The organism is Halanaeroarchaeum sp. HSR-CO (genome assembly GCF_024972755.1).
Classification (GTDB): Archaea; Halobacteriota; Halobacteria; order Halobacteriales; family Halobacteriaceae; genus Halanaeroarchaeum.
The window spans coordinates 1,454,674-1,511,789 of record NZ_CP087724.1 but is presented as its reverse complement, the minus strand read 5'-3'; the positions used below and the strand labels follow the sequence as shown (position 1 = coordinate 1,511,789).

Annotated in this window: 54 protein-coding genes and 8 pseudogenes (2 of these 62 only partly in view); 35 read left to right on the top strand and 27 right to left on the bottom strand. The window is 58.6% G+C overall.

From position 1 onward, the window contains the following. From HSRCO_RS07850 to HSRCO_RS07820, 7 genes are all read right to left on the bottom strand, one after another. Positions 1-372: the 5' end (the start) of a GMC family oxidoreductase gene (locus HSRCO_RS07850; RefSeq protein ID WP_259517063.1), read on the bottom strand. Its footprint begins 1,272 nt before the window's first position; the window shows 372 of its 1,644 coding nt (coding positions 1-372); its start codon is at positions 370-372; its stop codon lies off the left edge, out of view. Further along, complete coding sequence (locus tag HSRCO_RS07845; protein WP_259517062.1) at positions 369-917, bottom strand: gluconate 2-dehydrogenase subunit 3 family protein; 549 nt, start codon at positions 915-917, stop codon at positions 369-371. Before HSRCO_RS07845 ends, HSRCO_RS07850 begins: the two co-directional genes overlap by 4 nt. A gap of 26 nt (positions 918-943) precedes the next feature. Beyond that, positions 944-2,860, bottom strand: a complete 1,917-nt coding sequence (locus tag HSRCO_RS07840; RefSeq protein WP_259517060.1) for a glycosyltransferase family 39 protein — start codon at positions 2,858-2,860, stop codon at positions 944-946. Positions 2,861-2,978: 118 nt separating this feature from the next. Then, positions 2,979-4,607 (bottom strand): iron ABC transporter permease, encoded by a 1,629-nt coding sequence (locus HSRCO_RS07835; RefSeq protein WP_259517059.1) that lies wholly within the window; start codon positions 4,605-4,607, stop codon positions 2,979-2,981. A gap of 4 nt (positions 4,608-4,611) precedes the next feature. Beyond that, complete coding sequence (locus HSRCO_RS07830) at positions 4,612-5,787, bottom strand: extracellular solute-binding protein (protein WP_259517058.1); 1,176 nt, start codon at positions 5,785-5,787, stop codon at positions 4,612-4,614. 43 nt (positions 5,788-5,830) lie between these two features. Next, positions 5,831-6,997, bottom strand: a complete 1,167-nt coding sequence (locus HSRCO_RS07825) for an alpha-1 4-glucan-protein synthase (RefSeq protein WP_259517055.1) — start codon at positions 6,995-6,997, stop codon at positions 5,831-5,833. A gap of 169 nt (positions 6,998-7,166) precedes the next feature. Continuing rightward, on the bottom strand, positions 7,167-7,865 hold the full coding sequence (locus HSRCO_RS07820) for a hypothetical protein (RefSeq protein WP_259517053.1): 699 nt from the start codon (positions 7,863-7,865) through the stop codon (positions 7,167-7,169). Between the two features lie 68 nt (positions 7,866-7,933). Here HSRCO_RS07820 and modA point away from each other — a divergent pair, with 68 nt between their 5' ends. The 4 genes from modA to HSRCO_RS07800 are packed head-to-tail and all read left to right on the top strand — an operon-like array spanning position 7,934 to position 10,636. After that, positions 7,934-8,764, top strand: a complete 831-nt coding sequence (gene modA, locus HSRCO_RS07815; RefSeq protein ID WP_259517051.1) for a molybdate ABC transporter substrate-binding protein — start codon at positions 7,934-7,936, stop codon at positions 8,762-8,764. Positions 8,765-8,792: 28 nt separating this feature from the next. Next, positions 8,793-9,581 (top strand): ABC transporter permease, encoded by a 789-nt coding sequence (locus tag HSRCO_RS07810; RefSeq protein ID WP_259517050.1) that lies wholly within the window; start codon positions 8,793-8,795, stop codon positions 9,579-9,581. A 2-nt stretch (positions 9,582-9,583) separates the two neighbouring features. After that, a complete protein-coding gene (locus HSRCO_RS07805) occupies positions 9,584-9,721 on the top strand; it encodes an ATP-binding cassette domain-containing protein (RefSeq protein ID WP_259517046.1) in 138 nt (45 codons plus the stop codon). A gap of 6 nt (positions 9,722-9,727) precedes the next feature. Continuing rightward, a complete protein-coding gene (locus HSRCO_RS07800; RefSeq protein ID WP_259519784.1) occupies positions 9,728-10,636 on the top strand; it encodes an ABC transporter ATP-binding protein in 909 nt (302 codons plus the stop codon). A 386-nt stretch (positions 10,637-11,022) separates the two neighbouring features. Here the strand turns inward: HSRCO_RS07800 and HSRCO_RS14605 are convergent, their stop codons facing one another. Next, a complete protein-coding gene (locus HSRCO_RS14605; protein ID WP_396266388.1) occupies positions 11,023-11,271 on the bottom strand; it encodes a hypothetical protein in 249 nt (82 codons plus the stop codon). Between the two features lie 604 nt (positions 11,272-11,875). On the opposite strand from HSRCO_RS14605, the gene HSRCO_RS07790 reads away from it, so the two are divergent. Both HSRCO_RS07790 and HSRCO_RS07785 read left to right on the top strand, forming a co-directional pair. Beyond that, complete coding sequence (locus HSRCO_RS07790) at positions 11,876-12,151, top strand: hypothetical protein (protein WP_259517043.1); 276 nt, start codon at positions 11,876-11,878, stop codon at positions 12,149-12,151. A 145-nt stretch (positions 12,152-12,296) separates the two neighbouring features. Next, on the top strand, positions 12,297-14,006 hold the full coding sequence (locus HSRCO_RS07785; RefSeq protein WP_259517042.1) for an FAD-dependent oxidoreductase: 1,710 nt from the start codon (positions 12,297-12,299) through the stop codon (positions 14,004-14,006). Positions 14,007-14,316: 310 nt separating this feature from the next. Here the strand turns inward: HSRCO_RS07785 and HSRCO_RS14600 are convergent. Continuing rightward, positions 14,317-14,394 (bottom strand): annotated as a pseudogene (locus HSRCO_RS14600) (transposase); the annotation flags it as partial. 648 nt (positions 14,395-15,042) lie between these two features. On the opposite strand from HSRCO_RS14600, the gene HSRCO_RS07775 reads away from it, so the two are divergent. Further along, positions 15,043-15,255, top strand: a complete 213-nt coding sequence (locus HSRCO_RS07775; protein WP_259517041.1) for a zinc ribbon domain-containing protein — start codon at positions 15,043-15,045, stop codon at positions 15,253-15,255. A gap of 715 nt (positions 15,256-15,970) precedes the next feature. Further along, positions 15,971-16,294, top strand: coding sequence for a hypothetical protein (locus HSRCO_RS07770; RefSeq protein ID WP_259517040.1), 324 nt, complete (start codon positions 15,971-15,973; stop codon positions 16,292-16,294). Between the two features lie 761 nt (positions 16,295-17,055). Here the strand turns inward: HSRCO_RS07770 and HSRCO_RS07765 are convergent. After that, positions 17,056-18,087 (bottom strand): CPBP family intramembrane glutamic endopeptidase, encoded by a 1,032-nt coding sequence (locus tag HSRCO_RS07765; RefSeq protein WP_259517039.1) that lies wholly within the window; start codon positions 18,085-18,087, stop codon positions 17,056-17,058. Between the two features lie 177 nt (positions 18,088-18,264). Here HSRCO_RS07765 and HSRCO_RS07760 point away from each other — a divergent pair, with 177 nt between their 5' ends. Next, positions 18,265-19,038: a CPBP family intramembrane glutamic endopeptidase gene (locus HSRCO_RS07760; RefSeq protein WP_259517038.1), complete on the top strand. Its 774-nt coding sequence runs from the start codon at positions 18,265-18,267 to the stop codon at positions 19,036-19,038. A gap of 184 nt (positions 19,039-19,222) precedes the next feature. Here the strand turns inward: HSRCO_RS07760 and HSRCO_RS07755 are convergent, their stop codons facing one another. Further along, a complete protein-coding gene (locus HSRCO_RS07755) occupies positions 19,223-20,458 on the bottom strand; it encodes a transposase (RefSeq protein WP_259517036.1) in 1,236 nt (411 codons plus the stop codon). Positions 20,459-20,528: 70 nt separating this feature from the next. Then, positions 20,529-20,801: a hypothetical protein gene (locus HSRCO_RS07750; protein ID WP_259517035.1), complete on the bottom strand. Its 273-nt coding sequence runs from the start codon at positions 20,799-20,801 to the stop codon at positions 20,529-20,531. A 589-nt stretch (positions 20,802-21,390) separates the two neighbouring features. Here HSRCO_RS07750 and HSRCO_RS07745 point away from each other — a divergent pair. The 4 genes from HSRCO_RS07745 to HSRCO_RS07730 all read left to right on the top strand — a co-directional run bounded on the left by HSRCO_RS07745 (position 21,391) and on the right by HSRCO_RS07730 (position 25,218). Continuing rightward, a complete protein-coding gene (locus HSRCO_RS07745) occupies positions 21,391-21,801 on the top strand; it encodes a hypothetical protein (RefSeq protein ID WP_259517034.1) in 411 nt (136 codons plus the stop codon). A gap of 343 nt (positions 21,802-22,144) precedes the next feature. Next, positions 22,145-22,951: a hypothetical protein gene (locus tag HSRCO_RS07740; protein WP_259517033.1), complete on the top strand. Its 807-nt coding sequence runs from the start codon at positions 22,145-22,147 to the stop codon at positions 22,949-22,951. A 702-nt stretch (positions 22,952-23,653) separates the two neighbouring features. Next, complete coding sequence (locus HSRCO_RS07735) at positions 23,654-24,619, top strand: hypothetical protein (protein WP_259517032.1); 966 nt, start codon at positions 23,654-23,656, stop codon at positions 24,617-24,619. Further along, positions 24,616-25,218, top strand: a complete 603-nt coding sequence (locus tag HSRCO_RS07730) for a TetR/AcrR family transcriptional regulator (RefSeq protein ID WP_259517031.1) — start codon at positions 24,616-24,618, stop codon at positions 25,216-25,218. The genes HSRCO_RS07735 and HSRCO_RS07730 overlap by 4 nt, the downstream gene beginning before the upstream one ends. A gap of 191 nt (positions 25,219-25,409) precedes the next feature. Here the strand turns inward: HSRCO_RS07730 and HSRCO_RS07725 are convergent, their stop codons facing one another. The 5 genes and pseudogenes from HSRCO_RS07725 to HSRCO_RS07705 form a co-directional block, all read right to left on the bottom strand. After that, positions 25,410-26,072 carry a DUF998 domain-containing protein gene (locus HSRCO_RS07725; protein WP_259517030.1) on the bottom strand — a complete coding sequence of 221 codons (663 nt, stop codon included), beginning with the start codon at positions 26,070-26,072 and terminating at the stop codon, positions 25,410-25,412. A gap of 167 nt (positions 26,073-26,239) precedes the next feature. Beyond that, the gene (locus tag HSRCO_RS07720; RefSeq protein ID WP_259517029.1) at positions 26,240-29,698 is read right to left on the bottom strand and encodes an ATP-dependent DNA helicase; all 3,459 of its coding nucleotides are present in this window, start codon (positions 29,696-29,698) and stop codon (positions 26,240-26,242) included. Further along, a pseudogene (locus HSRCO_RS07715) lies at positions 29,695-29,955 on the bottom strand (PD-(D/E)XK nuclease family protein); the annotation flags it as partial. The pseudogene HSRCO_RS07715 and the gene HSRCO_RS07720, both read right to left, overlap by 4 nt. Positions 29,956-29,992: 37 nt before the next feature. Continuing rightward, the gene (locus tag HSRCO_RS07710; RefSeq protein ID WP_259517027.1) at positions 29,993-31,270 is read right to left on the bottom strand and encodes a transposase; all 1,278 of its coding nucleotides are present in this window, start codon (positions 31,268-31,270) and stop codon (positions 29,993-29,995) included. Then, positions 31,267-31,410 carry a hypothetical protein gene (locus HSRCO_RS07705; protein WP_259517026.1) on the bottom strand — a complete coding sequence of 48 codons (144 nt, stop codon included), beginning with the start codon at positions 31,408-31,410 and terminating at the stop codon, positions 31,267-31,269. The genes HSRCO_RS07710 and HSRCO_RS07705 overlap by 4 nt, the downstream gene beginning before the upstream one ends. A gap of 95 nt (positions 31,411-31,505) precedes the next feature. Between HSRCO_RS07705 and tnpA the strand changes: the two genes are divergently transcribed. After that, positions 31,506-31,904 carry an IS200/IS605 family transposase gene (gene tnpA, locus HSRCO_RS07700; protein ID WP_259517025.1) on the top strand — a complete coding sequence of 133 codons (399 nt, stop codon included), beginning with the start codon at positions 31,506-31,508 and terminating at the stop codon, positions 31,902-31,904. A 207-nt stretch (positions 31,905-32,111) separates the two neighbouring features. On the opposite strand, the pseudogene HSRCO_RS07695 reads toward tnpA, so the two are convergent. From HSRCO_RS07695 to HSRCO_RS07680, 4 genes and pseudogenes are all read right to left on the bottom strand, one after another. Further along, positions 32,112-32,462: pseudogene (locus HSRCO_RS07695) on the bottom strand (type II toxin-antitoxin system PemK/MazF family toxin). A gap of 3 nt (positions 32,463-32,465) precedes the next feature. After that, positions 32,466-32,735 carry an AbrB/MazE/SpoVT family DNA-binding domain-containing protein gene (locus HSRCO_RS07690; RefSeq protein WP_259517024.1) on the bottom strand — a complete coding sequence of 90 codons (270 nt, stop codon included), beginning with the start codon at positions 32,733-32,735 and terminating at the stop codon, positions 32,466-32,468. A 112-nt stretch (positions 32,736-32,847) separates the two neighbouring features. Next, a complete protein-coding gene (locus HSRCO_RS07685) occupies positions 32,848-33,324 on the bottom strand; it encodes a hypothetical protein (RefSeq protein WP_259517023.1) in 477 nt (158 codons plus the stop codon). After that, the gene (locus HSRCO_RS07680; RefSeq protein WP_259517022.1) at positions 33,324-33,854 is read right to left on the bottom strand and encodes a hypothetical protein; all 531 of its coding nucleotides are present in this window, start codon (positions 33,852-33,854) and stop codon (positions 33,324-33,326) included. The genes HSRCO_RS07685 and HSRCO_RS07680 overlap by 1 nt, the downstream gene beginning before the upstream one ends. Positions 33,855-34,015: 161 nt before the next feature. On the opposite strand from HSRCO_RS07680, the gene HSRCO_RS07675 reads away from it, so the two are divergent. Next, positions 34,016-35,263, top strand: coding sequence for a hypothetical protein (locus tag HSRCO_RS07675; protein ID WP_259517021.1), 1,248 nt, complete (start codon positions 34,016-34,018; stop codon positions 35,261-35,263). Positions 35,264-35,435: 172 nt separating this feature from the next. Here the strand turns inward: HSRCO_RS07675 and HSRCO_RS14595 are convergent. Continuing rightward, positions 35,436-35,886: pseudogene (locus HSRCO_RS14595) on the bottom strand (hypothetical protein); the annotation flags it as partial. Positions 35,887-36,022: 136 nt separating this feature from the next. On the opposite strand from HSRCO_RS14595, the gene HSRCO_RS07670 reads away from it, so the two are divergent. Together HSRCO_RS07670 and HSRCO_RS07665 are read left to right on the top strand one after the other, a co-directional pair. After that, positions 36,023-36,574 (top strand): hypothetical protein, encoded by a 552-nt coding sequence (locus tag HSRCO_RS07670; protein WP_259517020.1) that lies wholly within the window; start codon positions 36,023-36,025, stop codon positions 36,572-36,574. 15 nt (positions 36,575-36,589) lie between these two features. Then, entirely contained in the window at positions 36,590-37,078 is a 489-nt protein-coding gene (locus HSRCO_RS07665; protein ID WP_259517019.1) for a hypothetical protein, read from the top strand. Here the strand turns inward: HSRCO_RS07665 and HSRCO_RS14590 are convergent. Beyond that, a pseudogene (locus HSRCO_RS14590) lies at positions 37,069-37,284 on the bottom strand (transcription initiation factor IIB family protein); the annotation flags it as partial. The gene HSRCO_RS07665 and the pseudogene HSRCO_RS14590 overlap by 10 nt on opposite strands. A gap of 150 nt (positions 37,285-37,434) precedes the next feature. Between HSRCO_RS14590 and HSRCO_RS07655 the strand changes: the two are divergent. The 12 genes and pseudogenes from HSRCO_RS07655 (at position 37,435) to HSRCO_RS07600 (ending at position 47,817) form a co-directional block, all read left to right on the top strand. Then, positions 37,435-37,917, top strand: a complete 483-nt coding sequence (locus HSRCO_RS07655) for a hypothetical protein (RefSeq protein WP_259517016.1) — start codon at positions 37,435-37,437, stop codon at positions 37,915-37,917. A 314-nt stretch (positions 37,918-38,231) separates the two neighbouring features. Beyond that, positions 38,232-38,447: a hypothetical protein gene (locus HSRCO_RS07650; RefSeq protein WP_259517014.1), complete on the top strand. Its 216-nt coding sequence runs from the start codon at positions 38,232-38,234 to the stop codon at positions 38,445-38,447. Between the two features lie 412 nt (positions 38,448-38,859). Further along, the gene (locus HSRCO_RS07645) at positions 38,860-39,585 is read left to right on the top strand and encodes a hypothetical protein (RefSeq protein WP_259517013.1); all 726 of its coding nucleotides are present in this window, start codon (positions 38,860-38,862) and stop codon (positions 39,583-39,585) included. A gap of 1,281 nt (positions 39,586-40,866) precedes the next feature. Continuing rightward, positions 40,867-41,175: a hypothetical protein gene (locus HSRCO_RS07640; protein WP_259517012.1), complete on the top strand. Its 309-nt coding sequence runs from the start codon at positions 40,867-40,869 to the stop codon at positions 41,173-41,175. Beyond that, complete coding sequence (locus HSRCO_RS07635) at positions 41,175-42,137, top strand: hypothetical protein (protein WP_259517010.1); 963 nt, start codon at positions 41,175-41,177, stop codon at positions 42,135-42,137. The genes HSRCO_RS07640 and HSRCO_RS07635 overlap by 1 nt, the downstream gene beginning before the upstream one ends. Continuing rightward, on the top strand, positions 42,134-42,925 hold the full coding sequence (locus HSRCO_RS07630; protein ID WP_259517009.1) for a hypothetical protein: 792 nt from the start codon (positions 42,134-42,136) through the stop codon (positions 42,923-42,925). The genes HSRCO_RS07635 and HSRCO_RS07630 overlap by 4 nt, the downstream gene beginning before the upstream one ends. 43 nt (positions 42,926-42,968) lie before the next feature. After that, positions 42,969-43,904 (top strand): hypothetical protein, encoded by a 936-nt coding sequence (locus HSRCO_RS07625; RefSeq protein WP_259517007.1) that lies wholly within the window; start codon positions 42,969-42,971, stop codon positions 43,902-43,904. After that, positions 43,904-44,566, top strand: a complete 663-nt coding sequence (locus HSRCO_RS07620) for a ribonuclease H-like domain-containing protein (RefSeq protein WP_259517006.1) — start codon at positions 43,904-43,906, stop codon at positions 44,564-44,566. Before HSRCO_RS07625 ends, HSRCO_RS07620 begins: the two co-directional genes overlap by 1 nt. Before the next feature lie 172 nt (positions 44,567-44,738). Then, positions 44,739-45,794, top strand: a complete 1,056-nt coding sequence (locus HSRCO_RS07615; RefSeq protein WP_259517005.1) for an HNH endonuclease — start codon at positions 44,739-44,741, stop codon at positions 45,792-45,794. Between the two features lie 607 nt (positions 45,795-46,401). Continuing rightward, positions 46,402-46,620, top strand: a pseudogene (locus HSRCO_RS07610) (MarR family transcriptional regulator); the annotation flags it as partial. A gap of 94 nt (positions 46,621-46,714) precedes the next feature. Further along, positions 46,715-47,311, top strand: coding sequence for a helix-turn-helix domain-containing protein (locus HSRCO_RS07605; RefSeq protein ID WP_259517003.1), 597 nt, complete (start codon positions 46,715-46,717; stop codon positions 47,309-47,311). Next, positions 47,308-47,817 carry a hypothetical protein gene (locus HSRCO_RS07600; protein WP_259517002.1) on the top strand — a complete coding sequence of 170 codons (510 nt, stop codon included), beginning with the start codon at positions 47,308-47,310 and terminating at the stop codon, positions 47,815-47,817. Before HSRCO_RS07605 ends, HSRCO_RS07600 begins: the two co-directional genes overlap by 4 nt. A gap of 2 nt (positions 47,818-47,819) precedes the next feature. Here the strand turns inward: HSRCO_RS07600 and HSRCO_RS07595 are convergent. Both HSRCO_RS07595 and HSRCO_RS07590 read right to left on the bottom strand, forming a co-directional pair. Continuing rightward, positions 47,820-47,995: pseudogene (locus HSRCO_RS07595) on the bottom strand (MarR family transcriptional regulator); the annotation flags it as partial. A 432-nt stretch (positions 47,996-48,427) separates the two neighbouring features. Continuing rightward, entirely contained in the window at positions 48,428-49,654 is a 1,227-nt protein-coding gene (locus HSRCO_RS07590; protein ID WP_259516999.1) for a transposase, read from the bottom strand. 237 nt (positions 49,655-49,891) lie between these two features. Between HSRCO_RS07590 and HSRCO_RS14585 the strand changes: the two genes are divergently transcribed. Further along, the gene (locus HSRCO_RS14585; protein WP_396266387.1) at positions 49,892-50,065 is read left to right on the top strand and encodes a hypothetical protein; all 174 of its coding nucleotides are present in this window, start codon (positions 49,892-49,894) and stop codon (positions 50,063-50,065) included. A gap of 21 nt (positions 50,066-50,086) precedes the next feature. Continuing rightward, positions 50,087-50,422, top strand: a complete 336-nt coding sequence (locus HSRCO_RS14580; RefSeq protein WP_396266429.1) for an ATP-binding protein — start codon at positions 50,087-50,089, stop codon at positions 50,420-50,422. 316 nt (positions 50,423-50,738) lie between these two features. On the opposite strand, the gene HSRCO_RS07580 is transcribed toward HSRCO_RS14580, so the two are convergent. Further along, the gene (locus HSRCO_RS07580; RefSeq protein WP_259516997.1) at positions 50,739-51,422 is read right to left on the bottom strand and encodes a hypothetical protein; all 684 of its coding nucleotides are present in this window, start codon (positions 51,420-51,422) and stop codon (positions 50,739-50,741) included. A gap of 529 nt (positions 51,423-51,951) precedes the next feature. On the opposite strand from HSRCO_RS07580, the gene HSRCO_RS07575 reads away from it, so the two are divergent. Beyond that, positions 51,952-53,121, top strand: coding sequence for a hypothetical protein (locus HSRCO_RS07575; protein ID WP_259516996.1), 1,170 nt, complete (start codon positions 51,952-51,954; stop codon positions 53,119-53,121). A gap of 296 nt (positions 53,122-53,417) precedes the next feature. Continuing rightward, entirely contained in the window at positions 53,418-54,209 is a 792-nt protein-coding gene (locus HSRCO_RS07570) for a hypothetical protein (protein WP_259516995.1), read from the top strand. Between the two features lie 655 nt (positions 54,210-54,864). On the opposite strand, the pseudogene HSRCO_RS07565 reads toward HSRCO_RS07570, so the two are convergent. Next, positions 54,865-55,740: pseudogene (locus tag HSRCO_RS07565) on the bottom strand (AAA family ATPase); the annotation flags it as partial. A gap of 12 nt (positions 55,741-55,752) precedes the next feature. On the opposite strand from HSRCO_RS07565, the gene HSRCO_RS07560 reads away from it, so the two are divergent. Further along, complete coding sequence (locus tag HSRCO_RS07560; protein ID WP_259516994.1) at positions 55,753-56,112, top strand: hypothetical protein; 360 nt, start codon at positions 55,753-55,755, stop codon at positions 56,110-56,112. A gap of 209 nt (positions 56,113-56,321) precedes the next feature. Beyond that, on the top strand, positions 56,322-57,116 hold the 5' portion of the coding sequence (locus tag HSRCO_RS07555; RefSeq protein ID WP_259516993.1) for a type IV toxin-antitoxin system AbiEi family antitoxin domain-containing protein. It continues 39 nt past the right edge of the window; 795 of the gene's 834 nt are visible here — the first part of the coding sequence; its start codon is at positions 56,322-56,324; its stop codon lies beyond the right edge, outside the window.

Genomic DNA, 57,116 nt, shown 5'->3' with positions numbered 1-57,116 from the left:
CACGCCCCACTCCGAGCGCATCTCGAAATCGACCTCGTGGAGGCGCATGACCATCCCCTGCCAGGAGAGCGTCGTTCCACCGACGCCCTTGACTCGTGAGTTATTGAGTGGATAGAACCACTCCCCCGTCGACGTGTAGGCGTCCCGTTCGCCACCCATGTCCCAGACGGACGGAAGGTCGTGCGACGGTCGGATCGACCGCTCCATCCGTTCGATCCGATCGGCCCGGTCGAAGCGCGGTCCAGCCTCGAGGATTACCACTTCGTGTCTGCGCGCGGCGAGTCGATCCGCGACGAGTGCTCCCGCTGGCCCAGCGCCGATAATGCATACGTCGACCCGATCGGAAGGTGTTCGGTCGCTGTCGCCCGTCACGATTGGGGGCCTCGCTGGTAACTGGCCAAACCGCCGGGATGGCCGCGGGGGTTCTCGAGACCGACCAACGTTGTACCAGTCGGCGTCGTGTATAGCCCGTACAGCAACTCGTTGACCACGAAGTATCGAACACGCTCCACGTCAGACCCATTCGGGTCGGGAGCGGCTGTGTCGGCGTTCATCCGTTCGAGCGCTTCGTCTCTATCGGACGGAACGAGGTCCGCGAATTTCGCGTCGTACCACGCGACGGCGTAGTCGTCGAGGTAGTCGACCGCGTCCGCGATACCACGGCCGTGGTCCGGCCGCTCCTCGACCTTCCCCTGAACGTAACTGGTGACGAACTCCTCGGTCCCCTCGACCTCGGATGGATACAGGACCTCCGCAGCAGCAACGAGTGTACGGACGGTCGATTCGTCGAGGCGGTGTTCGGCGGTTCCGTCCGCTGTGGATTCGGGTTCGCCCGTGGAGAGAAAGAGAGCACCGCCGCCAACCGTGACGCCTGCTGCAGTCAACGCCGCGAGCGCGTCACGACGGGTCAGTCGCATCGTGCTAGGATTAGGCTGGCCTAAACTTATGAATTTGGATTGTGGACGCCGAGGGTGCTCCGAACGAACACGCCGTCCGACGCCACTTCGGGTATGTACGCTGCCTCCCCACCACAAGTGCGAACTTCACGGCAGTGTTCGATACGGGGAGAGAGCGCGCGCACCTCGTCGTCCGAGGCATCTACCGGGAGCGCCATCCGATACTCGAACCCCCCACTGGGACCGTAGTCGACGAAGACGGTCGCCCGGACGGTATCCCGACCGTCCACAACGACCGATCCATTATCCAGGGCCTGCAAGTCGCCCGTTGCCGAGACTCGGCCGTCCTCGATGACGAGGTCGAAATCCAGACTATCCGCCGTCCCCGGTGCAACGTAGTACGCTGAGCCTCCGTCCGTCTCGATTCGAGCGGTGACACCGACAGCACCATCGGGGATACCCAGAGTCGCCTCGTGGCGGATCACCGCTCCGGAGACGTCGCGAACCCGCTGGAGGTGGGCTGCTTCCGGCGAGCCCGCGTACGGAGCCCACGCTCCGCGGTACCTGTACCGGTACATTCGACGGTCGGGATACTCGTCAGCGACCGAAAACGGCCGATCGTCGATCGCGTATACGGTTGGACCATCGAACCCGGGCTCGTTTCGCAACGGCTGGAACGGATGGTTCAGCCAGTTACCGTAGGGATCTGGCACCAGTACGACCGAGTTCTCGGGTGGGCCATCCTCGAGGGGCTCGTAGGCCACCTCGTACGTTTCGGTCACATCCAGGTTTTCCTCGAGGCGCTCGTTCAAATCGGACGCGGTGACGGTGCCGACGAGGCCCGCACTAACGAACAACACGAGGACGAACGCGGTTCGAGCGAGGCGACGATCGAGGCGTGAGGCGAGTCGTCGCCACGACGTACCGGCCAGCCGTTCTGCACCAGCAGCGGCGAACGCAGCCGTCGGAAGCAACAAGTCGAAGTGGTAGTAGGGCCCGAACGCGGCGACGAGTCCGTCACCGGCCCGGTCGATGTCTCCCAGGAGGTTGAGATTTCCCCAGAAGAACACGTTACCGACGATGACAGAGACGAACAGCCCGGCGAGGAGTATCTCTCGGGGTGATCGAGGTCGTCTGCTCATTTGAACGAGTCCGACCAGAGCGAACGCTACCCCGAAGACGCCGCCTGCGATCCACTCCGTGAAGAATAGTTCGACGACGGCTCGGTTCGCTTCCACAGCGAGTTCCGGCGTGTAGGTGACCTCGTGAGCCAGCAGTTGGCGGTGGCCGAACCCCGGTCCGTCCAGTGGCCCGAACGCCTGGTACGGGAACACCCACGGCGACCCTGTCATCATCGCGTTGTACGCCAAGGCCGTTGCCACCCCTACCACTCCGAGCGAGGCGACGATCACCTGTCGTGTTACCGCAGCCGACCAGTCGACGGCGAGCGTCCAGAGTGCATGTAGGACGAACGGAGCCGCGAACAGCACAGCCGTATAGGGGCGTGCGAAAAACGCGAGTCCTACGGCGGCGCCAGAGGCCACTGCCCACCGTCGTTCTCCGGTTCGATCGGCCCGAAGGTACCCGTAGGCGAACAAAAGATTGAGCATCGTCGTCGGTGCGTACGGGAGGAACACCGACGAATCGATCAAAAAGAGCGGGGAGACGAGGACGAACGCGCCGGCTAGCAACCCCGTCGGCGGTTCGAAGACCTCGCGGACGACACCGACCACGAGTGCCAGGTTGGCGGCAGCGATACCGACGAGCGCCAGTCGATAGCCTCCCAGGAGTTCGCCTACTGCAAACATCGCTGCAGGAACCGGGGTGTATTTCGGGTACAACCGCCCGCCGTCTTCGACGAAAAACCACGGTCGAAAGATCCCCTCGACGGGTGGCCAGAGGTGCAACTGCCCCTCCAGGAGCATCGCCGCCTGCTGAAGGTAGACGCCCTCGTCGTGGTTCAACGAATGGTACGGAAACACCTGGGTCGAAATGATCCCCACAGCCACTGCTCCGACGATTGCAATTGCGAGAGTTCCGAGGTGTCGATGCCGGTGCTGCATTGTCATTCGAACGTTCGTATCACTGTTCGGGGCTCCGACCACCCGCTTGTGCGAGTATTACCGCCATCGAGATGCCGGAAACGACGACCAGGACGAGCGCCGGGATGGCCGCCTTCCCGTACAACCCTGCCTCTTGAACTCGCCAGATATACGTCACGAGGGTGTCGAACCGCAACGGTCGGAGGATGAGGGTCGCCGGTAATTCCTTCATCGTGGTGAGAAAGACGAGTGCGGCCCCGGTCGCGATTCCGGGAACGATCAACGGGAACGTTATCTCGCGAAATGCGCTGAAACGGGACCGGCCAAGCGTCCGTGCGGCCTCGGTGAGTCGTTGGTCGACCTGTAGCGTCGAGGTCCTGATCGATCCGATCGCCTGTGGCATAAATCGAACCACGTACGCGAAGACGAGGAGTGGGATCGTCTTGTAGAGGGCCGGGACCACGTCGAGGCTGAAACTGACGAGCGCGATTGCGAGGACGATCCCCGGGGTCGCGTACCCGATGTACGGGGCACGGTCGGAAATTTTCGCCAGCCGCGAGTCCGAGACCGCAGAGCGCAACGCGATGGGTAAGGCGACGACGATCGCACCGGCTGCGGCGAGTACCGCGACGTACACCGAATTCAGGCCGTACGACCAGGAGAACGACATCGATCCCGTTGCGTATCCCGGGCCGGTTCGTAATAGCCAGATCGCGAAGATTCCGACGGGAAGGACGATCGCAACGAGCCCGATTCCGGCGGGGACGAGCATCGCTGGGTAACGCCACCGACCGAGGTCTAGGGTCGCCGCCCCCCGGTTCGCACTGCTCGCGTACGCCCCGGATTCGTCGACGCCGATGCGGGATTCGATGGCCAGAATCACCGCCGTGACGGCGAACAGCTGCAGCGAGAGAAGTGCCGCGTAATCGCGCATGAACGCGTTGTACCGGGCGTAGATGAACTGCGTGAACACTTCGACCCGCATGATATTCGGGGTTCCGAAGTCCGAGAGCGTGTACAGCGAGACGAGCAGTGCCCCCGCGGCGATACCAGGTGTGATTTGTGGCAGAGTGACCCGCCGAAACGCCTCCCACCGACCAGTATTGAGCGTGCGTGCCGCCTCGACGAGCGAGGCGTCCATCGAGAGCAACGAGGCCCGGGTCGTCAGGAACACGTACGGATAGGTATAGAAGACGAGCACGACGGCCGCACCCGTGAACCCGTAGACAGTGGGGATCTGCTCGATACCGATGGGGGCGAGGACTCTCGAAAACGCGCCACGTGGCCCGAAGGCAGAAACGACAGCGAACGCTCCCAGGTAGCTCGGTATGGCGAGCGGAAGTGCCGAGACGACCGTCCAGAATCGGCGGAAGGGAATCGCAGCCTGTACCGTGAGAACGGCGAGTGGAACGCCGACGACGATACTTCCGAGGGTGACCACTGTGACGAGCGCGATGCTCCGCAAAAGGACCTGAAACGTCGTTGGATTCACCGTGAGTTCGACCGCTCGCGGGCCAAGGTTGAATACGTCGACGACCAACCAGCCGAGTGGCAACACGAGAAGCGCCGCTATCGCCGCAGCGAGGAACGTCAATCCCGTGCCGACGGCCGACGAGTCCTCCTCAGTGGCGGACTCGACGAAGGACGTGAGCCACTCGAACACTCCCATCCCTTCAGCCCGAGACCCCAGCCTCTCGCATGAGTTCCAGCGTCGGTTCGAGATCGGCCAGTGCGGCGATATCGATGTCCGGTGGGTTCAGTTCGTCGACGGTGGGTAGTCCCCCCGGAGGAGCAACGCCCGAGATCATCGGATACGCGAAGCTGACCGTTGCGAAGTACTCCTGGGCCTCGGCGGACAGTAGGTGGCGGATGAAATCGTTCACGAGTTCGTCTTTCTGCGTCCCCTTTATGCGGAGAGCGCCCGCCACGTTCACGAGCGCTCCAGCGTCGTTCTTGGTAAACGCAAGATCGATCGGAGCGTCCGGTCGGCTGTTTTTCACGCGCAATGCGTAGTAGTGATTTGCGAACCCAGCGCCCAGTGTACCATCGGCGACCTGGTTCGAGACGACGAACTCGTTGGGAAATCGTTGGGTGCCCGCCTCTCGGAGCGAGACGAGCCATTCACGGGTCGTCTCGGGGCCTTCGAGTAATCGCATGGCGGTGACGAACGACTTGAACGCGCCGTACGTCGGTGCCCATCCCATCGTCCCGAGGAGCGCGTCCGTCTCCGGGATGTCCATGACGCTCGCTGGAATGTCGTCTTCGCTCAGTTGCTCGGAGTTGTACGGAATACTCCGGGCGCGACCGGCGACGCCGACCCATGCGTTGTCGGACCCTCGGAACGAACTCGGGACGGGATCGACCACATCGTTCGGCAGCGATTCGTACGCGTTATTGTCGGCGACGTAGCCGAGCGAACTCGCGTCGATGGACCAGAAAACGTCCGCCTGTGCCGACTGACTCCCGACTTCTTCGACGATGGTCTGCGCGAGCGAGGAGGAGGCAGCGCTGCTGGAAAAGACCTGAAAGTCGGGATAGATTTCCTCGAGCATCTCGACGAACTGGTAGTAGATGCCTCCCTCACCACCGCCGATATAGAGATTCAGCGACCCCGAGAGGTCCGGGAGGTCCTGGATGGACGTGCCACTCGGTGCGGGGCGCCCTTCGATGAGAGCGCCGGAGCCTCTGAACTCGGCCAGCGGCGGTATCTCGATATCTTGCGACCTATCAGGGTCGGTACCCCCGCCCACGACGTCTCGCAATCCGGCACACCCTGCCAGGCCGGTCGCGGCCGCCGCGCCGACCGCTCCGAGGATCTGTCGTCTCCGCAACCCCCTCTCTGGTTCCATGTTTTTAGGCTGTCCTAAATCGTCTAAACGATTGCGGTTCGATTCAGTCATCGGCCATCACCGGTTGGACCGTTTCGCGTCGCTCCTCGATTTCGTCCAGGCACTCGAGCCAGTCTTGCATGTACCGTCCACAGTAGTTCAAGAACGCTCCGTTGTTCCAGTCACTGTAGTCACCCGCTACGAGTTCGTCCGCGATGGCCCGGTATACCTCAGCGAACGATTCGGCATCGACGTCCACGTCGTCGACGACGTGCCAGAGGTGTTCGTTCAGTTCCAGCCCGGCCACCTCGTTCTGGAGGTCCTCGAACGTTGACCGGGGCGCCTTGTCGTGTCGGCACAGCGGATCACCGTTGTAGATCTGCCTGCCAAGGTCGTCACAGGCCCGCTTGAGAAAAAGACCCGACCAGATGTCGTCGAATCGAGCGATCCCCCACTCGTTATCGTCCATCGGGAGCTGGTAGAACGCCGGCACGATCTCGCGGTGAAACGCGAGATTCATCGAACAGACCGTGAGGTAATTGCCATCTGCAGCGACGAAATCATCTTCGTAATCTCTTGCGCTCGTGCGAGTCTGAGCCTGCCCATCGAGATCGCCGTCCATGAGTATCCGCACGGCATCGAGATCGGGCACGTTCGTCCAGAGCCCCTGGGACGCCACCACGCCGTCGACGTACTCTTCGGTCTTCACGCGTTCTTCGCCCATCGCCGCGTACGGGTAGCCCCGGGGGTAGAGGTCAGTATCACTCTGATGGAGTACGTTGACCCAGTCTTCGTCGGATTCGACTGCGGGAAGAAGTCCCTCGTATTCGAGATTGCGGAGATGCGTGCCGAAAAAATCGACGTCGGCGAGCGGTCGTGTGTCGTCGTCGATGAAGAATCCGTAGTCGAACCTTTCGTTCGCCCAGAGATACAGGAGACCAAACGAGGTCTGGGCGTGACTCGCTTCCGGAATCAGATGGGAGTATTCCGATAGCCCTCGTTCATCGAACCACCGCTCGCGGGCACTCTCGTCGAAAACCGCCCCCGAAACTCCCTCGTCGTCGAGCATCGCTCGCATTCCCCTGGTATCACAGAAGTCTTCGGTGACGAGGACGACGAACACTCTTTCGAGGTCGAAATTGTGGTCGCGGGCGTTCTCGAAGTAGGCCCGCATCGCGTCATAGTCCCTGATCGTTGGAACGATAACACACGTATCAGGTTCGGGGGGCATGCATTCGACAGTAGAGTTAGGCATGCCTAAATATCTATGGATGCGGCGAGAACGGTTGAATGTCCGATTGTAGGCCGGGTGCACCTGCAGCGGTTCGTCCGTGCTCGGCCAGCGATACAATTACAAGGACCCTCACATCCACAGATATCACCCGTTTTGTGGACCCGCCCTACGGAGTTTCGGCGGGTCCGCCGAATTTCGTGGCGGTCCAGTCGATGATAACGCCGTAGGCCAAGCCGGCGAAGAAACTCGGCCAGTCACGGAACTCACTCGTAAGAGTAATCGCCGTTGTCACCACGAGACCGAGGACGAACCCCCGGACGAGGACGTTTCGGTCCGAGTCGACGATCCGAAGACCCCCGGCGAGCCCGATAACGAGGCCCATGACGACGCGGTTGTACCACATCGAAACGAGGAACAGCTCGTTGTCCTGGAATCCGGTCCTGAGGCCGACACCCACGATACAGAACACGCCGAGGATTGCCCCCATACCGACCCCGATGGCGAGTCGTTTCTTCATAGTAGACCAACCGGTCTGGAACGAGTTATACCTGTGCGACAGTTTCGAACGTTGCCATCGACCGTTCTGGTGGATGTCACCATCGCTCGGCCAGCCCTCGGAATGATCGTCGAACGCGCAACGAACCCTCCACGGGACCACCAGGAAATACCTCCTCGACCCTGTCCGGTGTCCCCGCAACGACACGCGACACCCTGTGGCCTCATGCATCCCTTCAGAAGAATTGGTGGCGATACCCCCTTCCGACTCTCGAAGCTCCGTTTCGGGCGTTTCAAAACCCTCCACACACCTGTACCAGTACCGATCGGTGGGTTTTCGCCCTGCAACCACGTTCGTCCTATCCTTCACTATATTTCGATAGGTACGATGTCGATTCAAAACTACTATTTTCCCGCGTGAACGAAGTCGATATATCGATGGCGATACATCGTACCAGGCGACAGGTATTGGCGGCGGCTGGTGCAGGGATCGCAACTGGATTCGCTGGCTGTTCCGGTGGTTCGACGGCCGAGGAGTCTACCACTATCAGAACGACCGGAACGACCAGCGCGGCAGACACGATATCGATTCTAGTGTACAGCGGCGCGGGTCTCAAGAAGCCGATGGACGAGATCGGCGCCGAGTTCGAGGCCGAAACAGGTACCGAAGTCCAGTACAACTACGCCGGGTCGAATACCCTGTTGAGCCAGATCGAACTGAACAAGCAAGGCGACGTTTACATGCCCGGCGCGAAATACTACATCGACACCGCCGACGAGAAGGGCTTCATCGCGGAGAAGAAATTGGTGGCCTACCACACGCCGTCGATCATCGTCCCGGAAGGCAATCCAGCCGGCGTCTCGTCGCTATCCGATCTCACCGACGAAGGTGTGGACGTGGCGCTGGGTGATCCGGGGGCAGCGGCCATCGGTCGCCTCGGAAAGAAAATTCTGGAACAAAACGGCCTCTACGAAGCCGTCCAGCAGAACGTCGCGACGACTGCAGGCACCACGAACGAACTCGTCGTCTACACCGCCCAGGAGCAGGTGGACGCCGCCATCACCTGGCGGGCTGACGTCCACGGCATGGACGAGAAGGTCGACCGGGTCCCTATCGCCGAAGCGAAAAACATCATCAAGACCATCCCGATCGGACGCCTGGAGTTTGCCACCCACCCCGAGGTGGCCGGGGAGTTCGTCGACTTCGTGGCCAGCGAGGGTCGAGACATCTTCGCGGCGTTCGGCTATCGCAAGTACGAGGGTGAATGATGGTCGTCGAAACCGCGCTCGAGTGACGATGGAAGCGAGAACGTTCAACCAGTTCACCGGCGTCTCTGTGGTGGTGATGGCGGCATTCATCGTCGCCGTCATCGGCATGCTCGCAATCCAGACCACACCAGCGGCGCTTGTGACGAACCTCCAGTCTGCGGAGATCCTCTTCTCGATCCGATTGAGTTTGCTCACCGCAACCGTCTCATCGATTATGAGCATGATCGTGGCGGTGCCAACGGGCTATGCCCTGGCTCGCACGGAGTTTCCCGGGAAGTCCTTCGCGGAGACAATCGTCAACGTGCCGCTGGCGCTGCCACCGCTCGTCGCTGGGGTCGGGCTCTTACTCTTTTTCGGCCACACGCCGATCGGTGACGTACTCAACCGTTTCGGTATCGAGTTCGTCTTCACGAAATCCGGAATCGTGATGGCCCAGTTCCTCATCAACGTGCCCTTCGCTATCCGGATCATGCGCTCGACTTTCGACGGAATCAACCCCCGATACGAACACGTGGCGAAGACACTCGGGTACACTCACGCCGAGACGTTCCGCAAGGTGACTCTACCAATGGCCAAGAACGGTTTTCTGGCCAGCACAGCGATTACGTGGGCCAAGGGGATGGGCGAGTTCGGCGCGGTCCTCATGCTGGCGGGCGCAACCCGGATGAAGACTGAGACTCTCCCGATCGCGGTCTTCCTGAACATGTCGAGCGGCGAAATAGAACTGGCCATCGCCGCCGCGATTATCCTCGTCATCGTCTCGTTCGTGGCACTGTACGTACTGGAACGCTTCGGCGGGGATGCCACCATCTACTGACCATGCTCGAGATTACCGGGCTCACGGCAGATCTGGGCGAGTTCACGCTCAATGACGTCGACCTGCACGTCGGGGAGGGCGAGTACTTCGTCCTCGTCGGACCGACGGGGTCGGGCAAGACCATATTCCTCGAAGTATAGGCAGGAATCTACACCGCCGACGCGGGCCGAGTCGAACTCGACGAAAGGGAGATCACGGGTGCTGCGCCGAAGGATCGGCCGATCAGCATGGTCTACCAGGATTACATGCTCTTTCCCCACCTCACGGTGGAGGAGAACATTCGGTTCGGTCGGATCCAGGGCGTCTCCGAGGCCGAAATCGATGGCCGAGTGGACCGGTTCACCGACCTGCTAGATATCGACGATCTGCGCCACCGGTATCCCCGGACGCTCAGCGGCGGTGAGAAACAGCGCGTGGCCCTCGCCCGGAGTCTCGTCCTCGATCCCGAGGTTCTCCTCCTCGACGAGCCAGTCAGCGCGCTCGACGTGCCATCGAAGGAGCAGATCATCGACGAACTCGAATCGATCCAGGCCGAGACTGACGTCACGGTCTTACACGTAACCCACGGACGGGAGGAGGCGATTCGCCTCGCCGACCGTCTGGCCGTTATGAAAGACGGTGAGATCGTCCAAACCGGGACAACCGAGACCGTCTTCGAAGAGCCGAACTCCCGCTTCGTCGCGCAGTTCGTCGGCACGGAAAACGTCTTCGAGGGGACGGCCACCTGGGACGGCGACTCGACCTCGGTAGAACTCGAATCCGGTCTGGAAATCGAGGCCAGCGACAGGGCCGAGGGGGAGACACTCGCGTGTATCCGTCCCGAATACGTTTCCGTCCGGGCGGACCAGCCGACCGACGGCCAGTGGATCGACGGAGAACTCGTCGGGGTCTCGCGGCGGGAAGCGGCGGTTCAACTCGACGTCGAGGCTGGTGTCGAGATCACCGCTCGGCTGACCACGTCTGCCTACGCGGCGCTCGACGCGGCGGTCGGCGACACGGTTTTCGTCGGCGTCGATCCGGAGTCGATCCACCTGATCGCAAATCCCGGGCGCTAATCGAGAACGCCGACGTCCCAGATCCGCCCGCCGCAAGTGAGGACCACCAACGAACGCTGTCCTCACGTGTGGGCAACCCGACCGCGAAGCCTGCCCCCAACCGGTGGCTGTGACGGAGCACGCTCCGGCCGACCACTATCATTACCAGGACTGGGCAGACGGTGCGATGCGCGGCGGTACCGCTCGCGCGAAACTGCCTCCGCAACGCCGGGCAGGGATGGCAGATTCGACGGTCATCTCGTCGGTGAACGGGCTCGTATGGAGTACCGTCGAAGCGGCACCCTCGGAACCCATCGTTTTCCTGGCACTACCCGGTCACAGTCGTGGACGAATCTATCGTGACTTGGTGATTATACTGCGTGGCGGAGTTTTCCCGGGGTTCGCCGTTAGGTGATCTGAAATCCGCCCTGGGCATCCATCGTCAGGTCGACAGTCTCATCGGCATCGACGACGGCAAACCGGTCATCGATGTCGGCTTCGCTTACGTCATTGTGTTCCATGCAGGCGCCACAGACAGCGACTCTCCCGCCGGCCTCGAGATAGTCTTCCATCAGCTCTGGCACCGGACGGAACGGATCACCGATATCGAGTCCATCGGCATGACCGGGCTTTCCAAGACGCACTCCGGCAGCCATCAGGATCACGGTGGCTGAATGGCCCTTTTCGACCGCTTAGAGTGCCATCGTGAAGGCCACCGTTACCTTAACGGGATCGTTGCGCTCGGGGAACAAGGTCGTGACAAAATCGGTCTTTGCCATGCTGATATTGTGTCGTCAGCACAATATAATAAATGCAGATATCGACTGTATACTACTGTGCCCCTCCGATATTGCGCGTCTCGTACTGCCGATAGCACCGTCCGTGACTCTTCTCCAGTGGGTTCGTTCGAGAGACAGACCAGTCGCTAACAGTTGCGATCCGGATCGGAGCCACTGTGATCTGGTGAAGGCAATGACATACAGTGAGACAGCGTGGTGACTACAGGGTCGCTATACAGCAGCCTGGTTTCGACAGTGCCCGCATGTGGACAATCCGGCCTGCCGCGTATTTCGTGTCCCTCCTCCGTGTCGAAGATGGCACGGAGACGACGCTAGTCATCTCGTTCTACTGACGGCGCAATTCGTGGTACCCATAATCCACGTTTCGCTCGTTCTCGGCTACCACTGCTATACGGTCGCGTTCGGTGACCCTCCGTATGTCAGAATATTAAAGCCTATGGAGCTCGTTCGTGGTAGTAGTATGAACGGTCAACAGAGCCGTCGGATCGGGGCAGCGTTCGTCCTCTTGCAGGGAGCGGTGACTGCACTCTTCCCGCAAGTCAGCAGCAAATTCATCACTCGAATGATCGGTACGAACTTCGAGAACGCGTCGGACCTCGAGGCGAAACCAGTGTATCTCCAGCAGTTACGCGCGATGGGAGTAGGAATGGTCGCCGCGGCCGGGACGGATCTCCTCTTGCAGAGTATCACCGAGGGGGACGAGCGACCGACGAAGGCCGACGACTCCGACGGTTGAAACGGCGGATCTGGTGAGACCGACGGGGCACGGAAGCTTCCGGCGCGCCAGTAGTGCCCGTCGGTGTGGAAGAGATTCTGGATATCGACCGTGACATATATGTCGAATCGGTGACCTTTTTTGGTGGCTCCGACGATCGATGACTATGTCGGCACCAGCCGATCGATACGTCATCGTCGGCGGAAACGCGGCGGGAATGAGCGCGGCAACCCGATTACGTCGACTGGACGAATCGTGTGAGATCGTCGTGTTCGAAAGGGACGACCACGTCTCGTTCGCGAGCTGTGGATTGCCATACCACGTTAGCGACACGATACCGGACGCCGAGCAGCTCGTCGTCGAATCGGCGGATGATATCGGCGAGACGTTCGACCTCGATATTCGGACCGGTCACGAAGTCGTCGACGTCGATCCCGAAGCACAGACCATCACCGTCGAGAGTGACGGGACGAGGGTGGACGAGTCGTACGACGACCTCGTGTTGACTCCGGGAGCCGAACCGATCGTTCCCCCGATCGATGGGGTTCACGACGCCGATGGCGTGTATACTCTCAGGTCGGTCGACGACGCCGTTTCGATTCGAGAACGAGTCGAAGAATCGTCGGTGCAACGGGCGCTGGTCGTCGGAGCGGGTTACATCGGTCTGGAGATGGCCGAGAACTTACACGAGGCCGGACTGGACGTAGCGATCGCCGAAATGGAAGAACGGGTCATGCCGCACTCCCTCGGGCCTGGAATGGCTGCCCTGGTCCACAACCGGCTTCGGGAACACGGTATCGATCTCCATCTCAACACGACCGTCGATGGAATCGCCGACCGTGAGGACGGAATGGTCGCGACCTTCGACGATGGTAGCACGGTCGAGACGGGGATCGTCGTCCTCGCAACCGGTGTCATGCCGCGCACCGAGCTCGCGGAAGCCGCCGGCGTCGAAATCGGTGATTCGGGGGCGATAGCCGTCAACGAGCAGCTTCGAACCTCGAACCCTCACATTTACGCGGCTGGAGACGCAGTCGAGGTAGTGACCCAGGCCACCCGGGAAAACGACTGGATTCCGCTTGCCGGGCCGGCAAATCGGCAGGGCCGGGTCGTCGCGGACGTCCTGGCTGGCCGCGCGACGATCTACGAGCCGGTGCTCGGAACGGCGGTCGCCAAGATATTCGATATGACGGTAGCGTCCGTCGGTGAGACGGCGCCCTCCCTCGAAGCGCGAAACAAGGCGTACGAGCGGTCGTACACGTTGCAAAGTTCGCACGCCGATTACTATCCGGCGAACGAAGACATGCGAATTTTGTTGTTGTTCGATCCGTACAACGGAATGGTACTCGGTGCCCAGATCGTCGGGGGCGAGGGCGTCGACAAGCGAATCGACGTTCTGGCGACCGCCATACAACACGACGATACGGTATACGACCTGCAGCAGTTCGATCTCGCCTACGCCCCGCCGTATTCGAAGGCCAAGGATCCCGTGAACATCGCGGGTATGGTCGCAGGAAACATCGTGGACGGGACGGTCGACACCGTCCACTGGGACGAACTCGTGGATCTCGACGAGGACGTCTCGATTTTGGACTGTCGACCGCCAGAAATGCGGGCCGAGCGTGGCTGGTTCGATGGCTCGCTGAACGTTCCGCTGTCGGAGTTACGGGATCGACTCGACGAGATTCCGGACCAGGTCGTCACCCACTGCAAGATCGGGAAATCCGCGTACTTCAGCGCTCGAGTGCTCGAACAGCACGGGTTCGACGTTCGAAATCTCGACGGCGGGTACAGTTTCTACAACGAGATCGAGCGCGACTGGCGGGCCCGCGACGATCCGGCCTACGATCCGCCGATTCCTCCGGCAAGAGAGTGAGCAGTCGTCTCGGGACCGGTCGTTGCGGACGATCCGAACCGGTTCAGGTTGTGGAGAAGACGAGCCGACGGGCCAGCCCCCTGAGCCGACTCGATTCCGTTTCACTCGACGTCACCGAGATCGCGGTGACGTCGCTCCCGGCGATAATCCGGTCGCTCGGTCGGCCGAGGACGGCGCCACGGATCCCCCGACGGCCGGAACAGGTCACGAAGGCGTCCGCTGAGTGGATGGCCTGGATCAGCGCGGCGGGCTGATCTGCTCCCTCGACCAGCTGAGAGGTCACCGGAGCAGTGATCTGTTCGGCGAGTTCGTCGATGGTATCTTCGAGGAGTGCGGCGTCGTCACTGTCCACGTCAAGTTTGACGGGAACAGTCCGCCGCTTCTCCATTCATCATAGGTAGGCGTAGTGATTCAAAAATATTGAGGGAGTCGGCCCTGTCGTGGCCGGTGGTTAGATGCAGGAGCTTACGCGCTTCCTCCCACCCGTGAACGGGTGGGTTTCCGCGCTGTTACCGCTATGGGCTTGGCTAACGGAATCGCATCTTGTAGTCTCCGAGCGTCCCGAGTAGTGCCGGCCCGTCGGACGATGGCCGTAATGGCATACCTTCAGCCATCATATCGCTCACCCCCGCATCACCTGCAACATGGCCAGGACCCCCAGCACCCATCTCACCACGGCCGGCGAAGCCTAATTCCAAGGTATTTCGATGCCCTGGGTGTCCTGCTGGGTTCCACCAGGGGGTCCGGTTCGAACGGAGAGGGTGCTAGCGGAAGTTCGTCTTCTGTTTCGGCTGTTCAGAGCGACTGGAAATCGTCACTCCACTCGTTCCAGAGTTTCAGGTTCTCCTGTCGATGCCCGTTCATCAACGGTGAGTGCCTTTCTCACCACATTAGTCCTTTCCCGCCGTTGAACGCTGCAGGTCGCTGCCGTTTTCCAGATAATTGTACGGACAGATTGTCGATAATGTTACGTCGTATCTCAAAGAAGCATTTGACCCAGGATAAGGTTGATACGCCGTTTGGCCGACGTACAACTATGGACACTGACACCGATCGAGGCTGCCCGAAGTGTGGTCATACCGAAACAGACGTCGGAGAGATCTCGACGACTGGGGGTGGCCTCTCCAAGATGTTCGATATTCAGACGAATAGCTTCAAAGTCGTCTCGTGTGCGAACTGCGGCTATTCCGAATTGTACCGAGATACGACCTCCGGCACGAGCGACATCGTGGACATTTTCCTGGGGTGATGAATGGGGTTGGTTTCTTCGTTATCGTCTTTTTGTTCGCTATCAGTGCACCATTGGTCCTGTATTATCTCGTTCGTGCTGAGCACGACCAGCGAGAGACCATGAACCGAGAGGACGCAGAGCAAGCTGCCCGTCGAGATACGAGAGACCACGAGTAGCAGTATACACGGTCGTGATCTCCAAGGGGGTTCGTTTCGTCCCGACGTGCCCGTGTCAATACTACCTAGACTACAGGAAGGTTGAGTGTCTGCTCGTCGATGTCGTCGATGGCATAGAGCGTCATCGCGTCAGTGCACCTCGATACTGGACACCAGGGCTAGCTTCAGGATTGGAGGGCTGAGAACTGGGCATCGCTTCGAGAAACGACTCCCATTGAAAAGGGATACCGGTTATCTGTCACCAGAAGAGGGAGATGAGATCGAGAATTCTGTCGATGTACTTGTCGTATTTCCCCTCGTATCCATCCGACTGATCGGCATCTGGAGATGATTCAGTATCCTGATCAGTCATACAATGGAGATAGGGCCCGTGGGGTCTTGAAATCCCGTTGCGTGAAGCATTCACACGATTTTGCCTCTGTTGAAATCATCAGCAGGAGATACGTTCAGACCGAGCTGTGGTCTATTGCGGAAACTCTCGGATCCCTCAGTACGGAAAATCACCCAGCACCTCATACAGAGGGATTCATATCGCGACCTGTTGTGGCAGTAGAACGATGAGCGTTGGTGGATCGGCTAGGAAGATCTGGGACAATCCGATTGGGCGTCTATTGACGCTACTCGCTGGTGTGGGTTTCGTAGCTGGAGTACTGACGATATATCCCAAGTTCCTTCCCGTGATCAAATGGGCGATGCCGATGAGTCTAGTTCTGTGGGGAATATCTCGATTTTTCTTCTTTGGGGTAGAAAATCCCATAACCGTGGTTGCCGGGTCTCTGCTGATATTCGGTGGCTTCGCCTATGCCTCTTACCACTGGCTGTTCGCTAGCCGGCGCGGGACGCTATTGGCTGTTGGCATCGCTCCCAGATTCCCCAGGTAATACCGGTTCAGATAGAATTGACTCAATTGGGCCCCAGGATAGCTGTTCAGCATCGAAAATCGTCGATGGACGTGATTAGGCTGAGGAATTTGAGGAATTTGTGGTCGGTTCAGGACCTGAAACACTTTGACCAACACTCGCCGAACCACCTAGTAGAGAACTATTGGATTCGCCATGGATCGTCGTGACGTTGTCGCCGTCGTGCTTGACGATGAGATGCCACGGGTCCTCACCTGCAGGGATCCGAACCGTGCCATTATAGCGAGCTACACCCCCACACTCTCGCGGAGCCTTCTCCGTTTCCTCGATCGGGATGTCCAAGACGTACGTCGATTCGTTCAATCGTTCGAACGTCGGTCCTTCAATCGCATACGAAGGGCCAGGCAATGACACATTTCGTGAATATGTAATCTCTGTATTTCTGTCCCCGGCAACCACCTTCGTGGAGCTGTTCGCCATGAAATCATCGGTACATTGCGCCCCAGCCGATTCGAAGTGTAGCAACGCCGGTGGGTCCTCTTCCTCACCGAATAGGCCTCCAACCCCACCTGGCCCGGATCCCACCATGGCGATAACGCCCCCAATACCCACTACACTCATAATCAGCAGTACAGCGACTACCGCCAACAACCCTCGTCGATTCATAGTGTCCAGACAGAATGACGGGAAATAGAAAGACTCTCTGTAAGCTTAATCCACGATTTGACTTACTGCGGGCTGGGATGGGAAAAATAGCCCATCGACGATGGACAATCGCCGAATCACCCGGACCACGGGCGGAGTGGCCCGCCTTTGGTGAGTTGTTCCTCAGCAATCAGTCGATCGTGGGCCACCAACGATGCAATGCCAACGAGGCCAGCAACGATCCCGACAACGCCGAACGGTGAAACCACGAGTTCGCTTTCCTCTGCAAAGTACACAGATGTGAATACTCCGAGGAAGAATGATCCATGGAAAACCGTTGGAGCGAGCACCGACCGAGCACGGACGGTTAAATACGTGTACACTGGTGCCAGAACCACTGTTGCAGTAGTCATCAGGAGGATTCCGACGACTGGTTCATTCGAAAACTGAAGTCCAAGGAGGATGAGAGGAGCGTGCCACATTCCCCAGATGAGGCCCGTGACCAACGATACCTTCCAGAACCCGATCGGCGCCAGTTCCGTGAGGAGCAATCCCCGCCAGCCGAGTTCCTCGCCGAAGGCGGCGACTGCGAAGACCGTCCCACCGAGGACGAGTCCAAAACCGCCCAAGAGAACGACCAGTGGAACACCAATTGAGCCGAGGTCAGCGATCGTGCCAGCCGCTATATTCGGGCTCTGGCCAAGTTCGAGAAAGAACGCCGAATATTCGCTAGTTATCGTCGTTTCCGGTAGCAGTAGACCAACGCCAATCATCACGGCAACCAGCCCCACAGGGGCGATCCAGGCGAGAATAATCCACCGAGCTCGACCCAGATAGAGACCACATGCTTCACGAATGGATTTTCCACGGAAACGGAGAATTACGATTGTGGCGATGGTAGGCGCACCCATGAAGACAACGCTGCCGATTCCTTGCCCGGCACCACTGGCGAGATCTACATCGAGAAACCACAGCAACGACACACCACCCCACGAGATACCAAACGTGAGCACGAGGAAGCCCGATACAGTCAGAATGTCAACGGAGGTGTGTCGGGCCATGGTCGAACCTGTTAGTGATAATTGATATCTCACATCATCAATCCTGGTATGCATGGATCCTCGCTGTTTTACTTGGAACGCATCTTCATTCGGTTTTCCCCCGGTCATCGAAGTGAGAAAGAACATCAAAAAATAAAATCTATCCAACAATTATATTGGCGTATGTTCCGATTGAATTGATCAATGACCCAACCCCGAATCTCGTGGGTAGATACACATCCGGTAATCGCGTTCGTTATCGGAGCGTACGCCTACACGTGGATTATCTCAGTTCCAGCCTATTTCATGGAACTAAGCTGGACGCCCTGGATTCTGATCTACATCGGTAGCTTCGGCCCGCCCGTCAGTGCCGCAGTCGTCACGTGGCTGCAGGGTGAAAGCGTCCGAGCCTGGGCTCGTCAAATCGGTCGATGGCGAGTCGGCTGGCCCTGGTGGGTCGTCGCCTTTGGTGTCCCTGTCGCCATCATCGCCGTGACGACCGGTATCCTCGTGGTTATCGGGGGCCCAGTCGATCTCGCGCAACTTTCGGCCTCGCCGGCGATGATAGTCGTTATCTTCATCTTCGGTCTTACGGTCAGCGGGGGGTTGAACGAGGAACCCGGGTGGCGGGGATTCATGCAACCATATCTGAATGACCAGTACAGTGCACTCACCGCGAGTCTGATCGTTGGTGTCGTCTGGGCTGTTTGGCACCTCCCCTACTTTGTGATCCCGATAACACCGCATTCGGGATTCACCCCCGTCAACCAGATCGGCTGGTTCGTGGGGATAATCCTCCTCTCGGTCATTCTGACGTGGGCCTACAACAATACCGGGAGTGTGCTCATCGTCATGGTCCTCCACGCGATGGTGAACACGACAGACATCCTGCTGCCGCTGGCTCCTGATCGAATCGTCCAGGATGGTGTCATAATCGAACGTGCCGTAGCGACGGTAACGGTGACCCAGTTAGGGGTACAACTACTCGTCGTTCTCCTCATCGTCGGATACTTCGGACGACACTCGATCGCACACGGTGAGATACCGGGCGTTGCCTATATCCAGGGAAAAACCGCTTAGACTCCTCCTGATGGGCCAGTAATGAATGTTAACCTTCGTTCCGTCCCGAGGTCGGTTTGCCGGCGCGGGTCACATCGAGAACGCTCCCGCTTGCCAGATCCTCCCAGCCAAACCACCTCAAAGACCAGGATCGTCCAGGCTGCAAATCTGGCAATCTCACCCGGCGGGGTGAATCGCCTCGGGGTCAAGCCCCGAGGCTTCCCGTTTCCACGACGCGCTTTGCAGACACACGCTGAAAGTTAGGTGTGTCCGTAGGGAGCGCAGTCTCTGCGGGCGTATTTTCGGGCCATCCCAGCCCTAATTCCTGAAAACCGCGTTGTAGGACGTTCATCGCCGCGTTTGCATCTCTATCTGTCTCAAACCCACACGATGGACACGAGTGTTCACGCACCCAGATTGGTTTCGCCGTAGCCACGCCACACTTTGCGCACTCTTTCGTTGTCCCAGCGGCTTCCACTTGGACGACGTGCGTACCATACAGCTCGGCCTTGTATTCGAGGAGGGTGATGAACTGTCGCCACGCTGCATCCTGCTTGTTGCGGGCGTTATGCGACTGTTCGAGCATCCCTTTCACATCCAAGTCCTCAACGAACACGGCATCGTACTCACGGACGAGCCACGTCGTTATCTTGTGCTGATAGTCCAGCACCTTCCGCCGAATGTGACGGTTGACCTTCGCCACTTCCCGGCGTTGCTTCTCGTAGTTGTTCGACGCTTTCTCTTTCCGTGACAACTCGCGTTGCTCGCGTCGTAGACGCTCGTACTCGTCTTCGAGGTCGAGCCAATCCACAGTCTTGCCGTCCGAAGTGTGGATGTAGTTCTGGATACCGAGGTCAACGCCGACGCTATTGCTCGTGTCCAAGGAGTCCACGTCGGGTTTCTCGGGCAGGTCAGCCTCGTCAGTTTCGAGGCCGAACGAGACGAACCACTCGCCGGTCGTCTCTTTTTTAATAGTGACTTCTTTGATGTCCGCTTCGTCGGGGATGTTGCGGTGGTAGCGGATTTTGAGGTCGCCGATCTTGGAGAGCCAGAGTGTCGCATGTCGGCCACTCGTGTTTTTGAGTTCGAAGCCAGACTGCGAGTACGTCATACTCTGGAACTCCCTCGGCGACTTCCACTTGAGGTTCCCAACCTTACGCCCGTTCTCTTTCTGCTCTTTCAGGGTCGAGAGGTTGTCGTAGAAGCGCGTGACGGTTCGTTGCAAAGCCTTCGAGTTAACCTCTGAGAAGACGGGAAACTGGTCTTTCCAGTCGGGAAGTCGGTAGTGGTGTTTGTACGCGGAGCCGATGTTGTCGGCATCCACGTTCTCGTACTGGTACCGGGTGTAGTTGTACGCTTGGCGATGAATGTCGATGTGGCGTTCCAGTTCAGCCGCTACCTGTTGTGTCAGGTATGCGGGGTAACGGTGACTGTACTCCATCGCTGTCTATTGGTTTATGATGTATCGCCTTAATGGTTTGTTTCCCTGCCTATCGGATTCAACCCCGGGGTCAGGCCCCGGGGCATTCTCCTAAACCGCTTGTAAACATTCCCGTGACCAGATACAGTCCCTGAGCACCGTTCACGCCGGCGTGAAACACCATCGTGATCAACACGCTTCCACCAGTATTGTTGTACAACAGCGTCGCAACAATCGAGATGTCGATTACGATGACAGCATAGATAGGCAGATCCAGTGCCCAGGCGGCGACGCCGAGTTCGACGATGCCGCTCGGTGCATGCCAAACGTTCCAGACCACGCCAATGAGCAGGCTCGACGTCAACGCACTGTATCACTCTTGCAGATAGGGCAACGCGAAACCGCCCCACCCTAGCTCCTCGTTACCGCCGCCCACAGGAAGATGGTGAGGTAAGCGAATGGGATGGTCGCCAGCGGATTCACCTCTCCCCAGTCGAGTGTCCCTCCAAGCGCGAGATGGATTGTAGCCATGATTCCATAGAGGACAACTGGCAACCCCAGTGCCGCAACCCACCACTTAGGCGCGACTCGCCATCGTAGAACCTGTGAGAATCAGGCCCGCAAGCTACCGCCAATCAAAGACGTGACGACTGCGGCGGAAAACAGCGGTCCGAAGCTCCCGAGTACGAAAACCGCTGTAATGGTCGGTGTCAAGGTGATCCGCCCACCTTCGTAGGCGATCAGCAGTGGGAACCAGATAGCCCAGGTGAATGCGTACGCTCCGATAACGAACGTTGCCACTGGATGCTTGCGAATTCGAGATCGGAGTGGGGGCATGATGTATTCGCCAACGTTTGTTTCGTTTATTTGAACAAAATATCCAGATAGGCATTCTCAATTACGAAGAATGACATTTCCGAATTAACTCACTGCCAACCGATGAATATGCTGTGATGCGTTTCGATCGCACCCTCCTTACCGAACTCCTTCGAGGCGTGCTGGGACTTACGTACCTCTTCGGCGGTTCGGTTCACGTCTATTTCTGGGCGACAGACCAACGGGTGTATGCCGAGATCACACAATTCGTGCTGATTGACAAATACCGTGCGTTCTGGACTGACTTCGTTCTCCCCAACCTGGACGCACTTCTCCCGATGTTAGCCGTTTTCGAGGCCTTCATCGCGATTGCCATCCTCTCGAAGGGGCAAATTGCACGTATCGGACTGGCCGCGGGTGGGGCATTTAACCTCGCAGTCGCCCCGCTGGGTTTCTGGTGGCCGAGCAACGTCGTCCTTGCTGCCCTCCACATGGCGCTGCTGAGAGTCTCCTACACAGAAACGGCGGTTGAACGCGTATTGCAGTGAATTGACTCCATGCGGTCGATGCGATGGAAATCCATCGACGAATTCATGCTTGGGTCGGTATCACCGTTGGCCTCTTCATCGGTGGTTTCTGGGGGGTTCTCTCTCACCAGCGGAATTTCCGAAATTCGATCCGCACCCCTGGAACTCGACGATAGCCGTCGGGGAGGCAACTAGACACGAGTTCAAATGTACATCGCGCGTATCTTGCAGACTGGAATGGCTCCACCTGACCGTGGCTCCTTTGTGAATTCGAGCACTCGCAATAGTTCAGTTATTGACTCTCAAGTTTACTTTAGCCTCCGATGGGTTAATCGGTATCCTATCGTAACTTCAGCGGAAGAAAATGAAGATTCGTGCTACCGAATTCTTGATCGGTATCTTGGTGGTGGTATGTTTCGGCCTTGTCTTCTCTGCCGTATACCCGTTCACCACGTCCAGTCCACACGCAGCCACCCCGCCAAGCGAACGATTCACCGTCAGCGATGCAGATGCATACAGCACGACCGGACACATTGCTGTCGACGGGGATCTACGATTGGCGTTCGAAGGTGCTGTGACCGCCGAAGGTGAGTGGTACCAGAAGGTGGTCGAGCCAAATGTCTCCTCGGAGAAATACCAGCCCTCCCCGAATGGTTCGGTCTACCAGCGGCTTACCATAACGGGACGAGATCGTGCCGAGCGCATTCACGAACAGATCACTGAAGAGGAGGACAGAATACTTCTCCGTGAGGTCCGAGACGGCGATCGCGTGACGTTTGTCGTTGAGCACACAACCAATACCGCCAGGGAGCCGGTTTCGGGAACGGCGTCCGTGTTCGTCAACAGCCTATACGTCGCTAACTATGGGAGAGCAGGGTCCAACTCGTCCGGGGTGACTGTCTACGAGCCACGGTCCGGGTGGTACGAAGAGCGGAGTACGTACCGCATTACGGAAGCCTCTGGCGGCGTGTATGCTAACGCGGATACTCATGTGGTTCGATCGGCAAACGTATCATGGGAAGTGACGGACCCTGCCGGGACGTACCCGGAGTTTATGCTGTCCAGATTGTTCAGTGACGATCCGACGACTTACAGGATTACGTTCGAATTCAACCCGAACGACACCCCCCTCGAGCGACCGGCTTGGGTTGGACAAACTGATTCGGGTTAATACGGACTGATGACATATTGGTCGTGTTATACTATCCCTCCCTATCGGTCCGTCGGTGATGGAAATACCGCGCATATTCACCACGTGGATGTATTGATCGTGCTTTCCAGCGTCCACAACCATTCTGAAGTCTACTATTGGCTATTCGATTGTTCGATGGTGGCCAGGTACTAGTGCTGAATTCATGGACGTCGTTCAACCCCGGTCCTGAACGCCATACTAATACATTCACCAGTTAATATCTCTGACATGGAACGACTCCCGACGCCCAGAATTCACCGGCTTCTGACGTCGCCTGTTGGCCGAATCTTCGATACCGGACTCTTTCGACGGCTCAAATTGCGAGGGATTCCGACGGAATTTGCCGTCGTTCGTGCGCGGGCTGTCGCCGATCGGTCAGAAACTGTCGCCGAATTCTGTGACGCGTTAGAAATTCAAGAACCCACAGGACGAAAACGTCGCAGACTCGAGGCGAAACTCCGTGAGCAAGCCGACCGACAGTCGGAAGCCACGGGAATATTGAGCGAGTGGAATGACTGTTTCTGGGGCGATGAACCGCCGGCAATGGAAGAACGAGTCGAACTCGAACAGGCGCGTCGTGAAGCCTCCGAAGCCTGGCTCAAGCCGAATCGCTCGTTTGCGCTGCTGGTTCGAGGTGGAGTCGATCCGGTCGAATTCGATATACCAAATCCCGACCGGGTGATGGACGAGTGGGAGAATGCAATCGCCACTCCCGAGGAGCTCTATGGAACGCCCGATAGCGTAGAAATGCAGTCATCCCATACTATTGCTGGTCCCGGCACGAGAGAGTATCTGATTCGATTCCAGTCTCCATCACCCCACGTAGGCGACACTGCATTTGCACGCGTTTACGAACCCGTACAGAGCGAGGAAGAATCCGTAGAAAGCAAGCAGGAATTGCCAACGCTCATTTTCGGCAGCGGTCTCGGAACGATGAACGATTCTCTCGTGTATTGGCCCGAAGAGGAGTACATCGGGCGGCGGCTTGCCCCCGCTGGGATTCGCGTCGTGTTACCCGAACCCCCCTGGAGCGGCCGTCGAGAACTCCCTGGATCGTACTCCGGGGAACCCTACCTTGCCCGTGCCCCAGTAGGAACGTTCCAACTCTATGGTGCGCAGGTCCAGGAGACGGCATTGTTGACAGACTGGGCCCGGAGCAAGGGCAGTGAAACCGTCGCTGTCGGCGGAATGAGCCTCGGTGGAATCGTCACCGCATTTGTCATCGCACATTCCGGGAGTTGGCCGGACCACATGAGACCCGATATGGCGTTTCCGATCGCCTTCTCGACGGAGATCGATCGCTTGCTGCAACAGAGTACGATTACAGACCTCCTCGGCGTGACCGACGCCCTCGCCGAGTCCGGATGGACTCCCGACCGGCTCCAGGCCCTAGCACCACTCCTGAGAGCGACGGGTGAGCCCGGCATTCCGGCCGACCAGATATATCCCTTCGCGGGTACAGAAGACGATGCTGCACTATTCGACCTTGCAGAGGCGACACTCGATGAGTGGGGCGTGCCCGCGGGGAATCGAACGATTTGGCCGACCGACCACTTCGGCGTGTATTTCAAAGCACTCAGAGAAAACCGGATCCAGGAGCGGCTTCTGGTTGAAATCCAATCGACGACCCAGAAACAAATGCCATGACTTCGTTTTCCGAATCCGAACGGGAACGCATTGAAGCCAAACTTCTCGACGCAGGGAGAGAGCGCTTTGCGAAATACGGCTATCGAAAGACGACTATCGGTGAGTTGACCGATGATGCACGTACTGCACGCAGGACGTTCTACCGGTTCTTCGATTCGAAAGCTGCCCGCTATGTGGCCGTCGTCGAACGTGAGGCCGAACGGATCCTGGGTCCGCTGATTACCGGGACCCTTGCCGATCACGATGATCCACAGATCGGTGTCGAACACTTCCTCCAGGAGTTACTTGCCGTTATTGAGACGAATGACCACCTCCAATCGATGATCGTGGCCGATGAGTACGACGCAATCCGGAGTCAGGTATCACCCGATAATGTGGAGGTGCGGCGAAATGAGAGCTTGCAAGCGCTAATCCCTCACATTCGACGCTGGCAAGACGAAGGCGAGATGGTGAACAGAGATCCATCGGTGATCGCTGGAGTCATTCGGTCCGTCGCATTCCTTCCCGTCCAACGTGTTGAGATTGGGGAGCAGTACGAGGATGTTCGGACGTTATTGATACAGAGCATTGCCAGTGGCTTGACGACCTCGTCCGAATGAGCCGCATATCGCGGGCACGACTCGAGATTTCGGCGGAGATATGAGTGCTGAACTCAAGGATTGTATCTTGCACACCTTACTGACAGATATTGAGTAGTTAGCACCAGAGCTGCTGAATACAACGCGCGTATCGGTCACATCGGTTGGTGAAATCCTCGCCCGAAAACCGTCGGAGGATAAATAGACGCTGACTACGCAGTGTTACCCCTCTTCGTGTGCTCAGGTTCCGCCAAGAGGTAGCCACCAAAGACGAGCAACCAGAGAATGAGAGGATAGACGACCCAGCGCTCGATTCCGCCGGCCCCGAGGAATTCGAGCGGATGCGGACCACCGACGACCAATCCGAAGAAAAACACACTGACGAGAATCAGGAGAGAGACGCCACCAAAGAGCCCACAAAGGAACGAAAACGGTCGGGAAACAACCCGTGCGGAGAGGAGGGCTGTGATGCCGCCCATAAAAAACGTGAGGAGGGCGAACAGTCCGTGCCACGGAGCCACGTTTCCGGGAAAGACCCCGACACCGAACGCGCCGAATCCAAAGACGGCCAATGCAAGCGGGAACCCGCGACGATCCATGGCTTGGTAGAGAAGATATGCCGAGAGGATTACAATCACTCCTGTCAGGAGCATCGTTGAATTGAAGATCGTCGCCGAGGGTTCGTGTATCACTGGGTTGGGTGGGCGCGTCGATCCCAGGTCGCTGATATCCTGTCGGGTCGAATAGTTCGGGTAGAGGACCTCCGCCGTGATGATCCCCATAAATCCGATGAAGCCCGACACGCTGAGACCGAACCCCGCTAGTGACCGATTCGAGAGGCCGAGTCGAGACTGGAGTGAGGTAGTTTGGCTCATCACCGGTAGATTCGTACGATGAGGGGAAGTAGTTATTCGTTTGATAGATAATGGCTCTGCTGCATAGAAGGTCTATATTCAGCACACACACTTCCTGTCAGGCCCAGGGGATTTCGAGAGAGTCACCGCACCCCATATCTCCAGTTTCGAATTCTTACGGCGCTCTTCTATGATTCAAATTCCGAACCGCCGAGAAGTGATGCAGGTGCACAATCGAGGTGATTATGGTCGCACCATTGACAGTGATCGCCGGACGAAAAGCGTCTGAAGGACAGTTCCGAAATCTCGTTCATCATGCTCGTGACCTCAGATTCGACCGTTGTGAGCTCAGGATCGCTGAATCCACGTGATTCGACTTTTGGTCCAATGTCACCGACATAGGCGTATCCGGCCTGATTAACTGGCGCATCGTACAAGTCCCGACATGCGAGCAAGTAGATCGGTAGTTGCTTGTCGTCGTCCAGATCCCGGTATCGTTCGGTCGCCTTGTAGTCGATAACGATCAGTTCGTCGTCGGGTGTCCGGTAAACTGCATCAATGTACCCCGTGAGTGTGTGCTCTCCGAGCTCGATCTCGAACCTGCGCTCAGCATCGATGATTTCGTACTCGGAGATATCCAACTCGAAATACCGGTCAATCGCCTGCTTGGCCGCCGAGAGCGCGTCTTTGGCTCGGCGCTGACTGGCGAGCCGCTCAGCGATTTCGTACCACTCCTCACGGTCGAGGACGTTTTGGTTCGCGGCTTGCTCGGCGGTATCGTGGAACAGCAACCCGATCTCACGTTGTGACACGCCACCCCCGATCTCACTCGGCACTTCCTGATAGTCGGGGAACGCGTTGACCACGTACTCCAGGTAATGTTTCCGCGGGCAGTCCTCGTAGGCTGCCAGTGAGGTGTAGCTATGGACAAGCGGCGGTGACGGTGCCGACGGGCCAGTCAGCGACGGAACCTGGAGCGTCTCTCGGTCGTCACTCGGAGAGAGCTCTCCATTGAGCGTCGCTGTTGCGAGGTCTATCACGCGGTCACGGGCCGTCTTAACTCCGAGTTCTTCTCCGTCGTGATTGACGGTCCCTCCAATCTGCTCAACTGTCTCGCTGGCCAACGAGTCAGTCCAGTCTATTGCCGCATCCGGGAGACTCTCCTCGACGTCGGTCCAGAGTGGGAGGTGCCCGCGCTCTGGCTGCCACGGGATGGTGGCGGGTAAAATCTCGTCAACGGTCTCCGATACAGGGTGTACGTCGGCAGAGTCGTCATCATCCTCACTCCCACCCTGGAGAACGAGAACGTCTTCGGCCCGCGTAATTGCCACGTGAAACACGCGACGGGTCTCATGGGCGTCGCGCTCGACGAAGTCCTCTGCGAACGCCGCTTCTGGCCCATCCGAAAGGCTGGTTTCGAACCCGTCGTACGCGCGTGAACTCGGAGCCCACTCGTCGGCGGTGACTTGCGGGACGATGACGACCGGGAAATCCAGGCCCTTGCTCTTGTGGATCGTCATCACGTTGACCGCGTCGTCTGCAACGTCCGGCTGACTCGACGGTGTCGACCCGCTCTCGTCGAACAGTGAATCGTAGTGTTCGAGCGAGTCGATGAACTCCGGTGTAAGCGGTGGTTGGATGGCACTATCCCCATACTGTTCGATGACGTTTTCGAGCTGCGCGAGGTCCCGGCGCTCCTGCTCGCTGAGATACCACTCGATGTTCGTGATGTCCGTGAGCTTGCGGTACAGGTGGCTGAGCGACGCCGAGTCGCGGATATCCAGAAGTTCCGTGACGTGCTCGCGGGCCGCTGCGACGCGGTCGGGTTCCTCGAATTCATCAAGCGGTGTCTCCAGGAGCGTGTCCACGAGCGGCTGTTCGCCCCCGTTGAGGGTGCGGAGGTCCGCGTCGCAGAGCCGATAACGCATTTGCAGGATGCGATTCCAGCTCACCTCGTCCTCTGATCGTGCGAGCGCTTTCAGGTACGCAGTCACGGTCCCGACGCCGACAGATTCCGTGGCCAGATCGCCGGCCACCTGGTACGGGATGCCGGCGTCTTCGAATTCCTCGATTACGGGTGTGGCGTGGTCGTTCTTCCGCACGAGCACCGCGATATCACCGGGGTCGTATGCCGTGTCGAGGTGTTCAGCGGTGCCGCTCAACAAATTCTGGACGACCGTGCGTAGTTGGCCCGGACCGTCCGCGTCTGCCTCGTCGTCCGGCAATTCGACGGTGGCGACTGTATCGCCGTCGTAGTCTGGTTCGTCGACGCGTCTGAGCGTCTTGTGCCGGTGGCGGTGATCGAGTTTCTGTATCGCTTCGTTCGCCAGGTCGAGAATCGGTTGTCTGGAGCGGAAGTTTTCCTCCAGTGGCTCGTCGGTGAGGGCCGCGAAAGCCTGGTCGAGCTCGTCGGTAATGTTGGCGACGTGTGCGCCGCGCCACTCGTAGATCGCCTGGTCGTCGTCACCAACGACGAACAGGTTGTCGTCGGTGACGAGTGCGGTGACGAGGTCGAACTGTAATCGGTCGGTGTCCTGAAACTCATCACAGAAGACGTAGTCCCACTGGTCAGCGATTTCCTCGCCGACTGGCGAATCCATCAGGGCAGCCGCCTTCACGACGAGGCCGTCGAAGTCGATGAGATTTCGCGCAGCGAGTTCGCGCTCGTACGCTGCGTACCCGGCGGTGAGGTCCCGGGCAGTGAGACTGTCCGAGATGAACGACTCGAGATGATCCGTGAGTTCGAGGTCGAGATCGTCTGGAATCCCTTTCGGCGCACCGCTTGCGTATCCTCCGAGCAGGTACTTTGGCAGCTTGTACGCGTTGTCCGGCAGTTCCCGCTTGCCCGCCTCGTGGGCTTCGAACGCAACTTCCAGTGCGTCACAAAGGTCCACGATGCGGTCGAGAAAATCGCGTGCACTGGCTTCGATACCATGGGTGCCAAGTGCGTCGCGTTCAGCGACCACCGCAGCCCGCGCGTCTGGTAGCGAATCCAGTACGCTTGACACGGAGCGGCCGCCCAGATGGTCGCTGGCAATCTCTTCGATACGCTCCGGAAGGTCGGCGAGCTCGTAGACGCGCTCAGCAGGGCCAAGGAACGCATCGATGTCAGCCGGCGTAATGCCGCTGCGCTTCATCGAGGAGATGAAGTTGAGCAGCTTCGACGCGGCCCCTGACGCGTACCCATCGTTCCCGTACACGTTGGGTTTCACAGATCGATACTCGATGTCGTCCAGGACGTCCAGGACGATGGCGTATTTCTCGGGGTCCGTGGCAACCTCGAAATCCGGGTCGATGCCCGCCTCGTACGCGTACTCGGAGAGGATCTCGTTGGCTATCGAGTGATACGTGTACGCGTCGATATCGTAGCCAGCGGCACCGAGTTTCGCGTTGAGTTTCTCGCGCATGGAGTCGGCGGCGTTGTTCGTGAACGTCAGCGCGAGAATCCGGTCCGGTGACACGCCCTCCTCGTCGATGAGGTGTTCGATCTTCCGGACCATCGTGAACGTCTTGCCCGTGCCCGCTCCGGCGAGCACCCGCATCGGGTACGCGGTGGAGTTGATAATCGTGCGCTGCTGGGGCTCCGGGGACACATCTTCGTCCGGTACCGGATACCACGACGGGTACTCGTTACTGTCGCCGCTCATCGTCGCACCTCCGTCGACAGGCGGTCAGCACACATCTCCCGATAGTCACAGTCCGGGCAGGCCTCCTCGTTGATGAGCTCGAACGGCTCTGGCTCGTAAGCCTCGCTCGTGATGCCGTCGTGTGCCTGTCGGATGAGCGCCCAGATCGTGTCATAGTGATCGTCGTAGATCTCCGTGGTTTCTCGTGGATAGCCGCGGGCGGACACCTCGTAGCCTGTCGGAGTGCTCTCGAAGGACGTGTTGTTGAGCAACCCGTGAACCGCCTCGGGGTCAAGCCCCGAGGCTTCCCGTGGATTAGTCGGACACGCCTCGGATACCATTGGGTTGATGCCCTCTCGCGGTATCCGAGGTCACGGTCGGGGCGTCCACGGCCCCCGATGCCTGCCGTCGCACCTTCCGCACTTGTGGAAGGCTGTTGAGAGCAGGCACATTCCAGTCCTGATGCTTCTTGATGCCTTTCACGGCGATGTTGACGCTTGCACCCCGGTCGCTGTGGTCTTGATGCCCACAGTCCCGACATTTGAATCGCTTCTTGTTGCGGTTCGCTCGCTCGGCGTGCCCGCACAGCGGACACCGTTGACTCGTCTTGTACGGGTCAATCCATCCAGTCGGGATGCCCTCGAACGACGCCTTGTACGACGTATAGAACTGGAGGGCGCGGAACGGGAGATGGTGCAAGCGTCGGTTCATCCGCGTACCGTAGTCGATACTGTCGCGCATCTCTTTGAGGTCTTCAAAGACGATGCACGGCTCCTCGAACTGACGGCTCCACTCTACGATGTGACGGCTCACCTTGTGGAGTCGGTCACGGACGAACCGTTCCTCGCGTCCTTCCAACGTATCGTGAATGCTCTCTTTCCCCGCGTTTTGCACGCGCTTCCGCATCGTGAAGTAGCGATGACGCTCGAACTTGATTTCGGGGAAGTCGATAACCAACGAGTCCTCAATGCCATCCTCAGAGAGAGCGGTGAGAGCCACGTTGTCTTCGTTCACGTCCACGCCGACGACCGTTCGTGAGTCCTGCCTGTCTCGAACGGTCTGCTTGGTGTTGGTGACGTTGACGTGCAACTCGGCGTTATCGTTGTGGAATAGGGCTTCTGCCGTCCCAATCTTCCACTCGTCGCTTTCGAGTGCGGTTTTGAGAACGTCGAGGTGGGCGTCGTCGCCTTCGAGAACGCCCGTGACGTGCTTGTAGGGCTTCGCGCTGATGCGGAATGCCACGTCGCCGTCGTCGTTGAGTGACAGATTGTACCCTTCCTCGTAGTTCGCTCGGAGTGGGTACGCGCCGTCCTTGGTGTGGCTCGGCTGGTTGAAGTCGTCGTATTCGTAGTAGTTCTCCATCGCGCTGAGTGCTTTGGCAACGACGCGCTGTGTCGTGTTTTTCACGAGGTTGGCGTCATCGGCTACTCGGTCGGGAATCGTGTCCCAATCCACGCCTTGCTTGGCGAGGCGGATGGTTTCGTTGTACACCGACCGCGCTTCAAGGGTGGCGTCGTACAGCAGGCTCTCGTTGTCACTTTGGATGTCGAGTTGGAAGTCCAGCGTCTTGACGAGAGCCTGTTCGTTGGTCATTTTTGGTCGTTGGGTTGGACGTGACGGTAGTGAAGGAGGAGCGTGCGGAGTACGCTGTCGAAACTCGTGTGCCCCTCCTCGTCCTTGAGTTCGTCAAGGTCGTCGTACACCGTGTCGGATACCTTGAGTTGCTTCGTCACGTCTACCCCTTTTTCTTCCACGCTTAAAAGTCTACTGTTGGTAGTCTCTAAGTCATCTCAAAGAATACTTCTGATTAGTCGTTGTATTGGTAGGTATGGGCGAGAAGCGGTCGAACCACACGGTGTACAACGTCAACTACCACTTCGTGTGGTGTCCGAAGTACCGCCACGCGATACTCGAACACATCGATGAATCGCTGGAAGCGAGTTTCCGCGACGTGTGCGACGAGTACGGCTACGAGATACTGTCGCTCCACATCTCTCCTGATCACGTACACCTGTTCCTGTCAGCCCACCCGAAGCACGCACCGAGCGAGATTGTGCGAACGGTCAAGAGCATTACGGGGCGGGAGATGTGGGAACAGCACGAACCGTTCTTGGAGGAGTATCTGTGGGGTGGCGGATTTTGGGAGGAATCGTACTACGTTGGGACGGCAGGCGATGTTTCGACCGACACGATTGAGCAGTATATCGAGCGAACGGAACACGTTTAATGGGGCTTACGGCCTTCACCCTCGGGGTCAAGCCCCGAGGCACTCGGCCTGCCCGCCTGTAGAAGGTCATACTCTAAATAATGATTATCACGATAATGACGTTAACATTCAGTCAACCAGACCCAACCTAGCGTTGCTCGGACTGCGAACAGCGTATCGAATCAAGGCCCCGTATTCTCCACTCACGAATCCGCAGCATCGATATTCTTACAGACCGAGGCTACGTTTGATCGCAGCATCGATCTTCGCCATTTGCGTCGCCGGCACTGACCCAATGTTCTTCTTCACTCGGCTGTTGACATCGACCACGCGAATCTGACTGAGATCGGCCACCGAATCGTCATTGAGGGTCGTGTTCGAAGCCAAGATTTCCACCTCGAACGGATAGATGTCATTGGCGTCGTACTACGTTGATAGGGGGGCGACAATCGTCGTTGGGGAGGACTGGTTACCCACGTCGTTTTGGATGACGACACAGGGCCGATTCGAACCCTGTTGTTCACTCCCCTTCGTTGGATTCGATTCGACAATGACGATGTCTCCGCGACGTACCTGCACAGGTTACTCACCCCACTCTGGAGCGTCTCCGAGCCGCTCGGTTGCTTCTGCCGATGTTCCGTCCATCTCTTCGACCAGCTGGCGAGACCTGGGTGCTCTGTCCTTGTACCCTTCCGCCAAACGCTCCTCGTCCGTCGGTGGTTTGATGACGATCTCGTCGTTGACTTCGACGAAGCGGATCTCGTCGCCACCTTCGATTCCGTGGCGGTCACGGAGCTCTTTTGGAATGGTGACTTGCCCTCGATCACCGACTTTCCGGGTATGTTCTGCCATGAAAACTCATAAGTTTTACATATTATTGGTATTGTCGGTGCTTGCCGACGTGTTATAGAAATCGGCCAAACTCCTCAGATCTGAGCGAATCGATATCCCTATCCGCACATGGTCAGGGTGGATGTTCTCCAGCGTTGATGTTGACTACCGACCCCTCATCGAGCGCCTGTCGCCACAAGAGGTGAACGGCACGGGCGACGAGGTCGACCGAGGGCTCACTAAGACACGATACCTCCACGTCACCATCCACGCTTGACGCCTCTGGTGGCGGATGGAAATGTCGGTCGTCGGTGGGTGCTGAGAAGTCGTGGGGGTGGAGGTCCCAGCGGAGGTCCTGCGCTGTCTCATCCGAGTAGTGGATGTTATAGTCGTCCATCGTCGTCCATCGAACCGTGAATACGGTGTCCGCTGTCTCCCCCACACCGTACGGAATCGTGAGCCGGAGTTCGCGGGGATCTAGTCTGTCATCGATCTCGCCCGAGGCCATTGGTTCGATCGCGGTGAATGCATCTCGAAACGCGTCGAGTTTCCCCACGTCGATTGCACCTCGAAGCGTATGTGATTCGCTGTCTCCGCTGTCGAAGTGCATCAGACTGCCTCGGCGGCTCCAGTGGCGTCTTCGACCCCGCTGAGCGCGAGTGCGACTTCGGCGAATGCGAGGTTTCGCCTTGTCGTTCGCCACTCCATGAGCGTCTCCGCATCGATATCTGCGTGGCCCCGGACGGCCTCCTCGGGAGTATTGGCGCCGAAGCGGTCACCGTACTCTCGAAGCTCTTCGCGCATCTCCAAGACGCGTCGTGAGAGGGTCTCGGTGTCCGTTTCGTCGAGGATACGGCGGGCCTTTTCGAGCGCGAGCGAGTCGGTATCGCGCTGATATAGCGTCGCCTTCGAGTCTGGTGCCCCGGTCTCCGCCACGTAGCCGTGCTCGGCCAGGGACCGAAGGTGTTTGCGGGCAGTCTGCTCCGACGTGAGGGCTTTTTCGGCGATAGTAGCCGCACTCAGAGGCTCGTACGCTGTCCGCATCACGGACCGCACGCGGTCGAATGGACTGGTCTCCTTTTTCCAGTCTTCTCTGGCACGCTCGTTCACGTCCTCGAACGGCGGGGCGGGGTCTGGCATCGGAAAAACGTACGTAACGCAAGTATATCATTCTATGGAATGCTATTCTTGTCATTGGCGGCAGGTTCGCTCCAGTAGGGAGGGGAAACCAATGAGGACCGACATAGCAAGCCACTCCCGAAATTCAATTTAATGGTTATCGAGTGAGAGCGTTTTCAGTAATGGCAGCTACGCTCACAGAACCCACCGTTCTCGCTGCCGCTAAAGATACGCTCTATCCAGACCTCAACGCAAGCTCCGACCACTACGCAGTCACGGAAACTCAGTTCACAAAACCCTCATGGGGCGGGTGGCAGATCCCCGACAAAGTACATCAGCGCCTAGCACCGTTCAACACCATTCGACTCACGAACGGAGAGCCTGACCTCCTCGGCGTCGGAATGCCGGCTCTCGAGGTCCTGAACGCCGACGCTGCAACGACTCCAGTCACGGTAATCGAAGCGAAAGGCCACAACAGCGATCCGAGCGCCGCCGACGTCAAAACCGGCATCAACCAGGCCCACGGCCACCTGTCCGAAGTCAACATCGGGTACGTCGCCGCCCCAATCCAGAGCATCACCGACCAGGCACGGGCACTGGCCCGCGACCTCAACATCGGTGTCATCGGCGTCGAAAGCCCCTACGACGCAACGCTGGTCGAACCCGCTCGCGTCACCGGCGTCGGTGACTTCTCCATCACTATCGATGCAATCCGATTCCAAGCCACGACGCACCAACTCACAGAAGGCAGCTTCCCAGTCAATCACCCGAAGAACTACCTCGGCTACGCACTCGCTCTCGCCGCCGATGGCGATACACGTGACATCTACGCCGAACACGTGATCAACAGCGTCTCAGGTGGCCGCCGCGGCGCAATCCTCCTCGGTCTCGTCGACAATCGACCGGACGGAGAGACACTCACGCACCTCGGTGCAGAAGTCGTCCGCTTTGCCCGCACTCAACACGGGACCGTCGATGCTGCACTCGACGAATTCGCTTCCTGGAAAGGCCGCCCCACACGGTTCACCGAACTCGCTCCACGATGGGCGCAACTCGCCCGTTCGGTTGCTATCCAGTACGAGCCAACGCAACTCATCGTCGAAGCTCTCGAACGCCTCCACCAACGCGGCATCAACTCCGCTACCATCGACGACGTCGTCCACGAAGCCTGCCGCATCAACCAACCACTGGCCGTGGAAGTATTCATCACCCAATCTAGGCGCGAAGACGTGCTCACTGCTGACGGTGACATCGACGAATCAGTGCTTACCGACCCAACCGTGTACAAATCGGGGATCCACTTTCAGTTCAAGTACCACCTTCGTCACATCGGCCTTCTCACCGAGGGAGGGACTGATGACAAGACTGCCGTACTCACCAACGAGTGGGCGTTGGAACACCCAGTTGATCTCGAAGTCATCACAATCTAGTTCCCATCGTCACTTCGAGACGTCACTGCTCACTCGGCACCTTATTGAGGTTCAATCTTCAATCGGTAGTCGCAAATCACGTTACCGGAAATCAGCTATCTCTTCGGAATCTAATGCCACCGGTGGAGCCGGCCATCGCGGGCGACCACGGTGCCTGCGTCCGCGTTGTTATCCATTGCTCGGACAGCTGGCGCGCCGGCACCTCGTCGAGATCGTAGATAAGTGTATAGTCGTCTACGGCCGGCTCCGCCTCGTTGGCGGAGAGGAGGTTCGCCGCGGCGCCGCCCTTCGCGACGGCGCCGTAGAACTGGTCGACTCGACGACCAGGTGGACGATGCCGAGGAACGTCGTTGACCCTGCCTCGTTCGTGCTAGTGGCGTCACCTCCGAGACGGTTAGAGAGACAGAACCGGCATTTCGTCTGGCCGTCTGGGACTGACGCCCCACAGGACCGGCACTGACCGCCATCGGCGGCCGTCGGCGCATCAGGGTAGCCACCAGAGATCGTCGCGACGTGTTGCCATCGGGGGCACCCTCATACCCGTCGTCCAGCCTCGTGTCCGGAATGTGGGACGCCGCCCCGGTCGGCCGCAGTTCCTCAAAGTCAGTATATCGGTTGTGCATCCGTTGGCTCGTAGCTTCTGTCGGTATCGCATTTCAACGTCCGGACGCCTATGCTCACGGGGCACTCTTGATTATGCGAGAGAGTACGAACATATATGGGAATACAGCGCCAACACTCTCGCAAGAGGTGCCACACATGTCCGAATCCTCGCGAGATGGGGTCCAGTCGTGGACTGAGTCGATGAGCGCCCGCGACCGCATTCGAGCGGTCGCCGAGACGGTTCGTGAACCGCGGTCGGTCAACTGGATCAGCGAGCAGGCCGACGCCGCCTGGAGCACGACCAACGAGGAACTCCAGGATCTCGTCGACCAGGGCCAGCTGCGTCGCGTCGAGGCCGGCGAGACCACGCGCTATCAGCCGGACTACACGCGCTTGCTCTTCGAGGAAATCCGGACGCTCATCGAAGAGAACACGCGTGAGGAGCTTCGCAACGAATTGGCTGCGATCACCGAGGAGATCGAAGAGTGGCAGGCGACCTACGACGTCGAGACGTGGGAGGAGCTCGAACAGTCGCTCGCCAACGGCGACCTCGCAAGTGACGAACTCCGCGAGCGCCGCGACGTCATCGCGTTCTGGCGTGAGAACGAGGGGGATCGTCGCCTCATCAAGCACGCGCTGGAACTCTACTCTGACGTCGAAGCCGCCCGCGAGCAGGTGACCGACGTGGCTGACCGCGCCATGAGCTAATCCTTCTCTCACAGAATGATCTTTCTCGCCGGTCGCGACCGCTATACACAGCGGACCCTCCTCCGCGACGTTCACGACCGATTGACGAACCAGCCAGGGTGTGAAGAAGTCCGCTATCGCCCGTCTCGACGCCGACCCCGGTACGTCATCGCAGATGTTGACCCGACGACGTTCCTGAGTGATTCCTACGATGCGGCGACCGCACGACTCGAGATTCGCTTCTGGTACCCCGCCGGCGTCGACCACGAATACTACCGCATCAACTGGGTCGAACCGGACCGAAATCTGATGCTCGGCTTCCACCAGGACGCCGATCACCCGGACCTTGGCCCCTGTCACATCCAACTCAATCACGAAGACACGCCGGTTGATCGACATCGCGCATCGTTTCTCGATGCGCACCCGCTCGCTGTCATCGATGACCGACTACAACAGTTCCCGGCGACGGTAGAGGCGATTCGATGGGAGAACGGGACGCCATCGCTCCCTACCTGGCCAGTATAGACCGCGAGTTCATCGATTACCAGCCCACAGTCCTCGCAGACCGTTTCGACCGCGTTCGTGGTGACTCGGTCGTCGCCCTCGGGGCATTGGTTCGCACTCGATTCCGTCCGGACGTCCTCGTCGAATCCGCTCTCGTAGATGTCTCTGGTTCCCCTCGTTCTCACCGTGTTCAGGGAACCCGCCAGTTCGGCGCGCACCTCACCCATTGAGGGGTAAATATACTCTACCCTCACCTTCGACGAGATGACTGTAGTGAGGCAAAGTGGGGCACACACGTCGTATATTTACATCAACGCCTCGCACCGTACAACACGATTCGTCTTGCCGACGGTGAACCTGATCTCCTCGGCGTCGGTATGCCTGCCCTCGAAGTCTTGAACGCCGACGCCACTACAACGCCTGTCGCCGTCATCGAAGCGAAAGGCCACAACAACGACCCGAGCGCGGCTGACGTCAGAACCGGTATCGATCAAGCACACGGCCACCTGTCCGAAGTCAACATCGGGTACGTCGCCGCCCCCATCCAGAGCATTTCGGACCAGGCACGTGCGCTGGCCCGGAATCTGAATGTCGGCGTCATCGGCGTCGAAAGCCCCCACGACGCAACGCTCATCGAACCTGCCCGTGTTACTGGAGGCGGTGATTTCTCCACCACCATCGATGCAATCCGGTTCCAAGCCACAACGCATCGACTCACCGAAGGCAGCTTCCCGGTGAATCACCCGAAGAACTACCTCGGCTACGCGCTCGCTCTCGCCGCCGATGGCGACACACCGGGTATCTACTCCGAGCACGTAATCAACAGCGTATCAGGTGGCCGCCGGGGGCAATTCTGCTAAGACTTGTCGATAACCAGCCTAATGGGGAGACACTCACACACCTCGGCGCAGAAGTCGTCCGCTTCGCCCGCCACCAACACGGAAGCATCGCTGCCGCACTTGACGAATTCGCTTCGTGGAAAGGCCGCTCTAAACCGTTCACCGACCTTGCTCCCAGATGGGCACAACTCGCCCGCTCAGTCGCCATCCAGTACGAGCCAACGCAACTCATCGTCGAAGCTCTCGAACGCCTCCACCAACGCGGCATCAATCCCGCTACCATCGACGCCGTCGTCAGAGAAGCCTGCCGTATCAACCAACCACTCTCCGTGGAGGTGTTCGTCACCCAATCCAGGCGCGAAGACGTACTCACCGCCGACGGCGACATCGACGAATCAGTGCTTACCGATCCGACCGTGTACAAATCTGGCATTCACTTCCAGTTCAAGTACCATCTCTACCACATTGGGTTGCTCACCGAGGGTGGGACCGATGACAAAGACGAGGTACTGTCTAACCCTTGGGCGCTCAATTATGCAACTGGGTTCTAACGGACACGCACATTTTCTGCACATTCCTCGGTTGACCGTTTTACCTCGATGATGTGGTTCCCAACCCCTGGTAGCAAGATTGTTGTATCTTCTCCAAATTGTTCGCCACAGTAGTACTGAACTACGAAGCGGCGCCACAACTAACATGATGCTACCAGACGCGCTCAACATCGAGAGGTCAGTGGAGATTGGCACACTTGTCCTCGACATCGAAACTGCGAGCCCGTTCAAAGAGCCGCCGGAGAACGCGAACAAAACTCACTCGCTCCGCTCGTTGCGGTGCTTGCTTCGTCCGCCTTCCCCAACCGGTCAGCCACTTTCGTAGCCCCCGATCTCTTTTTCAGAATGCTATCCCAGGCAAAGAGTTTCATCCCTTGCAACAGTCGTGGGCGTAAGGCCGGTGTGAGCGTATATGTATCAATACGAAGCCGTGGAGCAGGTGATGGAGGAAAACGGTGGATATGCGACGCTAAAGCATCTGTACGAGCACGCGCCCCACGTCAAGGAGAGCGAATGGGGCACGAAAACACCGAATGCCAGCATTCGTAGGATCGTCCAGCGCCAGGATCAGTTCTTCAAGATTCGCCCCGGACTCTGGGGGCTGGAGGAATACCGAGTGGAGTTACCCGAGCACCTCCGCACCGAGGGGGTCACACCCGAGAAGGAACAGCAGTACGATCACACCTATTACCAGGGGCTGCTGGCGGAGATCGGGAATATGCGGGCGACGGAAACCTGGATCCCATCTCAAGACAAGAACCAAGCCTTCCTAGATCGGACTCTGGCAGACGTCAGGACGTTGGAGAGCATTCCGGAGTTCGGGTACAAGCGGATGGTCCGTCGAGCAAGGACGGTCGACGTCGTCTGGTTCAACCACCGCCGAATGCCGGATAGCCTGCTGGAGGTCGAGTTCTCCACAGACTTCCAGAATTCGCTTCACAAATTCCTCGACCTGCAGGATTACTACACGAACTTCATTATCGTCGCTGACGAGACCCGGAAGGATCAGTTCAAAAAGCGGTTGGGGCAGAGTGGGTTCGAGGTGATTCGTGACCGTGTCGAGTTCGTGAATTTCGATGAAGTCGTCAGGCTTCATACGGCGACGGACAACGCAGATGGGATTGTCCAGCGGCTGTAGAGGTTGTTTTTCCCATTTTGTCTCCTGCTGGCATTCGGATGGTCAAGAGGCTCAATTAGGGTTTAAGCTGTTCTATCGACAAAATCAGAAAAACAACGTAGTCTCTTCCCCAATATCAAGGATATCTTGTCACTTCCAGGCCTGTTAACATACGTACGTACTGCGCATTGGTTCGGGCGGTAGCCGGTAGAATCTTTGAATAGTGTTCCATTTCGCATTCCAGGCCAGCTTCTCCAGTTCGTCGTAGATTGAGCGGAAGATCCCCGATTCGGCGAAAAGCCGATCGCCATTCGCCTAAGCTGTATTCGGCCACTCATGAACAGGAAGTTACTGCCATGTGGAGTTACCCAGAGGAGACGTCGTCTCCTTGAAGTTGAGTACTTGAACGAAGAAGTCTTGGAAGAACTGGGTTGCCGGCTCTCAGGTGGACCGGTACTCGCGTTCAAACTTATCGAATGACGACTCCTCGTCCAACCCTCGTCGAATCTCCTTGGTTTGTTCTTCAGTCATGAATATCGAATTTGGGGGGGGGGCGTTATCTTCTATGTAAATGTACATACAGCACTAGGCTTGGTCACCCGTCTTATAAGTTAATTTGACCCTCTCGTCTTACTGAGTTGGGTGCGGACGTGAGAGTCGGATAGGACACCCTGAGAGAAACGGGGGTTCAGTCGGAGACGCTCCAGAGTAGAGAGTTCCCGACTTTTCTGCTGGTGACCTGACCTTCGGATTCGAGTGACTGGAGTCGCGTGTACGCCGTCCGACGGGTGCAGCCGACAGTTTCGGCTATCTCCGACGTTCCTGCCATCCCGCCAAGTGATTGAATGGCATCGATGAAATCAGAATCTGGGTAGCTCGTTGTATATCTCCCAGACTCTTCCTCTCGATCTTTTCCCGGCACGATATCCATTTCGTGGACACTACCTATGTAGGTGATGGGTCATTCCCCATTTCCTATGTCGGTGATGGGCAAAGCTTATACCATTACACGATGTAGGAGATGGTGTGAAAGCTCAGTCCCCTGGGGCAGTTCTACTGAGAGAACGCCCGAGTGCTAGGACACTCGGACTGGGGTTTCACACCAGGTGAAAACCCATGGATAAGTCAGAATCCCCGAAGCAAGAGGCTATCGGTGCCCGGTTAATTGAAGACATATCAGAATTATTACAATATTCGCCCGGGGTAGGGGCCGCGACGTGTCAAGTGTGCGGCTCTTCTTTCGAACCAGGCGATACGGTCGTTGCGTACGTATTCCGCCCGGCTGGCGAATCGAAGTTCCAGGTGGGCAACATACTCTGCGGAAATAAAACACACGCCCACCCGACGGAATTCACCCTGGGCGTGCGCGAACTGCTGGTGGAGGGCCGACTCCAGCAACCCTCCGAGGCAGAATCGCCGTCGCTCGTGATCGCCGACCCAGCGATACTGGCAGTGAGCGAGCCGTCGACGAAGTCGGCACAGAAGACGCTGTCCGACACTGACCCTGACCAGGGAGTGACCGCCCGGGACGCCCAACCGAGGACTTCACTGGGCGAACCCCGCCCCCGAGCGAACCAGCCCGCCCACCCGGGACTCGGGGGTGACCGATAATGACCACAACCACCCCCGAGTGGCAGGATTCACATCTCGACATCGACGTCGACCCGCCAGTCGATGTCGATGCAATGCTCCTGCCCGACCTATACGTCGGCCTCGAAATCGACCTGCTGGCCCCCGGGGATGGGCTCGTCACGGACCGCCATCATGCCTCCGCGGACCGCTACGAGGCGGATGACCCGATGAACCAGATCGAGGGCCAGATCTCGCCGTTCACGCTGTCAGGCTGGCTCCGACACGGCTGCGAACAGGTTGTCCAGACTGCCGGCGCGACGGCGTGCCACCCGGGCGAGCCCAACGCGGACTACATGCGCGCGAACGTGTACGAACGCGACCTCGATGCGGGCTATCACGAGAAAGGGACCTGTCTCGATGACCACGACGATGGCTGTGTCATCTACGACCTGTTCGGGGGCTTCGGCTCCCAACCAGGCAAACTCCTGCGCCGGCCGGTATCCTTCTCGCCGATCCGCCGTCACGTCGACGTCCTCGATGGCGAAGCGGAAGCCCACTTCAGGCAGATCTCGAATCAGGTGCGCTCGCGCAACGAAGACGACGGCGGCCAGCCACTCCGCCAGGCCGACCGGGACGTGCTCGGGAACGTCGAGGGCACGTGGAAGCTGACGCTGCGAGAGCTCAAACCGGAGTTCGTTGGCCTGCTCATCGAGGCCGTCGCCTTCCTCGATGCCCACAGTGATGAATTCGAATTCCAGCTCGGCGGCGCCCGCAACTTCGGGGCCGGCGTCGCGGACGTCTGGGTCGTGAACCCACTGTACACCGAGGCCGAGGTGCGTCGCGTGTTCAACCGGGCCCAGGGGACGACCTCGGCAATGGAAGACAAAGACGAGCGATGGCGGACGGAGCTCCGCGACGAGTTCGTCAGGGCGCTCCAGGCCCGCACCGCGATGCGTGATGGCGACCTGCCGATGCCCTCGCTGGACGGTGAGGAGGCATGACCGCGGAGTCACCGGCGACGACAGCAACCGACGCCCAGCCGACCGAGGTCCCACCCATGCTCGCGGTGTATCGCCACGATATCCACAAACTGCGCGGCCGGTCACACACGGCGGCGAGCGAGACGGCCGCCGGCGTCCGCGTGAACGAGACGGTGCCCCGCGGCGCGGACGGCGATGCAGCCTTGCTGAGTCGGCCGCGCGGTGACCCCGAGCAGACCGTGCCCGCGCACGCGCTGCCGTTTCGGCTCTCTCTTTTGTCGGGCGAGATCGCAACAGACCAGCGGGGCGTCGACGCGTTCAGGGCCCCGACCCGGGACCTGGCACAGATTGATGACCCCGAACGCGCACACAGGGCGTGGCTGGACTCGAAGGCCGCGGCGGCGTTCAACGAGGCCGCCCACTACCCGTACACGTCGCTGAAGTACCACGTCCTGCTGACGGCGGCACTACTGTCCAATTACCGCGACGGCGCGACATTCGATGCACTGTCGCTGGTCGTCGACGATGCTGACACGCCAGTGACGCCCCATCGAACCGTACTGCAGGCGGGCCCGGTATCACTGCGCGTGACCGCGGACCCGGACGGCCGTCCAGCTGCATCGCTGGGAGCCGCGCCGACCCGTTCGTTCGCGGACGTCTGGGCGCGACTGCCGACGTCACCGATCGATGTCGACGCCGACCGCCGGTGGCGTATCCTGGACGCACAGCTGCGACGGCTTCGGTCGTGGTCGACGGCGCTGCAGTTCATCGAGGAGTACATCGCCGCGACAGACGGAGGTGGGCGATGATACACATCAACGCGTGGAGACGAAACGAAGGGGGCAAGCGCCGATGACGGCGATCCAGCAGGTCCTCTTCGAGCTGGAGACGCCGTACATGGGCCATCCATACTTCGTCACCGGGAACGCACTGGCCACCGCCATCGCACGCCGCGTCGACGATGCCGCAGTGCGTAAAAATCTACAGGTGAGCCACGGCCAGTTCGTCCCCGGCGAGTACGGCAACTATCCACCAGCGGCCTCCCAGGATGGCTATGCGGCCAAGCTGGGCCAGACACTGCCACCGGTCGAGGCCTACGAAGACCTGTTCGTGTTCCGCGACGCGGCCCAGCGCTGGCTCCTGGATTCCCGGCCGCGAGATGCACATAACGCCCTCGACCTCCAGCAGCACGGCGATCGCATCGCGTTCGCCGATATGTGCTGGTTCGGCAGGCCCGAGGGGAGTCACAATCACCGCCGGTCGATGCAGTGGTACCTGCACGCGTATCTGCATACCGATGGGTCCGATGCGGCCCTGCCACTGTCGACGGACGTCCTGGAAGGCCTGCGCGTCGGCGGCAGTCGCAATTACGGTTTCGGGCGTTTGTCGGTCGCGGACACACAGCTGGTAACGCTGGAGGACCTCGATTACTCGCGGCTGGCCGACGCGGATGCCTACCAGCTCGACGTGCTCACGCCCTATGTCCTACGGACCGAGCACCCGGACGCGGATGACCAGTCGGTGCCCTGGTGGTGGGGCGTGCCCGACGGTGGCCTGCGCCGCCGGGAGACACGACTCGTCGATGGGGCCGAGACCTACACGCTCGAGACGGTCGACCACGGCCAGGTGCTCACGTACACCGGACGCGACCCGGTAGCGACCGCGAGAAATGGTGTCTTGCGTGTCGGCACGCACTCGCGGTTCGGGTTCGGCGAGCTACGGGTTCGGCCGGCGAGTGTTGATCGGGTGCCCGAACGTACAGACGCTGCGACGGGAGGTGAGTCCTGATGGCCCTGGAGCAGGTCGCCTTCGATATCGAGACGACCGGGTTCGACGCCAACGACGAGGTGACGGTCATCGGGTTTGGACTGTCGATGGGGGTGCGTGTGATGGTCCAGACCGGCGGGCGCTCGCCCAGCGACGTCGAGGCGGTTGTGGAGGCCGCGACGAAGACGCTGGTCAACGTCTCTATCCATCCATCGGAGCGGGCGGTGTTGGCGGCCGTTGCCGACTTCGTCGAACGGCGATTGCACGATGAGGATATTCTGCTGGTCGCGTACAACGGCGAGCGCTGGAACGGCGGCTTCGACCTGCCGTTTCTGCGGACCCGGTACGCCCAGCTGGATATCGCCTGGCCCTTCGAGGACGTCCCCTACGCCGACTTGCTGCCGCTGGTCAGCGACCGGTTCAATACGACCGTCGATGGCGAGGAGTACGGCGACCTTGCAACGGCCTACGCTGTGCTGGGCGATGGCACACACGGCGACCACGACCCCTTCGATGAGAGCGCAGAAGCCGTCACCGCCTTCGAGGACGGCCGATTCGCAGACCTCGCCGTCCACAACGTGGCGGACGTCCTGCGAACGCGTGAACTCGGCCAGGTCGCCGAGCGGTACTGTGCGAAATCCGAGTTCCAGATCAAATCGCTCACGCCAACGAGGTCGACCTGAGATGGGTGCCGACAACGCTCGATCCGGTACGGGCCCCACCCGGGTTCGTGACTGGGTCGTGCCGCCCGATTCGTCGTGAGTACTGGCGCGATGACCGTCTCCGATTGAAGCGATATCCCACGCACACAGCCGTTCGTTGCATCGCCAATCCAGCAAGCCAATCACGACACAAATGACGACGACAGAAACACGCACGCACGACGACACGGATCGAACAGACACCGCATCCAGCGATGCACCATCGGACCAGCACCCCACGCACGGGTACAACGAATCGGTCGATGCAGAGACCCGGCAGCGAGTCCTCGATAAGTACGATCATCGCTGTCAGGCATGTGGTCGACGCGGTCCGGAGCAAGGTGGCCTGGCGACGATGCAGGTTCACCACATCGACCGCGATCCCGCTGAGATGGACGAGCACGATATCCAGAACCTCACGCTGCTGTGCCGGTCCTGCCATAACTGGCTCCACCAGCAGTCGACACCCGAGGACTCGCCCGTCGAGATCACCGAAGCCGACCAGAGCGTTCTCCTTCCGCAGGATATCGAGATACTCCGCTATCTCGAACGCCAGGGCCCAACGCGAACGGGAGATATCGCCTCCAATCTCTCCGCCGATCTCACGGTCTCATCCGTCCGTCAGCGCCTCTGGGCGCTGATGGGGCTGGATAATCTCGTCGAGTCCAGGGACAGGCAGATCGTCGATAAGGACATCGATACGGGGGAATGGGGGCTCGCAGAGCAGATCGAGAACTCGGCTCGCGGGCACATTCCTGACGACCCGCAGCTGTTAGTGCAACGAGTCGAAGACGAACAGGTGCGCCAGGCACTCGACCGCGGTGTCGACCGCCAGAACGTCACCGAGGTGCTCGGCATCGCCCGGCGCACGAGTTTCAATAAACAAAAACGCGCCGCTGCGTACGGCTTTCCCCTTGCCGCGTTCAATCGCGGTGGGCGGCCCAAGCGGGGTACCCGGCCAGTCGACAACGCTTCTGGGGAAGCGAAGACCGAAGAGAGCGACGCACAGCGCCGGCTCGATGACGTCGACGATCAGGCGTCTCGCGATGGTGAATCCGTGACGTGGACGCGGTCGCAGGATGCAGTCGACCTGCAGTCACTGATAGCGGCGCGTGACGGTTCCGAGTCGGTGGATGATACCGGGACTGAATTGCGTACACATCTCCGAGAGGCGATTACCGCCTTAGAAGAGGTGGAACGAGAGCTATAGCGGTCGAGTCAGATATCGTCGGTCGTATTGGTCGAGCAATCAGGCGCATCTGCTTCGGTCGTTCGACCAGGGAGTAACCGGTGGAATACGATTCGATGCGCGATACGCATTAGAGGGAACAATCGGCGTTTAGCGGTCTGACATCGAATTGCGCCATCTCGAACACTCACTGTTCAATTGGCATCCGAATATCCGGTCATGCCTGAGGAAAACGCCACATATCGGTGACTATCCCTGTGAGACAACGTTTGCCAGGTGACCGTGTTGGGTGTCTGCCTCGATGAAGATGCCAAACGGTACGTGCGCATCTCGAAGATCGGACCGGAGTCAATCGATTCGGGAGGCGATTGCATGGTATTCGGTGAATTGCGAGTCTGCAACGACCAGTACGACCGATGACTTACAGACAACGTCTCAGATGGTGTCAAAAATTACGAGCGTAGGCAGTTGTCCGCTTCCGAAAAACGCTCCGTCCTCTTCGCCGACCTCATCGTTTCGTCCATCGGGGACGCCTGGAAACAATAACTATCCGGTCGTCATTTTTTCAGCATTTTCGTGGCTTTCACGCCGAACACATTTCACAGTGGATGCCGTGTGCTATTGAACGATGTCTATTGACCGAAATACCTTCGAGAACACGAGCGAGGAGGAGCTCGCGGGCCTTTCGGTCCCAGACCAAGTCCTCGGATTTCTAGTTGCCAACGATGATCGAGCGTTCAAGGCGCGCGAAATTGCCTCCCAGATCGGCGTTGCCGAAGGCGCTGTTAGCACAGCACTTTCACGGTTGAAAGACCGTAGTCTGGTCGAACACAAGGCGACGTACTGGACGCGCGACCTCGAAGAGCATCTCGTCGCGACGCCAGCGGAGTGACCCAAACACTCTTTACTGTTTCGCTGTAAACTGTAATCAAGAACAAATCGTGACACGCACCTCAAACCGCGCCGATGGCGACATCGTTCAGGACTTCCTCGCGGTCGCTGACCTCCTCGAGGAGCCACAGCTGGCCCAGCTGTATGCGTATCTCGCCCGGGAGGGCGAGGCGACCGTCCAGGAGGTGATGGAAGACCTCGAGCTTGCTCAGGGGACCGCCTACAGCTACGTCAATCGGCTCGTCGACGCCGGCGTCGTCGACGTTACCGACGACGAGCAGCCGCGCCGGTACGCCGCCCGGGAGATCGACCTGACCGTAACCACGGCCGCCGGGGAACGCGAGTACACGATCACGCCGGCGCTCATCGACGCCGTCGGCCGCCGAGAGACGGACGCCGACATCGACACCTACATCGACCGCCACGGCGTCGCCGACCTCGCAACGGCGCTCACCTACGCGGTTGCTCGGGAACGTGGCGAGGTGACCCACCGTCTGATGGCCGAAGATCTGGACATCTCGCCGCTAGCCGCGGAGATGATTCTGCAGGCACTCCGGCCCGTCGTCCACGAACATTACGACATCGAGGAGGCAGGAGCGGGACTCGACGAGTTGGACATCGACGGCGACGGCAATGACGACGCGTGAGCCGGCTCCACATTGCCGACACCGGCCTGTTCGTTGCGATGGGGCAGCCGTCGAACAGTCGCTATCAGGCCGTTCGGCGGTTCGCTCGCCGGAACGATGTCACCTTCGTCCTACCTGAACGGGTGTACGAGGAGCTGACCGTCGACGAACCCGACGTCAAGGCGCCACCCGTCGACACCGCGATCGACGAAGGCTGGGCGACGGTTGCGGCGCCGCTGGAGTTCTCCGAACCTGTCGTCTCGCGGGTGATGGACGGCGTCCAGCGGTACATTGCGAATGCAGACGACCGCCCTGCCGACGAGGTCGAGCGTGCCGACGCCGCCCTCGCCGCCCTCGCTGCCCAGCATCTCAGCGCGGGGACGGCGACCGGGGTGTACATCTACACGACCGATATCGCGGCCGGCGAGGGGGCCGAAACCGTGCTCGCGAGTGAGGGGTACGGTGACTCGGTGACGTTCGTGAACGGGTTCCGGTTCATCGAGGACCTAGTCGCCGACGAAAGCTGACGCTATTCGGGGTCAAGGTCACGAGCGTCGAGGTCGCCGGCGAGATATTGCTCTCCCGTTCGCGTGAAATCGTAGACGCCGTTTCCGAGGTGGACGAGGAGTCCGTATTCGACCAGCGTTTTGCCGCGGGCATTGAGTGTTGGCGAGAGAAGCGCACTCGATCGCTGTCCGCTATTTCTTATAGTTCTGATATTCTTACCGCTCATCACGTCCAGTCGTTCACCGAATTCGAGTTCGGCCATCTGGAATCCACTGATTGATCGCCTGCCAGATTCAAGTGTAGAAAACGCAATTTATCACCTGAAGTTGCCTGCAATCACAATCAATTGATTTCGGCAGCCAAAATATTTATTGCTATTATTCATGTTAGTTAACGGAGGGAAGTGTTCAGCACGGGCGAAGGTCAAAGAGACCGACTCCGTGTGGGGGGTGGACACTTCTTCCGGTGGCCCGAGAAGCGGCGCCACGCCACGGCCGCTTCTACCGCCACTTTCCAGCGGTGAGGAAAGAGAAGGACTCTGCCGCCAGTCCTTTCTGGTACGGGCAATCGTACATTCTGAACCGGTGAAAGCAAGAACTACCGTACAACTTCTGGTGAATCGCCTCGGGCTCAAGCCCCGAGGCTTCCTGCTTCGATGACGCGCTTTGCAGACACCGTAGTGGTGTCCGTAGGGAGCGCAGTCTCCACAGGCGTCGATTCGGGCCATCCCAGCCCTAACTCAGAAAATCCGCGTTGCAGGACATTCATCGCCGCATTTGCATCACGGTCACACTCAAACCCACACGAGGGGCAGGAGTGTTCCCTGACCCAGATAGGCTTCGCCGTCTCCACACCGCACGACGCACACTCTTTTGTCGTCCCTTCGGGTTCAACCTGCTTGACGTGACAACCGTACAGGTCAGCCTTGTATTCGAGGAGGGTGATGAACTGTCGCCACGCCGCATCCTGCTTGTTCCGAGCATTATGCGACTGCTCCAACATCCCCTTCACGTCCAAGTCTTCAACGAATACAGCGTCGTACTCGCGGACGAGCCACGTCGTGAGTTTGTGCTGGTAGTCAAGCACCTTCCGCCGAATATGCCGCTTGACCTTCGCTACTTCTCGGCGTTGTTTCTCGTAGTTGTTTGACCCCTTATCCTTGCGAGACAGCTTGCGTTGTTCGCGGCGGAGTCGGTCGTACTCGTCTTCGAGGTCGAGCCAATCCACAGTCTTGCCATCCGAGGTGTGAATGTAGTTGAGGATGCCGAGGTCAATTCCGACGCTGTTGCTCGCGTCGAGCGAGTCCACGTCGGGTTTCTCAGGCAGGTCAACGTCGTCAGTTTCGAGGCCGAAGGAGACGAACCAGTCGCCGGTAGTCTCTTTCTTGACTGTGACTTCTTTGATGTCCGCTTCATCGGGGATTTCGCGGTGGTAGCGAATAGGGATGTCTCCGATTTTGGAGAGACAGAGTGTCGCGTGTCGGCCACTCGTGTTTTTGAGTTCGAAGCCGGACTGCGAAAACGTCATACTCTGGAACTCTCTCGGTGACTTCCACTTGAGTTTCCCTACCCTGTTCCCGTTCTCTTTCTGGTCGTTCAGGTTCGAGAGGTTCTGGTAGAACCGTGTGACGGTTCGTTGTAGTGCTTTCGAGTTAACCTCTGAGAAGACGGGGAACTCGTCTTTCCAACCAGGGAGTCGGTAGTGGTGTTTGTACGCGGAGCCGATGTTGTTGGCGTCCACGTTCTCGTACTCGTACAGCGTGTAGTTGTACGCTTGGCGATGAATGTCGATGTGACGTTCCAGTTCAGCCGCTACCTCTTGTGTCGGATATACGGGGTAGCGATGACTGTACTCCATCGCTGTCTCTTGATTCGGGATATGTTAACTTAATGGTTTGTATCACAGAGTGTCGGCTTCAACCCCGGGGTCAAGCCCCGGGGCATTCGCCTCGACCGCCTGTAAAACGAGTTTCAAGAAGAAAACTCCATTTACCACCATGGGGGGGATTCAGCGGGATTCTATTACGAGCCAGCCGAGGGCGAAGAGCTTTGCACGGAATTCGTACAGGCGGTTGCAAAGGCTCACGATGAGGACGTGATCGCTCAAAAGAGGCTCATCAGTGAGGACATCAACACAGACGCGCTTGATGGACTCTTCCAGGACCGCAATCTCAAGATGACTCTCCAGTTCGAGGCAGATTCGACGACGGTTACGATCATTGCTGACGAGAGCGGACGCCCAATCATCAAAATCGAATCGCACCGCTAGGTATAGGCTGGTACCCCACGGCTGAATCGGCCAAGCCTCCGCAATGGAATCGATCACGCAGACACCGAGGCCCCAACAATCGAATGGGCTGTAACCTGTTCGTCGACGGAGGCTACCATCGAGGTCACGGATTCGAATGCTCCGATACCGGAGATGGAACGCGAAGTGCTCAGGGGCTCGCAGGAAATCGAGCCATTATTGCATGGCAGCGGCCTGAGTCTCTGGCTTGTCAGCCATATCGTTCGAAGCGCAAATGGACGCCTGGAATTCCATGAACGCACACCCACTGGAAATCGTGTACTGATTCACCTGCCAACGAACAGTCCAGCAAATTTCTTGACTGAAACTGCTGGCTAGAATTCATACTTCCATTTCGTGGTGGTAATCGGGAAGGAGTCCTCTGTCATGAGCAATTGCAAACCTTCACGATTTTGGGGAATGATATCACCTACCGAGTCTGGCAATGATATTGCAGGGCCAGAAACCCTTTTCAGAGACTGGTCATGTGAGAGACTTGCTGGGATGAAGTGGGGTGACACCGAATCCCAAGATAGCCACGAGCATCACCCGGAAGCCATCTCCTGCCCAGGCGTCCTGGTAATCCATGTCCACTGATGTTTTTGGATACACCCGTTCGAGAACCTCGACTGTTGATTGGGGGTACCAATGGGGGTCACCCTTTGACGACCTCGAACGTCAGGTCGCCCGAGACTGTCGCCGTCATGTCTTGCTGGTCGTCGCTGGTCCCGTTGCTGTCATCCTCGTCCTCATACGGGTCCGGTGGCCACAGGATGGTGACTGTGGCTACGTCCCCGTCGCGGTCTCCGCCAATTCGAATATCTTCTGAGTCGTAGACGATGAAATTAACTCTAACGACCCAGTCCAGCGCTCGCTCTCGAATATCCATCCCGTAATTTGGCTCCCAGTGCCATTCCGGAGCGCACCCGGTGTCCATGAGCGAGAATTCGACGTCACGCGTGATGGTCGCTTGAGTGGGGTCCGGGTTGGCAACGTCTATCGTCTGGGAGGGGTGGGGTTCATCACAGTCCGCGGGGCCTTGTGTCTCTTCGTATTCCGCGTCCGTCAGAAACGTCGCCTTCGCTACCTCGGAGGTAATGACCGAAGCGTCATAACTCCCGGTAAGGGTCCCGGTCAGCAGGACGTCTTCGAGCGATTCTCCTTCTGCCATTTCGATGGTACTGTCGGTAACGTTCACGGTTGCGTCGGTCTGCGCTTTGGCCGGTTCCGAGAAATGCCAGGCCACACCCGCGGCGCCAGCGCCACCAATGGCGGCAGCACTGCCGAGTTGTTTCAAGACGCTCCGTCGGCGCTGCTGTTGGAATCCTTCCCCGATCATCGACAGCTCCCACCCATCACGATACTATTCGCCCCTCTATTCGCCAACTCGTCTGGTTCATTGTGGTTGGACATCCTTCGGTCTCCTCCTCACTGGCGAGCTTATCAGCAGTAGACTACACTCCTCCAGGAACCTTCATATATGTCGATTGTTCGACGTGATTTGCATGGGGTAAGATTTGCCATATCGTCAATTACATCACAAATACCAAGTTGTCTCTCCCTATGGATAGTATATTTTTACTATCAAATCTATTACTATGTTTGCATCTTCTTTCGCCGACAGCCGGAGGGTTCCCTGTCGAGGGGATAATCTGGTTTCTTCCGGATAGCGATTATCCCCCGAAGTACTAGATAAATTATATTATTTTTGCCTCTGGATATGTGTTCCCCTCCCCTTTCCCACCGTTCGGACGCCCCCACTGCTTCAACAATGTAAGTAACTCTCTAACCGTTTGGCCAACCCTTCAGTCACCATCATCCAATTACCCTCGGTATTACAAAGTATAGGCGACCGGACTACTCGCTCAATGAAAGTTGCGACAATCGGAGTCGGGAACGGTGGCGGGAAAGTCGTCGATGCTTTCCTCACCGTGGCGAATGAGACCGGTCGCGACGTTATTAGCGATGCGTTCTCGCTCAACACCGCGGAGTCGGATTTGAGTGTATTGAAACAGGTCCCTGATTCGAAACAGATACTGCTCACCTCGCCGGAAATGCGGGGGTCAGGAACTGGAAACAAGCCCGAACTCGGCGCGGAACTGATGGAAGAAAACCTGAACATCGTGAAGAACGCGCTGAACTCGATACCGCTTCACTCGACTGAAGCGATTCTCCTGGTCGCAACCCTGGGCGGTGGCACCGGAAGTGGCGGGGCCCCAGTTCTCACCAAGCAATTACAGAAGTGGTACGATCTTCCGGTGTTCGGCCTCGGGATCCTCCCGAATGAGCAGGGCCATCTGGAGTTCAACGCCGCGCGTTCGTTTATGGATTTTGGGAAGGTAACCGATAATTTGTTCGTCGTCGACAACGCTCGATACTTGAGCTCGGACGAGTCGATTCAGGAGAATTACCGGCGCATTAACCGGGATATCGCCGTGAAGTGGGTAGAATTCTTGAGTGCGGGTGAACCCTCCAACGAGGCCGCTGAAATGGTTATTGACGCGGCTGATCTCTTCGCCGTATTAGAAATGGGAGGCATCTCGGTGCTCGGTTCCGCCTCGAAGAGTGCGGAGTCATCGAATCACGGATTGCTCGACAAATTCCGGACTAACGGCCAAGAAGTCGACCGGAAAACATTGACGCGGAAAATGGTCGACACAGTCAAAGCGGCAACGCATAACCTCACGATGGATGCAGAACTCCATACGGCCGAAGGAGCCATCCTCCTCGTGTCAGGCCCGCCTGCTGAGATGACCCAGCAAGGTATCGATCAAGCACGACAGTACATAACCGATTTGACTGGTGCACAGCGAATCGCTCACGGCGATAATCCACGACCCGGGTCACAGGAAATATCAGTGGCAGTACTCTTCTCGAACATCGGCACCGCTCATCGGGTTGACGAACTCAAGCGACGGGGGAAAGATGCCAAAGAAGAGATCGAACAGAAAAGACAAAAGCGGGCTAACAAGCAAGAAAACATGTTCTCCGATTCGGACAACGAACTCGGATCGGTGGTCGACTACAAATCGCCGTAACGAGCGTGAGGAATGTTGCCATTCGCTACCGTGGTTGACCGTCCGAGGAAAACGCTGATATCCAATTCGAGGGATGGACCACGGTCGTGGCAGTGTGTGAAGCCAGCAGAAGCGCCGCTCAGTGGACGCGCAGTCGACGCGTATGAACACTCTGAAATATTCCAACCGCAGGAAAGAAGCAAACTGAACGCCAGGGGAGCTAGCCCCATCATCGATCCCACCGTAGGAGGTTCCCTCACAGACGGGAACCCAGGCCACGAGCTCAACCCGCGTCAACCAGGTCTTGTGGGTCACTGATGGCTTCCGCAACTCCCTCCAGGTTCCAGAGGTTGATCAAAGCGATACACCGAGATCTCGTGCTACTGCACACCCGGTGGATGGGACTCCTATTTCCCCAGCAGGACGTGTCCGACGGATTCGGCCTCAAACGGTGGGTACCGACCAGCACATCTGGGTGGGTAATCTACCAATTGTGGTCGGTCATCGGGACGCCAGCTCTCTTCGTTATTTACCCGCTCGCGCTTCTGGGGCTCATTGTACGGTATTATGCCTGGCGAATCGGGAGGATCGCATTCGATCTCGGCGTCATCGGGGCGGCACTCGTATCCGCGGCAGGGTGGGGGATTCTGCTCGCGGTGGCGTACCTCTATGGTATCCCGTTCGAAGGAATCGTTTCCGTCGCGATCGCCAGCGTGGTAGCGATTAGTTCTGCGGTCTTCGCAATGGGGTTCGCTCGGGTGGACGGCCGATGGACGACTGTGCTGCTATCCTATCCGTTTGCCGTGACCGCGTTATTTCTCCCGCCGGTGGTCACGGCACTGTATTCCCAGACGATCGCTGAGGTGGTATTTCCGATGAGCATTCGGGTGGCGAACTGGATCCTGGGTAACATCTTGACTGTCGGCGACATCAACGCCATCCTGGTAGAACAGTTCGATCTCGTCGGGATTGCCTACATTGGGATGTGGGTTGCAATCTCCGTTCCCATCGGCTGGTTGCTGGGGTTCTTGGTCACCCTTGCAGATCTCACGCGCCCCCGAACCGAGGCACCCGAAAAAAGCGAGTCTCGAATTCCCGGCCAGGATTGATAACGAAGAGGAAACGGGTCACGCCGACGAAGCCTCGGTAAGTTACGGAAAATCGAGGAGAAAGCCCCGTGCTTTAGCGCGGGGATGAATCCGACAAACTCTCAACAACCGACATTATCAAGTAACCCGGCGTCGTGCAGTGCGGTGAGACAGCTCGCGTAAACTCTCAATCGGAAGAACCGGGGTCGCTTCCCGCTGATACGGACGGTTCCACGCCCACCACCGGCAAACCCGGTGGGGAGTACGTGGTTGAGGGTCATCCGCCGTCCTCACAGTACCCCTACCCGTCACTGGAGACGGTCGGCAAAGACCGCGCACACGAGGGGGTGACAGCACATCAAAACACGCCCCGTTCGCGGTTGCACTCCGCCCTCGTCGGCGGAGTACGGTCGATGGCACGACCCGTGTCCGCCCCGTTCCAACCGTGGGCGGTTGCCCGGTATTCGGACGCTTCGGTCAAGCGGTATCGGGTACGGCACAAGCGGATACCGCGTCCCACTCGGACGTTGAATACGCCATACCCTCGTTTCGAGGGCCGACGTGTAGCGCACGAACCCGGTACTCACCACGCGGGGTGAGGAAGTTGCCTTCGGGGTAGCGTTGGACGGTCCGACGCCCCACGGAGGAATCCTCGCGCTTCAGCGCGGGGAGGGTGTCAATGCTGTGCTGGCTTGGCGACGCCGGGGACGGATACTGAGTCGAGGGCGTCAGAGACGATGCTTTCTGGGTCGATATCGCGGACAGAGGCGTCAGTCGTCCGGACGACGCGGTGGGCGAATAGTGGCTTGGCCAGCGTCTTCACGTCCTGTGGCGTGACGTAGTCTCGTCCCTGGATGAGTGCGTAGCCGCGGACGGCTTCGAACATTTTCTGGACACCACGCGGTGAGACGCCGATATTGGCGTGGGGGTTTTCACGCGTTGCGGCGGCCACATCGATGATGTAGTCCCGGACAGGTCCATCGACGCTGATTGTCTCCGCGGTAGCCTGCAACTGGCGGATTTCGTGTGCATCGGTCACGGCCTCAGTCGACGGGTCCTGGTGGCGGCGACTGGCGCGCTGGTCGAGCAGTTCGCGTTCGCCTTCCTTGCCGGGATAGCCCATTGCCGTCTTGACCGAGAAGCGGTCACGCTGTGCCTCGGGCAATTCGAATGTGCCCTTCTGCTCGATAGGGTTCTGCGTGGCGATGAGGAAAAATGGGGTTGGTAACTGGTAGGTCTCACCATCAACGCTGACCTGGCCTTCACCCATGGACTCCAGGAGGGCGGCCTGTGTCTTGGGTGGTGCGCGGTTGATCTCGTCTGCCAGGACGATGTTGGCGAATAGTGGGCCTTTGGAGAACTCGAATTCCTGGGTTTTCTCATTATAGACGTGACTGCCGGTCACGTCTGCAGGCAGGAGGTCTGGCGTGAACTGAATTCGACTAAAGGAGACGCCGAGCGCCTCGGCGAGCATCTGCGCGGCGACGATCTTGCCGGTCCCGGGGACGTCTTCGAGGTGGACGTGACCACGAGAGATAACGCCCGTCACTAGAATGAGACAACAATGCAGAGTGAGGATGAGACAACGCAGGCGAATGCGCTAGCGGCGCTCGGGAAGATTGCGTCGAACTACCCGGACGCCGCGGAACCCATTGTAGACGAGTTAGTGACGGTATTGGACGCTGACGCGAAACGCGTTCGAAATAATGCGGTTGGATTGCTCGCGGATTTTGCACAGGAACATCCCTCGGTCGTGATTGAATATGCTGATCAGATTGCCGCGCGGTTAGAAGACAACAATATTCATGCACGGGTGAATGCGGCGATCACACTCCAGCGGGCAGGTGAGGCTGATCCCGCTGCGATTCGAACACAGCAGGAACACCTCGAATCCGCATTAGAGGATCCGAGTCCGGAAGTCTGAGCGAATGTGTGCACGCTGATTGGGAATGCAAACGTGGACGTCCCTATCGAGAAACTTGAGGAGGTGAAGGAGAACGATTTGGATGAGACAGTGCGTGACCGAGCGGGCTGGGGGATTTCGCGACTGAGATGAGGCAGCGTTGGGTGGCGTCTACAGCTGTATCGGTGTCGAATCGAGATTGATTTAGAGTCTATGTACGCTGAGCGGCTATGGGATCAATAAACGACGAGGAGACTCAACGAAAGAGCCTGTCGACACGTGAGTCGCAAGCACTGTCACGGCTTGCAAGCGAGAACCGGCAGGTCATCACCATTAGTGACATCGCGGACGTCCTCGACATCTCGCGGAGGTCGGCCAAAGACATGGCGTATGCCCTCAAGGAGAAAGGCTGGCTAGAGCGGATCGCCCATGGGAAGTATCTCATCCTGCCGCTCGCTGCGGGCGAGAACGCCGTGTATACCGAACACGAGTTCGTCATCGCATCAGCACTCGTAGACCCGATATACATCGGGTACTGGAGCGCATTGAACCACCACGGGCTGACAGAGCAGATGTCCCGAACGGTGTACATCGTGACGACAGAGCGCGCCCGAGAGCGTGAAATCCACGGGGTCACGTATCGACCCGTGACTGTCACGGAGCAGAAGTTCTTCGGCTATCAACTGACGGCGGTCGGATCGAACCAGGTGAACATAGCGAGCATCGAGAAAACCCTGGTCGATTGCGCCGACCACCCCGAGTTCTGCGGGGGTATCAGCGAGCTTGCGAAGGCGATGCAGAACGCTGTCGACACGCAATGTTCGTGGGAGCGAGTCGTCGAGTACCTGCGGCGAGTTGGGAACGGTGCCGCAACGAAACGACTCGTGTATCTCGCCGACCAGTTGGACATCGACCTTCCCGAGTACCATGACCTCGCCGAGAACTTCACAACTGGCTACCCACTGCTCGATCCGACGAGAGAAGCGAAGGGTACCCGCGACAGCACGTACCAGCTCCGTCTGAAC

Bases quoted from the DNA above. Each gene is read 5' to 3' on its own strand.
- HSRCO_RS07590 (WP_259516999.1), bottom strand. From the start codon at position 49,654: ATGGAGTACAGTCATCGCTACCCCGTATATCCGACACAAGAGGTAGCG.
- HSRCO_RS07725 (WP_259517030.1), bottom strand. From the start codon at position 26,072: ATGAGCCAAACTACCTCACTCCAGTCTCGACTCGGCCTCTCGAATCGG.
- HSRCO_RS07770 (WP_259517040.1), top strand. From the start codon at position 15,971: ATGAGCGTTGGTGGATCGGCTAGGAAGATCTGGGACAATCCGATTGGG.
- HSRCO_RS07835 (WP_259517059.1), bottom strand. From the start codon at position 4,607: ATGGGAGTGTTCGAGTGGCTCACGTCCTTCGTCGAGTCCGCCACTGAG.
- HSRCO_RS07665 (WP_259517019.1), top strand. From the start codon at position 36,590: ATGATCTTTCTCGCCGGTCGCGACCGCTATACACAGCGGACCCTCCTC.
- HSRCO_RS07730 (WP_259517031.1), top strand. From the start codon at position 24,616: ATGACTTCGTTTTCCGAATCCGAACGGGAACGCATTGAAGCCAAACTT.
- HSRCO_RS07575 (WP_259516996.1), top strand. From the start codon at position 51,952: ATGAAAGTTGCGACAATCGGAGTCGGGAACGGTGGCGGGAAAGTCGTC.
- HSRCO_RS07685 (WP_259517023.1), bottom strand. From the start codon at position 33,324: ATGCACTTCGACAGCGGAGACAGCGAATCACATACGCTTCGAGGTGCA.
- HSRCO_RS14605 (WP_396266388.1), bottom strand. From the start codon at position 11,271: ATGGCTGCCGGAGTGCGTCTTGGAAAGCCCGGTCATGCCGATGGACTC.
- HSRCO_RS07615 (WP_259517005.1), top strand. From the start codon at position 44,739: ATGACGACGACAGAAACACGCACGCACGACGACACGGATCGAACAGAC.
- HSRCO_RS07655 (WP_259517016.1), top strand. From the start codon at position 37,435: ATGCCTGCCCTCGAAGTCTTGAACGCCGACGCCACTACAACGCCTGTC.
- HSRCO_RS07735 (WP_259517032.1), top strand. From the start codon at position 23,654: ATGGACGAGTGGGAGAATGCAATCGCCACTCCCGAGGAGCTCTATGGA.
- HSRCO_RS07740 (WP_259517033.1), top strand. From the start codon at position 22,145: ATGAAGATTCGTGCTACCGAATTCTTGATCGGTATCTTGGTGGTGGTA.
- HSRCO_RS07745 (WP_259517034.1), top strand. From the start codon at position 21,391: ATGCGTTTCGATCGCACCCTCCTTACCGAACTCCTTCGAGGCGTGCTG.
- HSRCO_RS07845 (WP_259517062.1), bottom strand. From the start codon at position 917: ATGCGACTGACCCGTCGTGACGCGCTCGCGGCGTTGACTGCAGCAGGC.
- HSRCO_RS07825 (WP_259517055.1), bottom strand. From the start codon at position 6,997: ATGCCCCCCGAACCTGATACGTGTGTTATCGTTCCAACGATCAGGGAC.
- HSRCO_RS07785 (WP_259517042.1), top strand. From the start codon at position 12,297: ATGTCGGCACCAGCCGATCGATACGTCATCGTCGGCGGAAACGCGGCG.
- HSRCO_RS07560 (WP_259516994.1), top strand. From the start codon at position 55,753: ATGCAGAGTGAGGATGAGACAACGCAGGCGAATGCGCTAGCGGCGCTC.
- HSRCO_RS07645 (WP_259517013.1), top strand. From the start codon at position 38,860: ATGTATCAATACGAAGCCGTGGAGCAGGTGATGGAGGAAAACGGTGGA.
- HSRCO_RS07775 (WP_259517041.1), top strand. From the start codon at position 15,043: ATGGACACTGACACCGATCGAGGCTGCCCGAAGTGTGGTCATACCGAA.
- HSRCO_RS07580 (WP_259516997.1), bottom strand. From the start codon at position 51,422: ATGATCGGGGAAGGATTCCAACAGCAGCGCCGACGGAGCGTCTTGAAA.
- HSRCO_RS07670 (WP_259517020.1), top strand. From the start codon at position 36,023: ATGTCCGAATCCTCGCGAGATGGGGTCCAGTCGTGGACTGAGTCGATG.
- HSRCO_RS07675 (WP_259517021.1), top strand. From the start codon at position 34,016: ATGGCAGCTACGCTCACAGAACCCACCGTTCTCGCTGCCGCTAAAGAT.
- HSRCO_RS07720 (WP_259517029.1), bottom strand. From the start codon at position 29,698: ATGAGCGGCGACAGTAACGAGTACCCGTCGTGGTATCCGGTACCGGAC.
- HSRCO_RS07765 (WP_259517039.1), bottom strand. From the start codon at position 18,087: ATGACCGGGGGAAAACCGAATGAAGATGCGTTCCAAGTAAAACAGCGA.
- HSRCO_RS07680 (WP_259517022.1), bottom strand. From the start codon at position 33,854: ATGCCAGACCCCGCCCCGCCGTTCGAGGACGTGAACGAGCGTGCCAGA.
- HSRCO_RS07760 (WP_259517038.1), top strand. From the start codon at position 18,265: ATGGAACTAAGCTGGACGCCCTGGATTCTGATCTACATCGGTAGCTTC.
- HSRCO_RS07635 (WP_259517010.1), top strand. From the start codon at position 41,175: ATGACCACAACCACCCCCGAGTGGCAGGATTCACATCTCGACATCGAC.
- HSRCO_RS07625 (WP_259517007.1), top strand. From the start codon at position 42,969: ATGACGGCGATCCAGCAGGTCCTCTTCGAGCTGGAGACGCCGTACATG.
- HSRCO_RS07690 (WP_259517024.1), bottom strand. From the start codon at position 32,735: ATGGCAGAACATACCCGGAAAGTCGGTGATCGAGGGCAAGTCACCATT.
- HSRCO_RS07755 (WP_259517036.1), bottom strand. From the start codon at position 20,458: ATGGAGTACAGTCACCGTTACCCCGCATACCTGACACAACAGGTAGCG.
- HSRCO_RS07810 (WP_259517050.1), top strand. From the start codon at position 8,793: ATGGAAGCGAGAACGTTCAACCAGTTCACCGGCGTCTCTGTGGTGGTG.
- HSRCO_RS07805 (WP_259517046.1), top strand. From the start codon at position 9,584: ATGCTCGAGATTACCGGGCTCACGGCAGATCTGGGCGAGTTCACGCTC.
- HSRCO_RS07830 (WP_259517058.1), bottom strand. From the start codon at position 5,787: ATGGAACCAGAGAGGGGGTTGCGGAGACGACAGATCCTCGGAGCGGTC.
- HSRCO_RS07620 (WP_259517006.1), top strand. From the start codon at position 43,904: ATGGCCCTGGAGCAGGTCGCCTTCGATATCGAGACGACCGGGTTCGAC.
- HSRCO_RS07570 (WP_259516995.1), top strand. From the start codon at position 53,418: ATGGCTTCCGCAACTCCCTCCAGGTTCCAGAGGTTGATCAAAGCGATA.
- tnpA (WP_259517025.1), top strand. From the start codon at position 31,506: ATGGGCGAGAAGCGGTCGAACCACACGGTGTACAACGTCAACTACCAC.
- HSRCO_RS07630 (WP_259517009.1), top strand. From the start codon at position 42,134: ATGACCGCGGAGTCACCGGCGACGACAGCAACCGACGCCCAGCCGACC.
- HSRCO_RS07710 (WP_259517027.1), bottom strand. From the start codon at position 31,270: ATGACCAACGAACAGGCTCTCGTCAAGACGCTGGACTTCCAACTCGAC.
- HSRCO_RS07790 (WP_259517043.1), top strand. From the start codon at position 11,876: ATGAACGGTCAACAGAGCCGTCGGATCGGGGCAGCGTTCGTCCTCTTG.
- modA (WP_259517051.1), top strand. From the start codon at position 7,934: ATGGCGATACATCGTACCAGGCGACAGGTATTGGCGGCGGCTGGTGCA.